Source organism: Pseudomonas paraeruginosa PA7 (genome assembly GCF_000017205.1).
GTDB classification, from domain to species: Bacteria; Pseudomonadota; Gammaproteobacteria; order Pseudomonadales; family Pseudomonadaceae; genus Pseudomonas; species Pseudomonas paraeruginosa.
Map to the genome: position 1 here is coordinate 1,595,686 of NC_009656.1, position 56,435 is coordinate 1,652,120.

A 56,435-nucleotide genomic window follows, 5' to 3' on the forward strand; every position below is an offset into this window, starting at 1 on the left:
CGGGGTCAGTCCCGGATGCAGGCGGACGCGGCATTCCTCGCGGGCGAACAGTTGCTCGCAGAGCTCGATGAACATCTGCACGAAGGCGTTGTTGCGCTCCTGCGCCTCGCGCAGTTCATCGGTGAACTCGCAGCGCTGCATCAGGATGGTCAGGATGCGCCGCTTCTTTTCCTGGGTCAGCAGCGATTGCACGGCCTCCAGGCACAGGTCGTAGAGCGAGCGCAGCGGATCGCTGCCGTCGCAGCCGGACAGGCGCTCGGTGAGTTGCTCCGGTGGCAGGCGTACCTGGTTGAGCATCTCGTTGAACAGGTGGGCCTTGTTCTGGAAGTGCCAGTAGACGGCGCCACGGGTCACCCCGGCGGCCCTGGCGATCTGTTCCAGGCTGGTATGGGACACGCCCTTTTCCAGGAACAGTTCCTCGGCGGCCAGGAGGATGGCCGTACGGGTTTTCTCGGAGTCTTCCTTTGTGCGTCGCATGCTGTGCTGGGTAGTCGGGAGTCGGTCTCGGCAACGGGGCGGGGAGTGTACCGATTTTAGTCGCGCTCGGGCGGACTCGAAGTATTTCGACACCACCTTTGTCTAGTGCCGCTCATTCGTGAACCGTCGTTTTCCTGGAGGCTGCCCGGTGGGCCATGATCGTCGGGGCCTTCGGTGGTATGCTGCGCGCTACTTTTCCCGGCGACTCCCCGGCGTCCGCTCCATCTTCCGCCCGTACCGGCCCGCGGGCCCGGAGTCGCCCGTCTTCACATTCCGATTCAATGACAGCGTCGTCGTCCCGCTGGCCGGGAGTTGCGCGGGGAGATGCCCCGCCTGGTGCCGACGCTCCGTGCCGAGCGATCCATGAACCTGCGCATCCTGCTGATACTGGGAGCCTTGAGCGCCTTCGGGCCACTGGCCATCGACTTCTACCTGCCGAGCTTCCCGACCCTGGCCAAGGCCTTCGCCACCGACGTCGAGCACGTCCAACTGAGCCTGGCCGCCTACTTCGCCGGCCTGTCCATCGGCCAACTGCTCTATGGCCCGGTGGCCGACCGCTATGGCCGGCGCCTGCCGCTGCTGGTGGGAGTGAGCATCTTCACCCTGGCCTCGGCCGCCTGCGCCCTGGCGCCGAGCCTGGAATGGCTGATCGCCGCGCGTTTCGTCCAGGCCCTCGGCGGCTGCGCCGGGATGGTCATCTCGCGGGCGGTGGTGCGCGACCTGTGCGACCCGATCGGCGCCGCCAAGGCGTTTTCCCAGTTGATGCTGGTGATGGGCCTGGCGCCGATCCTCGCGCCGGTGGCCGGCGGCCTGCTGCTCGACTGGCACGGCTGGCAGTCGATCTTCGTCTGCCTGACCCTGTTCGCCGCCCTGGCCGGCCTCGGCGTGGCGCTGTGGCTGCCGGAAACCATCCCCGCCGACGGCGAGCGTCCACCGCTGTCCGGCGCGCTGGGGCAGTACCGGCGGCTGTTCGCCGACCGCCTGTTCCTCGCCTACGGTCTCTCCGGTGGAGTGGCGATGGCCGGGATGTTCGCCTACATCGCCGGTTCGCCCTACGTATTCATCCAGCTCTACGGGGTTCCCGCCGAGCATTATGGCTGGCTGTTCGGCAGCAACGCCGCGGGCTTCATCGTCATGGCGCAGGTCAACGCGCGGCTGCTGCGCTATCGCGGGCCGGCGTTCTGGCTGCGGCGGATCATCTGGGGCTACCTGGCGTGCGGCCTGGCGCTGCTGGGCATCGCCTCGCTGCAACCGGCTACGCTGTGGCCGCTGCTGGTTCCGCTGTTCGGGTGCGTGGCCAGCCTCGGTTGTATCATTCCCAACGCCTCCGCCTGCGCGATGGCCGGGCAGGGACAGCACGCCGGCAGCGCCTCGGCGCTGATGGGCAGTCTGCAGTTCAGCGTGGCGGCGGGCGCTTCGGCGCTGGTCGGCGTGCTCCACGACGGCACGGCGATCCCCATGACTCTGGTGATCGCCGTCTGCGGCGCGGTCGCCACCCTGCTCGCCTGGCAGTCCGGGCGCCTGGAGCGCCAGGCCGCCTGAGCGCGGATCAGGCCGTTCGCTGCTTCAGTTCGGGCAGCACGTGGGGCGCGCGCAGGCGCGCCTCGAGGCGGTCGACGAAACGCCGGGCCTCGCTTTCGCTACGGAAGTTGACGGCCTGCTGGTCGAGGCAGACTTGCCAGCATTGGCCTTTCGGGGTTTGCGACGGGCGGACGAGGATGTTCATGGCGATTCATCCATCGGGGCTGGAAAGGGAGCTTCAGTCTAGTCCTGTCGGCCCGGAAAACACTGACCGGGATCAGTTTGCCGACAACCGGTTGCCGCTTCGTTTCGAACCCCGGCGCAGGGCTTTCAGGCGCCGCCCTGGCCCTGCCTTACCCGCTGCCGATAGGCGCTTGGCGACAGGCCCATGACCTTGCTGAACAGGCGCGAGAAGTAGTAGCTGTCGTCATAGCCGACGGCCTGGCCGACCCGGGCCACGCTCTGGTCGCTGCCGTCGAGCAACTGGCAGGCGTACTCGATCTTCAGGTGCAGGAAGTGCTGGATCGGCGTACGCCCGGTGATCGCCTTGTAGCGACTGACGAAATGGAACTTCGAGAGGTTGCAGAAGGCCGCCAGGCGTTCCAGTTCGAGGCGCGCATGCAGGTGTTCGCGCATGTAGGCGTGCAGTCCGTCGAGGTCCAGGCTGCCCTCGCGCAGCGGGCGCAGCAGCGGGAGCTGGCAGAGCAGGCTGCGCAGGCGGCTGGCGGCGAGCAGGAAGTGCTGGAAGCGGTAGCCGCTGTGGCGCACTTCCAGCAGTTGCTCGAAGCCGCCGAGCAGGGCGTGTTGCAGGCCCCAATGGCGCAGCGGGGTGTCGCGGTAGCCGGCGCTGTGTTGCAGCCAGGTGGCGCTGTCGCCGCGCAGGTGGGTCCAAAAGATGGTCCAGGGTTGGCGGTCGTCGGCGGCGTAGTCGTGGGCCATGCCCGGCGGCAGCCAGAGCAGGTCGCCGCTGCCGACCCGGTATTCGCGCCAGGCCTCGGCCTCGCGCACGCGCAACAGGCCCTGGCCTTCGCTGCAGTAGATCAGCAGGTGCTCGTCATGCCGCTCGCGGCTCATGCGGTGGTCGCGGGCGCGCCGGTAGTGGCCCAGGGAGGTGGGGTAGAGGTCGCGGCTGAGCGGGTGGACCGCGAGTTTCTCCAGCAGCGCCGGCGGGATCGGCAAGCGCAGGCTGTCGGCCGGCAGGGGCCAGTCGGAGGTGTGCGACATGTCGGTAGCCGGCTCCGCAATATAGTCCATGAACAACACAATTTAGTCGATCTCGCGACCTTCCGCCCAGTGATAGCTTCTTGGCCAAAGCGAGGTCCGAATCGGCCTCGTCCCAGTCCGCCACAACAATAAAAGCCGGCCTGGCCGGTGCAGGAGGGTTCATGTCAGTCCCAGTCCGCCACCTCATCGCGGGAGCCTTCGTCGAAGGTCTCGGCGCCCAGCGCATCCCGGTCAGCAATCCCCTCGACAACAGCACCCTGGCGGAGATCGCCTGCGCCAGCGCGGAGCAGGTCGAGCAGGCGGTGGCCAGCGCCCGCGAAACCTTCGCCAGCTGGAAGGAAACCCCGGTTTCCGAGCGCGCGCGGGTGATGCTGCGTTACCAGGCGCTGCTCAAGGAGCACCACGACGAACTGGCGAAGATCGTCTCCAGCGAGCTGGGCAAGACTTTCGAGGACGCCAGGGGCGACGTCTGGCGCGGCATCGAGGTGGTCGAGCACGCCTGCAACGTGCCCTCGCTGCTGATGGGCGAGACGGTGGAGAACGTCGCCCGCAACATCGACACCTACAGCATCACCCAGCCGCTGGGCGTGTGCGTCGGCATCACCCCGTTCAACTTCCCGGCGATGATCCCGCTGTGGATGTTCCCGCTGGCCATCGCCTGCGGCAACGCCTTCATCCTCAAGCCTTCCGAGCAGGTGCCGCTGACCAGCGTGCGTCTCGCCGAGCTGTTCCTCGAGGCCGGTGCGCCGAAGGGCGTGCTGCAGGTGGTGCATGGCGGCAAGGAACAGGTCGACCAGTTGCTCAAGCACCCGCAGGTGAAGGCGGTGTCCTTCGTCGGCTCGGTCGCGGTCGGCCAGTACGTCTACCACACCGGCACCGCGCACAATAAGCGCGTGCAGAGCTTCGCCGGGGCGAAGAACCACATGGTGATCATGCCCGACGCGGACAAGGCGCAGGTCATCAGCAACCTGGTCGGTGCCTCGGTGGGCGCGGCCGGGCAGCGCTGCATGGCGATCTCGGTGGCGGTGCTGGTGGGGGCCGCCCGCGAGTGGATCCCGGACATCCGCGACGCGCTGGCCAAGGTCCGCCCCGGCCCATGGGACGACAGCGGCGCCAGCTACGGCCCGGTGATCAACCCGCAGGCCAAGGCGCGCATCGAGCGCCTGATCGGCCAGGGCGTGGAGGAGGGCGCGCAGCTGCTGCTGGATGGCCGCGACTACGAGGTCGAGGGATACCCGAACGGCAACTGGGTCGGCCCGACGCTGTTCGCCGGGGTGCGCCCGGACATGGCTATCTATCGCGAAGAGGTGTTCGGCCCGGTGCTCTGCCTGGCCGAGGTCGACAACCTGGAGCAGGCGATCCGCCTGATCAACGAAAGCCCCTACGGCAACGGCACCTCGATCTTCACCAGTTCCGGCGCCGCGGCGCGGACCTTCCAGCACCACATCGAGGTCGGCCAGGTCGGCATCAACATCCCGATCCCGGTACCGCTGCCGTTCTTCTCCTTCACCGGTTGGAAGGGCTCGTTCTACGGCGACCTGCACGCCTACGGCAAGCAGGGCGTGCGCTTCTACACCGAGACCAAGACCGTGACCGCGCGCTGGTTCGACAGCGACAGCGTGGCCGGGACCAACTTCTCGATCCAGATGCGCTGAGACGGAGATACACAGATGGCCAACATCGCATTTCTCGGCCTGGGCAACATGGGCGCGCCGATGGCCGCCAACCTGCTCAAGGCCGGCCACCGGGTGAATGTCTTCGATCTGCAGCCCAAGGCCGTGCTGGGCCTGGTCGAGCAGGGCGCGCAGGGAGCCGACAGCGCCTTGCAGTGCTGCGAAGGCGCCGAAGTGGTGATCAGCATGCTGCCGGCCGGGCAGCACGTGGAAAGCCTGTATCTCGGCGACGACGGCCTGCTCGCCCGGCTCGCCGGCAAGCCGCTGCTGATCGACTGCTCGACCATCGCCCCGGAGACCGCGCGCAAGGTCGCCGAGGCGGCCGCGGCGAAGGGCCTGACCCTGCTCGACGCGCCGGTCTCCGGTGGCGTCGGTGGCGCCCGCGCCGGCACCCTGAGCTTCATCGTCGGCGGTCCCGCCGAAGGCTTCGCGCGGGCCCGGCCGATCCTCGAGAACATGGGCCGGAACATCTTCCACGCCGGCGACCACGGCGCCGGCCAGGTGGCGAAGATCTGCAACAACATGCTCCTCGGCATCCTCATGGCCGGCACTGCCGAGGCGCTGGCGCTGGGGGTGAGGAACGGCCTCGATCCGGCGGTGCTGTCCGAGGTGATGAAGCAGAGTTCCGGCGGCAACTGGGCGCTGAACGTCTACAACCCCTGGCCGGGGGTGATGCCGCAGGCGCCGGCGAGCAACGACTATGCCGGCGGCTTCCAGGTACGCCTGATGAACAAGGACCTCGGCCTGGCCCTGGCCAATGCCCAGGCGGTGCAGGCCTCGACGCCGCTCGGCGCGCTGGCGCGCAACCTGTTCAACCTGCACGCCCAGGCCGATGCGGAGCATGCCGGGCTGGACTTCTCCAGTATCCAGAAGCTCTATCGCGGCAAGGACTGAGACCTACGACCAAAGGTTGATGGCGGGCGGGGTCCACCCGCCCATACTGCGGAACTCTGTAGGAAAAACGGATAAGTGTTTTCCTACAGGGTTTCCACTCGCGCAACGCTTCAAGCCGAACTCACTGCTTCATCCCTAATAAGAACAATCAGAGGGCTGGAACATGACGTACCTGCAGCAGCATGCCCGCTCGATCGCCGAGCCGGCCGCGTTCTGGGCCGAGCAGGCCCGCTCCGTCGCCTGGTACCAGGCGCCCGCGAACATCCTCGAAAGCCTGTCCGACGGCACCCACCGCTGGTTCGCCGACGGCCGCCTGAACAGCGCCTACCTGGCCCTCGACCGGCAGATCGAGGAGGGGCGCGGCGAACAGACCGCGCTGATCTACGACTCGCCGGTGACCGGCACCCAGGACCGCTACAGCTACCTGCGGCTGCGCGACGAAGTGGCGCGCCTGGCCGGCGCCCTGCGCGCCCTCGGGGTCGGCAAGGGCGACCGGGTGATCATCTACATGCCGATGGTGCCGCAGGCGGCCATGGCGATGCTCGCCTGCGCGCGCCTGGGCGCGGTGCATTCGGTGGTGTTCGGTGGCTTCGCTCCCTACGAGCTGGCCCTGCGCATCGACGACGCCACGCCGAAGCTGGTGCTCAGCGCTTCCTGCGGGCTGGAGTTCGATCGGGTGATCGAATACAAGCCGCTGGTGGACAAGGCCCTCGAACTGGCGATCCACCAGCCCGACCACGTCATGGTCTGGCAGCGCCCGCAGGCCCTCGCGCGCCTGCACCCGGGCCGCGACCTGGACTGGCAGGACTGCCTCGCCGCCGCCGAGCCGGCCGATCCGCTGCCGGTGGCCAGCGGCGATCCGCTGTACATCATGTACACCTCGGGCACCACCGGCAAACCCAAGGGCATCGTCCGCGACAACGGCGGCCACGCGGTGGCGCTGCGCTACGCGGTGCGCAACATCTACGGGATGCAGGCCGGCGACGTCTGGTGGGGAATCTCCGACGTCGGCTGGGTGGTCGGCCACTCGCTGATCGTCTACGGCCCGCTGATGTGCGGCTGCACCACGGTGTTCTACGAAGGCAAGCCGGTGCGCACGCCGGACGCCGGCGCCTACTGGCGGGTGATCGAAGAGCACAAGGTGAACAGCCTGTTCTGCGCGCCGACGGCGATCCGCGCGATCCGCAAGGAAGACCCGCATGGCGAACGGGTGAGGCGCTACGACCTGGGTTCGCTGCGCCATCTGTTCCTGGCCGGCGAGAAGCTCGACAGCAGTACCCAGCACTGGCTGGAGGAGCATACCGGGCGGCCGGTCCACGACCACTGGTGGCAGACCGAGACCGGCTGGCCGGTGACCGCGCCGTGCACCGGGATCGCCGGCCACGACCTGCGGGCCGGTTCGACCAACCGCGCGGTGCCCGGCTACCACGTGCAGGTGCTGGACGACGAAGGCCGGCCGCTGGGAGCGAACCGCCAGGGCGCGATCGTCATCGCCCTGCCGTTGCCGCCGGGCTGCGCGCAGACCCTCTGGGACGACCACCCGCGCTACCTGCAGGCCTACCTGGGCAACTATCCCGGCTACTACCACACCGGCGACGGCGGTTATCTCGACGAGGACGGCTTCGTCTACATCATGGGGCGCACCGACGACGTGATAAACGTTTCCGGGCATCGCCTCTCCACCGGCGAGATGGAGGAACGCGTGGCGCAGCACCAGGCGGTTGCCGAGTGCGCGGTGATCGGCGTGCGGGACGAACTCAAGGGCCACGTGCCGCTGGGCCTGGTGGTGCTCAAGGACGATGCCGGGATCGCCGCCGAGCAACTGCAGCGCGAGCTGGTGGCGCTGGTCCGCGAACAGATCGGCGCGCTGGCCTGCTTCCAGCGGGTGGTGGTGGTCAAGCGGCTGCCGAAGACCCGCTCCGGGAAGATCCTCCGCGCGGTGCTGCGCAAGATCGCCGATGGCGAGGACTACGCGGCGCCATCGACCATCGACGACCCGACGATCCTTGGCGAGATCGAGACTGCGCTGAGGGTGCGCAAGGCGGGATAGCAAAGGCCAGGGGCACGGCGGTAGGGTGGAAAACGCCGCGCCCCGTGGTCCTGCCGCTCAGAACCCTTCGAGAACGATCTTGCCCTTGGCCCGGCCGCTCTCCAGCAGCGCGTGGGCGCGGCGCAGGTTGGCCGCGTCGATGCGGCCGAAATGCTCGCCGACGGTGGTCTTCAACACGCCTTCGTCGATCAGCCCGGCGACCCGCTCCAGCAGCCGGTGCTGCTCGATCATGTCGTCGGTCTGGAACATCGACCGGGTGTACATGAACTCCCAGTGCAGCGACAGGCTCTTCTGCTTCAGCTTGCCGATGTCCAGCGACGCCGGATCGTCGATCAGCGCCAGGCGGCCTTGCGGGCGCAGGGCGGCGACGATCTGTTCGAGGTGCTGGTCGGTGTGGGTCAGGCTGGCGACATGGCTGACCTCGTCGATGCCGATCCGCTTCAGCTCTTCGGTCAGCGGCTTGCCGTGGTCGATCACATGGTGCGCGCCGAGGTCGCGGACCCAGGCCTGGGTCTCTGCGCGCGAAGCGGTGCCGATCACGTTCAGGCCGGTCAGTTGCCGGGCCAGTTGGAGCAGGATCGAACCGACCCCGCCGGCGGCACCGACCACCAGCAGGCTCTGGCCCTGGTCGGCCTTGCCTTCGGCGATCTGCAAGCGCTCGAAGAGCAGTTCCCAGGCAGTGATGGTGGTCAGCGGCAGGGCCGCGGCCTGGGCGAAGTCGAGGCTTTTCGGCAGGTGCCCGGCAATGCGCTCGTCGACCCGATGCAGCTCGCTGTTGCTACCGGGGCGGGTGATGTCCCCGGCGTACCAGACCCGATCGCCAGGACGGAACAGGCTGACCTCGCTGCCGACCGCGCGCACCACGCCCGCCGCGTCCCAGCCCAGCACCTTGGCCTGGCCGGCTTCCGGCTGGGCGCGCTGGCGGACCTTGGTATCCACTGGGTTGACCGAGATGGCGCGGACCTCCACCAGCAGGTCGCGCGGGCCCGGCGTGGGCTCGGGCAGTTCGAGGTCGAGCAGGGCGTCGGGATGGTCGATGGGCAGGGATTGGTAGTAACCGACAGCTTTCATGGGAACTCCGGGAAACGGGCCTCAGGCGAGGCGATAGAGTTGGTCGATCTTCACGTTCTGCAGCAGGGCTTCGTTGCCGCGGCTGAAGCGCAGGAAGTGTTCGGTGTTCTGGTGCCGCTCCAGGGCGGCGTCGTCGCGCCACTGCTCGATCATGTAGAACAGGTGGGAGTCGTGGCGGTCCTGATGCAGGTCGTACTGCAGGCAACCAGCCTCGGCGCGCGACGGGGCGACCAGGGCGCGCAGCTCGCGCTCCAGGGCCTCGGCATGGCCGGGGGCGGCGGTGATGGTGGCGATCAGGGTAAGGGGTGTGCTCATGGTGGGTTCCTTCGATGGGGCGGAGTCAGGATGGGCTATTTCAAATCGCTGAAAAACAGGCTATCAGGGAAGACTCTTTCAAAGGAATCTTGAAAATGCTGCGCTACGACGACCTCCAGGTGTTCGTCCACACCAGCGACAGCGGCTCGTTGTCCGCCGCCGCGCGCCAGTTGGAGATTTCCCCGGCGGTGGCCAGCGCGGCGCTGAAGCGCCTGGAAAGCGAGCTGGAGGTGCGCCTGTTCGCCCGCTCCACCCGCAGCCTGCGCCTGACCCCCGAGGGCGACGCGTTCCTCCTGCATGCCCGCGCCTCGTTGCGCAGCCTGGAGGAGGGGCGCCGGTTGCTGCAGGGCGGCAAGGACCAGATCGCCGGGGTACTGCAGCTTTCCGCGCCCTCCGACTTCGGCCGCAACCTGCTGCTGCCCTGGCTCGACGAGTTCCAGGCGCGCTATCCGCGACTGAGCCTGCGCCTGCTGCTCGGCGACCGGGTGACCGATCTCTACCGGCAACCGGTGGACGTGGCGATCCGCTACGGCGCACCGGCCGACTCCAGCCTGGTCGCCCTGCCGTTGGCGCCGGACAACCGGCGAGTGCTCTGCGCCGCGCCGGGCTACCTGGCGGAGCGCGGCGAGCCGCGCCAGCCGGACGACCTGCGCGAGCACAATTGCCTGCTCTACCAACTCGGCGGCCGGGTACACGACCGCTGGGCGTTCCAGCGGGGCCGCCGCAGCCTGACCCTGACGGTCGCCGGCGACCGCGTCTGCGACGATGCCGATGTGGTGCGGCGCTGGGCCCTGGCCGGCAAGGGACTGGTCTACAAGTCCTGGCTCGACGTGGCCGAGGACGTGCGCGCCGGACGCCTGCGCCTGCTGCTGCCGGAGTGGCAGGGCGAGGCGACGCCGCTGAATCTGCTGTGCACCCATCGTGTCCAGCTGACCCGCCCGGTGACGCTGTTGCGCGGCTTCGTGCGCGAGCGTTGCGACGCATTGCTGGCGGAGGCGCCATGGACGAGGAACTGAACCGGGCGGCGAGCCTGGCCATCGAGCTGGCGGACGTGGACAGCGTTGCGCGGTTGCACGAGCGCCTGCGCCAGGCCCTGGCGCTGCCGCCATGGTACGGATGCAACTGGGATGCCTTCTGGGACGCCATCAGCGGGCTGGTGCCGATGCCCCGGCAATTGCGTCTGCAAGGCTGGAGCGACTTCGCCCGGCGCCTGCCGGAGGAAGCGGCGCAGCTATCGGCCTGCCTGGAAGCGTTGCGCGAAGCGTACCCGCATCTGGCGCCGGAAGTCCTGCGCGACGCTTGATCAGTCCCAGCCGAACAGCTCGGCGGCGTTGCGGCTGCTGCTCGCCGCCAGTTCCTCGGCGTCGACCCCGCGCAGCTCGGCGAGGGCGCGGCAGATGTCCGGCAGGTGCTCCGGACTGTTGCGCTGGCCGGGATGCATCGCCGGCGCCATGTCCGGCGCATCGGTTTCCAGCACGATGGCCTCGGCCGGCAGCTCCGCCGCCACCTTGCGCAGGCGGTTGGCCTGCGGCCAGGTCGGCGCGCCGCCGAGGCCGAGGCGGAAGCCGAGCTTGAGGTATTCGCGGGCTTCCTCGCGGCTGCCGGCGAAGGCATGGATGATGCCGCGGCGCTCCAGGTGGATGCGCTTGAGGGTGGCGATGGTCGCCGCGTGGGCGCGGCGCACGTGGATCAGCGCCGGCAGCCCGAACTCGGCGGCCAGCCGCAGCTGGGCCTCGAACAGCGCCTGCTGGGCGTCGCGGTCGAGGTGTTCCAGGTAGTAGTCCAGGCCGATCTCGCCGACCGCGCAGAGCTTCGTCTCGCCGCGCAGGCGTTGCAGCCACTGGCGCAGTTCGTCCAGATGCTCCGGGCGGTGCCGCGCCAGGTAGATCGGATGCAGGCCGAGCGCCGCGTACAGGCCGTCCTCGGCCTGCGCCAGGTCCCAGACCCGTTGCCAGTTCTCGCGATAGACGCCGAGCACCACCTGGCGCTCGACCCCCAGCGCGCGGCTGCGTTGCAGCAGCGCGGCGCGGTCGGCGTCGAAGTCCGGGAAGTCGAGGTGGTTGTGGGTGTCGACCAGGCGCATGGCGGTCGGCTCAGCTGCGCAGCTTGAGTTGCCGGGGGACGGCGTGCAGGCCCGGCCGGTAGTCGTTTTCCTCGACCGCGCGGAGCGCCAGTTCGAGGGCGTTGGCGGCGATCAGCGCGTGCTGCTGGTAGATCGAGTTGACCTTCAGCGGCACGAAGTCGAGCAGCTGGGTGTCGCCGAAGGTCGCCACCCGCAAGCGCTCGGGCCAGCCGTCGGCGCGCGCCTGGAACACGTCGAAGACCCCTTCGAGAAGCACGTAGGCGGTGGTCACCAGGGCGTCGGGCAGGTAGCCCAGGCGCTCCAGCAATTGTTCCATCAGGCGCCGTCCACACTCGCGGCTGAACACCTCGGCATGCTCGACGATGACTTCGCCGCGGAAGTCCTCCAGTGCCTGGCGGAAGCCGGCGGCGCGGTCATGGCTGATGATCAGGTCCGCCCGCGCGCCGAGCAGGGCGATATGGCGCGGCGCCGGTCGCAGCAGGGTTTCGGTGAGGCGGCGCGCGGCGTCCTGGTCGTCGCTGATCACCGAGGCGAATTGCCGCGGCTCGAGCTGGCGGTCGATGGCCACCACCGGCAGGCCTTCGGCGAGCAGCCGGGCATGGGTATCATCCCCGGCCGGCAGGCAACTGGCGACGATCAGCGCGTCGCAGCGGCGCGCGCGGAACAGGTTGACGACCTGGCGCTCGGTCTCCGGCTCGTCGTCGGAGCAGGCGATCAGCAACTGGTAGCCGCGTGCCCGGGCGCCTTGTTCGAGTTGCTTGGCGAGGCGGGCGTAGCTGGGGTTTTCCAGGTCCGGGAGGATGAAGCCGAGGGTGCGGGTCTGCCCGCGGCGCAGGCCGGCGGCCTGCTGGTCCGGCTGGTAGCCGTGTTCCTCGACCACGGCAAGCACGCGTTCGACGGTGGCGGCGCTGATGCGCCGCTGGGCGGCCTTGCCATTGATGACATAGCTGGCGGTGGTCACCGAGACCCCGGCCAGGCGGGCGATATCACTGAGTTTCAAACCGATCTCTACTGGGAGCGACGACAAGTTGGGCTTCAAGGATCAATCATTATCGGGTAACGTGCCAATTTAATTAAGTGAATCGATTCAGCAAAAAATTCCGGCGAAGCCGGCGCCACCTGCCCCAGGCTGCCTCGCGCAGCCCGAACGACGCGCCGCCCACGCCATGGCTGATCGATGACAACAAGCGGATCACCGCCCCAGGCTGTACGGAAGGCTCCCGCGAGCCGCTTTCCGCTACCGCCGGCACATCCTGCGCTCGCGCCCCGGCGCGGCGGGACGATCCGGACGTGAGACGGGGAGCCGTTCGCTCCTGAGGAGGTTTCCATGCTCGAACTCGATACCCGGCAGATCCGCATGCGCCAGCGCGCCGCGGACAAGGCCGAAGCCCTGCGCCTGCTCGGCGAGGCGCTGGTCGCCGACGGCCTGGCCGCGCCCGGCTACGCCGAAGGACTGAAGGCGCGCGAGGCGCAAGGCTCCACCTATCTCGGCCAGGGCATCGCCATCCCCCACGGGACCCCGGACACCCGCGAGCTGGTCTTCAGCACCGGCGTGCGCCTGTTGCAGTTTCCCGAGGGGGTGGACTGGGGCGATGGCCAGCGGGTCTACCTGGCCATCGGCATCGCGGCGAAGTCCGACGAACACCTGCACCTGCTGCAACTGCTCACCCGCGCCCTCGGCGAGGCCGACCTGGGACCGGCGCTGAGCGCGGCCGCCAGCGCCGAGGAAGTCCTCCGCCTGTTGCAGGGCGCGCCGCAGGAGCTGGCGCTGGACGCGCAGTTGGTCGGCCTCGGGCAGAATGCCGAGGACTTCGACGAACTGGCCTGGCTCGGCGCGCGCCTGCTGAAGAAGGCCGGCTGCGTGGACAACGGCTTCGCCGCCGTGCTGCAACAGGCAGAACCGCTGCCGCTGGGCGAGGGGCTGTGCTGGTTGCACAGCGAACAATTGGTCAAGCGCCCCGGGCTGGCCTTCGTCACTCCGGCGCAACCGTTGCAGCACCAGGGGCAACTGGTCACCGGGCTGTTCTGCCTGGCCAGCCTGGGCGAAGCGCACCAGGCGCTGCTCGAACGCCTGTGCGACCTGTTGCTGGAAGGGCGTGGCGCCGAGCTGGTGGGCGCCACCAGCAGCCGCAGCGTACTCGCCGCGCTCGGCGGCGAGCTGCCGCCGGACTGGCCCAGCGCGCGGGTGGTCCTGGCCAACCCGCATGGCCTGCATGCCCGCCCGGCGCAGGCGCTGGCGCAACTGGCCAAGGGCTTCGCCGGGGAGATCCGCGTACGCCTGGCCGATAGCGACGCGCTTCCCGTTTCGGCGAAGAGTCTGAGCAGGCTGCTCGCCCTCGGCGCGCGGCGCGGCCAGGCGCTGGAGTTCAGCGCCGAGCCGGCGATCGCCGAGAACGCGCTGCCGGCCTTGCTGGCCGCGGTGCGCGAGGGCCTGGGCGAGGAGGTCGAGGCGCTGGCGGAGGAGGTCTTTCCCGCGTCCCTCGCCGAGGCGGAAGAGAACGACCGGCCGGCGCCGCTGTGCGCCGGCGACCGGCTGCCGGCGATCGCCGCGTCGCCGGGCATCGCCAGCGGTCCGGCGCATGTGCAGGTGGCGCAGCGTTTCGAGTTCCAGCCGCGCGGCGAGTCGCCGGCCCATGAACGCGAGCGCCTGCTGCGGGCCAGGCGGGCGGTGGACGAGGAGATCGTCGGCCTGGTCGAACGCAGCACGGTGAAGGCGATCCGCGAGATTTTCGTCACCCACCGGGAGATGCTCGACGATCCGGAACTGGCCGAGCAGGTGCAACTGCGCCTGAATCGCGGCGAAAGCGCCGAGGCGGCCTGGAGCGGGGTGGTGGAGGAACTCGCGACGCAGCAGGAGGCACTGCGCGACGCGCTGCTCGCCGAACGCGCCGCTGACCTGCGCGACCTCGGCCGGCGGGTGCTGGCCAGGCTCTGCGGGGTGGAGGCGCCGCGCGAGCCGGAGCAGCCGTACATCCTGGTGATGGACGAGGTCGGCCCCTCCGATGTCGCCCGCCTCGACCCACAGCGGGTCGCCGGCATCCTCACGGCGCGCGGCGGCGCCACCTCGCACAGCGCGATCATCGCCCGCGCCCTCGGCATCCCGGCACTGGTCGGCGCCGGCGCGGCGGTGCTCGGCCTGGAGCCGGGTACGGCGCTGCTGCTGGATGGCGTGCACGGCTGGTTGCAGGTGGCGCCGAGCGTCGAACAGTTGCGCCAGGCCGCCGCCGAGCGCGATGCCCGCCAGCAGCGCCAGGCCCGCGCCGACGCGCAGCGCCTGGAGCCGGCGCGGACCCGCGACGGCCACGCCGTGGAAGTCTGCGCCAACCTTGGCGACACCTCCGGCGCGGCGCGCGCGGTGGAACTGGGCGCCGAGGGCGTCGGCCTGCTGCGCACCGAATTCGTCTTCATGAACCATCCCCAGGCACCCGACCTGGCGACCCAGGAGGCCGAGTACCGCCGCGTGTTCGACGCCCTCGACGGGCGCCCGCTGGTGGCGCGGACCCTGGATGTCGGCGGGGACAAGCCGCTGGCGTACTGGCCGATCCCCCACGAGGAGAACCCCTACCTGGGCTTGCGCGGCATTCGTCTGGCCCTGCGGCGCCCGCAGATCCTCGAGACCCAGCTGCGCGCGCTGTTCCGCGCCGCCGGGGAGCGGCCGCTGCGGGTGATGTTCCCGATGGTCGGCAGCCTCGATGAATGGCGCCGGGCGCGCGACCTGGCGCTGCGCCTGCGCGAGGAGATCGCGCTGGCCGACCTGCAACTGGGGATCATGGTCGAGGTGCCCTCGGCGGCGTTGCTGGCGCCGGTGCTGGCCCGCGAGGTGGACTTCTTCAGCATCGGCACCAACGACCTGACCCAGTACACCCTGGCCATCGATCGCGGACACCCGAGCCTTTCGGCCCAGGCCGACGGCCTGCATCCGGCGGTGCTGCAACTGATCGACATGACCGTCCGCGCCGCCCACGCCGAGGGCAAGTGGGTCGGCGTCTGCGGCGAACTGGCGGCCGACCCGCTGGCGTTGCCGCTGCTGGTCGGCCTGGGAGTCGACGAGCTGAGTGTCTCGGCGCGCAGCATCGCCCTGGTCAAGGCCGGCGTGCGCGAACTGGAGCTGGTCGCCGCGCGCGGCCTGGCCGGCAAAGCCCTGGGCCTGGCGAGCGCCGCCGAAGTCCGGGCCCTGGTGGAAGCGGAGGTGCAATGATGGCGCGGATCCTGACGATTACCCTGAACCCGGCGCTGGACCTTACCGTGCGCCTGCGCCAGCTGGAACTGGGGGCGGTCAACCGCAGCGAGGCGGTGCTGACTCAGGCTGCCGGCAAGGGCCTGAACGTCGCCCAGGTGCTCGCCGACCTCGGCCACCGGTTGACGGTCAGCGGCTTCCTCGGCGAAGACAACCAGCCGCCGTTCACCGCCATGTTCCAGCGTCGTGGCTTCGCCGATGCGTTCGTCCGGGTGCCGGGCGAAACCCGCAGCAACATCAAGCTGGCCGAGCGCGGCGGGCGCGTCAGCGACCTCAACGGGCCGGGCCCGGAGGCCGACGAGCGAGCCCAGGCGGCGTTGCTCGAACGCCTCGACCGGCTTGCCGGAGAGCACGAGCTGGCGGTGGTCGCCGGCAGCCTGCCGCGCGGGGTCGCGCCGGAATGGCTGGGCGAACTGCTGCGGCGCTTGCGGCGCCTCGGCCTGAAGGTCGCCTTCGACAGCAGCGGCGCGGCCCTGCGCGAAGGTGTGAAGGCTGCGCCGTGGATGATCAAGCCGAACGTCGAGGAACTGGCCGACCTCTGCTCGGCGCCGATGGATGACCTGGTCGCACAGCGCCAGGCGGCCGAACGCCTGCGCCATGACGGGGTAGGCCAGGTGGTGATTTCCCAGGGCGCCGCGGGGGTCAACTGGTTCGCCGCCGAGGGTGCCTGGCAGGCGCGGCCGCCGGCGGTGGAAGTGGCCAGCACGGTGGGCGCCGGCGATTCCCTGCTGGCCGGCATGGTCCACGGCCTGGCCAGCGGCTGGCCGGCCGAACGGGTGCTGCGCCAGGCCACCGCCATCGCCAGCCTGGCGGTGACCCAGTTCGAGTTCGGCATCGGCGATCCGCAGCGCCTGGCGCGGATCGAAGCGGGCGTCGTGGTACAGCCATTGGTCGAGGAGGCCTGAGATGAAACTAGCGATCGTCACCGCCTGCCCTGGCGGACAGGTCACCAGCGTGCTCGCCGCGCGCCTGCTGCAGGGCGCCGCCGAGCGCCTGGGCTGGGCAACCTGCGTCGAGGCGAATGCCGGGCCGAGGCCCGAGGGCGGACTGAGCGCCGAACAGATCGCCGAAGCCGACTGGGTCCTGCTGGTCGGCGTCGAGCCGCTGCCGGCGGCGCGCTTCGTCGGCAAACCGGTGTTTCGCGCGCGTCCCGCCGAGGCGCTGGCCGATCCGCGCGGCTTCCTCCAGCGGGCCGCCGCCTCGGCGAGCGTGGAGATCGCCGGGGACGAGGCCGGCCTGGTGGCGCCGAAGGCCGGAGCGGCACCGCGGATCGTCGCGGTGACCGCCTGTCCGACCGGCGTGGCGCACACTTTCATGGCCGCCGAGGCGTTGCAGGTCGCAGCGGGGCAACTGGGCTACGCGTTGCAGGTCGAGACCCAGGGCTCGGTCGGCGCGCGCAACCCGCTCGACCCGGCGGACATCGCCGCCGCCGACGTGGTCCTGCTGGCCGCCGACATCGACGTGGACACGGCCCGTTTCGCCGGCAGGAAGATCTACCGTTGCGGCACCGGCGTGGCCCTCAAGCAGGCCCGCGCGACGCTCGAGCGGGCGCTGGCGGAAGGGCAGGTCGAGAGCGCGGGCGCAGCCAGCGCGGTGGTCGCCAGGGACGAGAAGCGCGGGGTGTACAAGCACCTGCTGACCGGGGTGTCGTTCATGTTGCCGATGGTGGTCGCGGGCGGCCTGCTGATCGCCCTGTCGCTGGCCTTCGGCATCGATGCCTACAAGCAGCCGGGCAGCCTGGCGGCGGTGCTGAGGACGGTCGGCGACACGGCGTTCGTCCTGATGGTGCCGATGCTCGCCGGCTACATCGCCTATTCCATCGCCGACCGCCCGGGCCTGGCGCCGGGCATGCTCGGCGGCCTGCTCGCCGGGACCCTCGGCGCCGGGTTCATCGGCGGCATAGTCGCCGGCTTCATCGCCGGCTATGCGGCGCGGGCCATCAGCCGCGGGCTGAGGCTGCCGGCGAGCCTGGAAGCGCTGAAACCGATCCTGGTCATCCCGCTGCTGGCCAGCCTGGCCACCGGCCTGCTGATGCTCTACGTGGTCGGCAAGCCGGTGGCCGGCATGCTCGCGGCGCTGACCGGGTTCCTCGATGGCATGGGCACCTCCAACGCCATCCTGCTCGGCCTGCTGCTCGGCGGAATGATGTGCGTCGACCTCGGCGGACCGGTGAACAAGGCCGCCTACGCCTTCTCCGTCGGCCTGCTCTCGTCGCACAGCTACGCGCCGATGGCGGCGGTGATGGCGGCGGGCATGGTGCCGCCGATCGGCATGGGCCTGGCGACCCTGCTGGCGCGGCGCAAGTTCGCCGAGAGCGAGCGGCAGGCCGGCAAGGCGGCCTCGGTGCTGGGGCTGTGCTTCATCTCCGAAGGCGCCATCCCGTTCGCCGCCAAGGACCCGCTGCGGGTGATCCCGGCGAGCATCGCCGGCGGCGCGCTGACCGGCGCCCTGTCGATGTATTTCGGCTGCAAGTTGCAGGCGCCGCACGGCGGGCTGTTCGTCATGCTGGTGCCCAACGCGATCAACCACGCCCTGGCGTACCTGCTGGCGATCGTCGCCGGCAGCCTGCTTACCGGGCTGCTCTACGCCGCGCTCAAGCGCGGTGCCGAGCCGGAACTGGCGCTGGGGGCCTCGCCCTCGCGGGAACCAGCGGCTGGCGGATAACCGCGAGGCGATCATGCGCCCTACACCACCTGAGCGACGTGGCAGGGGGGAGGGCGAATAACGCCACGGGCGTTATCCGCCGATACTCCGGCGAACCGGCGAATAACCGCAGCGGTTATTCGCCCCAGCGGTCGATCCGACCTGGGGCGGCCTCAGGCCTGGCGCAACAGGCGCAAGCCATCCTCCTGTGCGAGGCTGGCCTCGTTGATCGGCAGCGAGCAGGACTGCCCGCGCCCCATCGGGTAGTAGTGGAAGCCGTGGCGGGCCATGCGCTCAGGGTCGTAGAGGTTGCGCCCGTCGAAGATCACCGGGGCCTTCAGGCGTTCCTTGAGCAGTTCGAAATCCGGCGCCTTGAATTGCTGCCACTCGGTGCAGATGACCAGCGCGTCGGCGCCTCCCAGGGTTGCCTCGGGAGTGCCCATCAGGCTCAGGCGTTCGTCGTGGCCGTAGAGCCGCTGGGTTTCCCGCATGGCTTCGGGATCGTAGGCGCGCACCTGCGCGCCGTGGCGCCAGAGCGCTTCCATCAGTTCGCGGCTGGGCGCGTCGCGCATGTCGTCGGTGTTCGGCTTGAAGGCCAGGCCCCAGAGGGCGAAGGTCTTGCCGCGCAGGTCGCCGTCGTAGAACACCCGGATGCGTTCGAACAGCTTGTGCTTCTGCCGCTGGTTGATCGCCTCCACTGCCTGCAACAGGTCGCTGGAGCAATGCGCCTGCTCGGCGCTGTGGATCAGCGCGCGCATGTCCTTGGGGAAACAGGAGCCGCCGTAGCCGCAGCCGGGGTAGATGAAGTGGTAGCCGATCCGCGGGTCGGCGCCGATGCCCTGGCGTACCGCCTCGATGTCGGCGCCGAGGTGTTCGGCCAGTTCGGCGATCTGGTTGATGAAGCTGATCTTGGTCGCCAGCATGCCGTTCGCCGCGTACTTGGTCAGCTCGGCGCTGCGCAGGCCCATGAACAGCATGCGCTCGTGGTTGCGGTTGAACGGCTCGTAGAGTTCGCGCATCACCTGGCGCACCTCTTCGTTGTCGCAGCCGACCACGATGCGGTCGGGGCGTCGGCAGTCGGCGACGGCGGAGCCTTCCTTGAGGAATTCCGGATTGGAGACGATCTCGAATTCCAGTTCGCGGCCGTCGGCTTCCAGGCGCCGCTCGATGTGCGCGCGCAGGCGGTCGCCGGTGCCCACCGGCACGGTGGACTTTTCCACCACGATCACCGGCTTGCGGCGGTGCTCGGCGATGGCATCGGCCACCGCGAACACCGCGCCGAGGTCGGCGGCGCCGTCCGCGCCGGGCGGCGTGCCGACGGCGATGAACTGCACCCGGCCATGTTCCACGGCGAGGCGCGCATCGCTGGTGAAGCGCAGGCGGCCACTGTCCAGGCCGTCGCGCAGCAAGGCGTCGAGCCCGGGTTCGTAGATGCTGGCGAGGCCTGCGGCGAGGCGTTCGACCTTGTTCCGGTCGATGTCCATGCACAACACATCGTGGCCCACCTCGGCGAGGACGGCGGCCTGCACCAGTCCCACATAGCCACTGCCGAATACGCTGATCTTCATAGTGCTTTCCTCGACGGATGATGCGCGGGCGCGGCAGCGGTGCGGCGGGCGTTGACGGTCAACACGCCGAGCACCACCAGGCCCACGCCCAGGGTCTTGCCGGTAGTGAAGGTTTCCTCGAACGCCGGCAGGCTCGCCGCCAGCAGGTAGACCAGCGCGTAGCTGGCGCTCAACAGGCTGTAGGCGCGGCCCAGCGGCAGGTGGCGCAGGGCGGCCAGCCAGCACAGCAGGGAGGCGGCATAGGCCGCCACCGCCAGGGCCACCGCGAGCAGCGCGGCGTGCTCCGGCGTTTGCCCGGCCCAGGCTTCCGGCAGCGGCAGGCGGCTCATGCCCCAGCGCATGCCGAGCTGGGCGGCGCTGACCAGCAGCACGCTGCCCAGGGCCGCCAGCCAGCCGCGCGGCACGTTCATGCCTGCCTTCCGAGCAGGGCCACGCCGGCGACGATCAGCAGCAGGCCGGCGAGGTGGCGGCGATCCACCGGCTCATCGAAGACGAAGCGTGCCACCAGGGTGACCAGGACGAAGTTCAGCGCCAGCATCGGATAGGCGCTGCCGACTTCCACCCGTTGCAGGAGCAGCAGCCAGCAGGCCAGTCCGAGTCCGAGGGCGAGCAGCGCCAGCCACGGCCACGGACTGCGCAGGCGCGCCGCCCAGCCGTCGGCGGCGACCAGGCGCCAGTGCTCCACGGTGAGCTTCTGCGCAACCTGGCCGAGGCCGGTCATGAGCAGGGTGGCGAGCAGCAGCGCGGCGCTCATGGGCGCACCTGCGGCAGGACCGCCAGGACCAGGTTGCCGTTCCGGTAGCGTTCGCCGTCGCCCGGCAACAGCGCCAGTTGGTAGCGGTCGCTAGCGCTGTTGATCCGCAGCAGCACGGCAACCGAGCCGTCCTGGCGTGCCCGCCAGAGCCACTGGCGGATGTCTGCCAAGGGCACGCTGCGCTGGCTGTGCTCGGGGTAGGAGAGGCCGTACTTCAGCTCGCCGCGCGTGTCGTAGAGCGTCACGTCGCCACGGCGCAGGCGCCAGGCGAGGGCCGAGGCGGCGCCGAGGTCGTTGCTCAGCAGATGGCGGGCGCCGGTCAGTTCGTCGAGGTGTTCGGCGACGAACAGGTCGGGGGTCTTGTTCTGCACCACCTGGTTGGGCATCGCCGCCGGCAGCAGCGCGATCAGTACCCAGCTCGCCAGCAGCGGCGCGGCCCAGGCGCGTAGCGGGTAGCGCCACTGGGCGAGGCCGGCGGCGGCCCAGGCGCCGATCACCAGCAGGACCAGGAACAGCTCGAAGGGTTCTTCCTGGTACACCGGCTTGCGCAGTTGCAGGTAGGCCAGGGCCGCCAGCGCGAGGAGCGCCAGGCCCAGGTTGAGCAGCCCGTTGCCGCGCAGCGCGAGGCTGTCCGCCTGGCGCAGCCGCTGCACCAGGGCGTGGCCCATGAGCAGCGCCAGCGGCAGCAGGCAGGGCATGATGTAGGTCGGCAGCTTGCCCCGGCTCAGGCTGAAGAACGCCAGCGGCAACAGCAGCCATAGCGCGAGGAACGCCACCGGCGGCTGGTGCCGCTCGTGCCAGGCCTGGCGCAGCGCGCTCGGCAGCAGGCCGCTCCAGGGCAGGCAGGCGACCGCCAGCAGCGGCAGGTAGAACCACCACGGGCGAGAGTGCTGGGCATCTTCGCCGGCGAAGCGGCGGATGTGTTCGTGCCAGAAGAAGAATCGCCAGTAGTCCGCTTCCCGCGCATGCACGGCGAGCGCCCAGGGCAGGCAGACGAGTAGCGCCACTAGCACCGCCAGCGCGCCGTAGCCGAGCAGCTCGCGCCAGCGCCGCTGCCAGAGCATGTAGGGCAGGGCGACCAGCACCGGCAGCAGCCAGGCGAGGAAGCCCTTGGTCAGGAAGCCCATGCCGCAGGCGAGGCCGAGCAGGGTCCAGCCGAGGAGGCGCGCGCGGCGGCTCCCCGCGTCGAGGGCGTACCACAGCGCCACCAGGCTCAGGTTGACCCAGAAGGTGAATTGAGGGTCGAGGTTGGCGTAGCCGGACTGCCCGGCGATCAACCCGAAGCTGGCGTAGAGCAGCGCGCACGCCAGGCTGGTGCGCGGGTCCCGCCACAGGCGGCGGGCCAGCAGGTAGGCGAGCAGGACGCTGAGGGCGGTGGCGACGACCGAGGCGATGCGCACGCCGAACAGGTTTTCGCCGAAGACCGCCTGACCGAGGGCGATCATCCAGTAGCCGGCGACCGGCTTCTCGAAGTAGCGCAGGCCGAGGAAGTGCGGCGACACCCAGTCGCCGCCCAGCAGCATCGCCTGGCTGATCTGCGCGTAGCGGGTCTCGTCGGGAATCCACAGGCCATGGTTGCTCAGCGGAACCAGGTAGAACAGGCCGAAGGCGATCAGCAGCAGTGACCAGGTCTGGCGGCGGTTCATGGCTGGCGCACTCCCAGCCAGCCCTCGCGACCGGCCAGACGGCCGCGCACCAGTTCGGCCAGCGGCAGGCTGCGTGGATCGTCCGGCAGCAGTTCGCCCAACGGGCGGAAGCGGATGCCACGCCGTTCGGCGCGCCGCAGCAGTTCGCGGAATGCCGGGGCGAGGAGCAGCCCCTCGACCTCGGCGTGGATGGTGTAGACGTTGTCGCGCCCAGCGGCGAAGCGTTCCAGGATGAAGTCGTTGTAGGCCTCGCGCGGCAGGCCGGGACCGACCACCTCGTCGAAGGTCGGCAGGTTCACCGGCACCTGCGGGATGCCGGGGCTGCCGTCGGCCAGGCGCGGGCGGAACGCGCCGCGTCCGCGGCAGTCGCTGTTGTAGCGGAAACCGAAGGGCTGCTTGGCCTCGACCACCCGGCCGTCGGCGCGCCAGCCGGCGGCGGCGGAACAGCGCACCGGCTGGCCGAGGATGTCCGCCAGGCAATCGCTGCCGCGGCGGATCTGCTCGCCGAGCTGCTGCGCGCTCCAGACGCCGGCGTGGGTCTGCCAGGCATGGTGGTCCCAGGCATGCAGGCCGACCTCGTGGCCGGCGGCCTGGGTCCGCCGCATCAGCGGGCCGAGTTCGCGGCCGATCGGCTTGCCCGGCCAGGCGGTGCCGGCCAGCAGGATGTCCCAGCCATACAGGCTGGCGGCGCGCGAGCGGAGCATCTTCCAGAGGAACGCCGGGCGCGCCAGGCGCCAGAGGTGGCGGCCCATGTTGTCCGGGCCGACGCTGAAGAAGAAGGTCGCCTTCAGCCCGGCTTCGTCGAGCAGGTCGAGCAGCCGCGGCACCCCGTCGCGGGTGCCGCGGAAGGTGTCGACGTCGATGCGCAGGCCGGCCTGGATCACGCCTGAGCCTCGCGCTCGCGGAGCGCTTCGTGGAGGAAGAAGTCGAGGGTCTTGCCGATGGTCTCGCGCAGTTCGATGGCGGGCTGCCAGTCGAGCAGGCGCCGGGCGTTTTCGATGCTCGGCTTGCGGTGGGCCACGTCCTGGTAGCCGTCGCCGTAGAAGCTGCGGCTCTCCACCTCGCGAAAGCCGGCGAAGGGCGGGAACTGCGCGCGCAGCGGGTGGGCCTCGAACTGGCGCAGCAGTTCCTCGCCGAGCTGGCGGATGCTCGCCTCGTTGTCCGGGTTGCCGATGTTGACGATCTGCCCGTCGCAGCGGCCGTCGCGGTTGTCGATGATCCGCGCGAGGGCCTCGATGCCGTCGTCGACGTCGGTGAAGCAGCGCTTCTGCGCGCCGCCGTCGACCAGGCGGATCGGCGTGCCTTCGACCAGGTGCAGGATGAGCTGGGTGATCGCCCGCGAGCTGCCGATCCGCGCCGACTCCAGGCGGTCCAGGCGCGGGCCCATCCAGTTGAACGGACGGAACAGGGTGAAGCGCAGGCCCTGCTGGCCGTAGGCCCAGATCACCCGGTCGAGCAACTGCTTGGACACCGAGTAGATCCAGCGCTGCTTGTTGATCGGCCCGACCACCAGGTTCGAGCGGTCTTCGTCGAAGTCCGGGTCCTGGCACATGCCGTAGACCTCGGAGGTGGAAGGGAACACCACGCGTTTGCCGTATTTCACGCAGTAGCGGACGATCCGCAGGTTTTCCTCGAAGTCCAGTTCGAACACCCGCAGCGGGTTGCGCGTGTACTCGATGGGCGTGGCGATGGCTACCAGTGGCAGGATCACGTCGCATTTCTTCACATGGTATTCGAGCCACTCCGAATGGATGCCGATGTCGCCTTCGACGAAGTGGAAATGCGGGTCGGCCTTGAGCCTTTCGATGGCGTCGGAGCCGATGTCCATGCCGTGGACCTCGTAGCGACCGTCGCGCAGCAGGCGTTCGGACAGGTGGTTGCCGATGAAACCGTTGACCCCGAGGATCAGCACCCGCGTGCGGCGCTGCGGGCCGGACGCCGGGCCGCGCAGGCGCGCGCCCTCGACCAGGCCCAGCTCGGTGGCCAGTTGCGTGCCGGCCAGGTACAGGCCGCGCTCGCCGCGCTGGCCGAAGCGCAGCACCAGCGAGTCCTCGCCGCAGGCGATCCGCAGCGGGTCGCAGGACAGTACGCTGCCCGGCTCGCGGCCGTGGTTGCCGGCGACCACCTCGGCGCTCCAGACGATCAGCTTCTGCTCGCCGACCTGGCAGAAGGCGCCGGGGTAGGGCTGGGTCACCGCGCGTACCAGGTCGTACAGCTGCCGTGCCGGCCTGTGCCAGTCGAGCAGGCCGTCCGCCGCGGTGCGCCGGCCGAAGTGGCTGGCCTGGCTCTCGTCCTGCTCGACTTCCGGCAGCACGCCGAGGGCGAGCAGCGGCAGGCTGTCGCGCAGCAGGGCGCCGGCGGCCTTGCGCAGCTTGCCGTGCAGGCTCAGGGCGGTGTCCTCGGGGTCGATGGCGACGGCCTGCTGGGCGAGGATCGGCCCGGCGTCGGCGCGCTCGACCATGCGATGCAGGGTCACCCCGGTCTGCGTTTCGCCGTTGACCAGTACCCAGTTCGCCGGTGCGCGTCCGCGGTAGCGCGGCAGCAGCGAACCGTGCAGGTTGTAGGCGCCGCGTGCGGCGCAGGCGAGCAGCTCGGCGCCGAGCAGGCGGCGGTAGTAGAAGGAGAACAGGAAGTCCGGGCGCAGTTGGCGGATACGCTCCAGCCACAGCGGATGGTTCACGTCCTCGGGCGCGTGCAGCGCAATGCCGCGCTCGGCGCAGAGGCGTGCGACCGAGGCGTAGAAGGTGTTTTCCCGTGGGTCGTCGGCATGGGTGAAGACGGCGGCGATCTCGTAGCCGGCATTGAGCAGGGCTTCGATACCGGTGCAACCGATGTCGTGGTAGGCGAAGACGACGGCTTTCGAGGTCATGGCGTGGAAGGCTCGCTGGATGAAGAGGTGAAACCGGCCCGCTGCAGGGCCGAGGGAAGCGCGGAAGGTGCGGCGCGGACCACGCGCTCGATGAAGAAGCGCGGCCGTGCGCGAACGTCGCTGTACATGCGCCCGAGGTACTCGCCGAGCAGGCCCATGCCGAGCAACTGCACGCCGCTGAACATGAACAGCACGGCGAACAGCACGAACAGGCCGTTACCGGCCCAGGCGGCGCCGAAGGCCAGGCGCAGCACGAGGAGGAACAGGGCGAAGAGGAAGCCGGCCAGGGCCATGCCGCCGCCGACCAGGCTGAGCAGGCGCAGCGGCGTGGTGGTCATGCAGGTGACCAGGTCGAACATCAGGTTGAGCAGGCGCATCGCGCTGTATTTCGATTCGCCGTGGGCGCGCTCGGCGTGGGCGACGCGGATCTCGCAGGTATGCCGGGCGAAGCCGTTTGCGAGGATCGGAATGAAGGTGCTGCGTTCGCGGCAGGCCAGCATCGCTTCGACGATGCTGCGCCGGTAGGCGCGCAGCATGCAGCCGTAGTCGTGCATGGCAACCCCGGTGGAGCGCTGCACCGCCAGGTTCACCAGGCGCGACGGCCAGCGCCGCCAGGCGGAATCGCGGCGATTGTCGCGGATGCTGCCGACCACGTCGTAGCCCTGCGCGGCGCGTTCCACCAGGCGCGGGATTTCCTCAGGCGGGTTCTGCAGGTCGGCGTCGAGGGTGATCACCAAGTCGCCGCGCGACTGCTCGAAGCCGGCGAGGATCGCCGCGTGCTGGCCGTAGTTGCGGTTGAGGATCACCGCCACCACGGCGCAGCCGTCGCGTTCGGCGGCGGCCTGCAAGAGTTCCGCGGAGCGGTCGCGACTGCCGTCGTCGACCAGCACGATCTCGAAGGCGCGGCCCAGCGAGCGACAGGCAGCCTCGGTGCGGCGCAGCAGTTCGGGCAGGCTGGCTTCCTCGTTGTAGACCGGGATGACCACCGAGACCAGGTCGATCGGATAGGGCTTCATCGACGTTTCTCCAGGATGTCCTCGATGGCGCGGGCGACGCGCTCGATGTCGTCGTCGCGCATGTCGGGGAACAGCGGGATGGAGCACAGGCGGGCCGAGTTCCACTCGCTGTTGGGCAGGCTCAGGCGCGGCTGGCGCTGGCGGTAGTAGTGGTGCAGGTGACTGGCGATGAAATGGATGCCGCTACCGATGCCGCGCGCCTTCAGGGCTTCCATGAAGGCGTCGCGGCCCAGGCCGCAGGCCTCGGCGTCGATGCGCAGGATGAACAGGTGCCAGGCGTGGCGCTGCGCGTGCGCGGGCAGGCCGAGCGGCGCCAGCGGCAGGCCGGCGAGGCGTTCCAGGTAGCGTTCGGCGAGGGCCTGGCGGCGCGCGTTGAGCGCGTCCAGGCGCTTGAGCTGGACCAGCGCGAGGGCGGCGTTGAGGTCGGCCAGGTTGTATTTGAAACCGGGCTCGATCACTTCCGCCTGCGGCTTGCGTCCATGGCTCAGGCGGTCGTAGGCATCGACCCCGAGGCCGTGGAACTTGAGGCGGCGGACCCGTTCGGCGAGGGCACTGTCGTCGCTGACGAACATCGCGCCTTCGGCGCAGGTCAGGTTCTTGATCGCGTGGAAGGAAAAGATCGCCGTGCCGCGGGCGCCTACCGGGCGCCCGCGGTATTCGCTGCCGACCGCGTGGGCGGCGTCCTCGACCAGGGCGATGCCGTGGCGCCCGGCGACCGTGCGCAGGCCTTCGAGATCCAGGGTGGAGCCGGCGTAGTGAACCGGCACGATGGCGCGGGTGCGCGGGCCGATGGCGGCTTCCACTGCCTGCGCCGAACACATCAGGGTGTCGCGGTCGACGTCGACGAACACCGGGGTGGCGCCGAGCAGGGTGATGACGTTGGCGGTGGAGACCCAGGTCAGCGACGGCGTGATCACTTCGTCGCCGGGGCCGATGCCCAGCGCCAGCAGGGTGACGTGCAGGGCGCCGGTGGCCGAGGATAGCGCCACCGCGTGGCGGCAGCCGAGGCGTTCGGCGAAGCGCTGTTCGAGCTCCTGGTTCTGCGGCCCGGTGGTGATCCAGCCGGAACGCAGGACCTGCTCCACGGCGGCGATTTCGTCCTCGCCGATGCTTGGCCGGGAGAATGGCAGAAAGTCCAGTGACATGTAATGAAGCCTCGGTACTGGGAGGGCGGTACGAAGAGGTTATTTATATGTCGCTGAATGCTGCCTGAACGTTTGTTAAGACTGGCTTAACGTCGCCTGAATGAATGCTGAATGAAGTTGGATAATCTGTAGGAATTGCTTGGAGCTAAAGAAATAGCGGGCTTCAGCTGTTTATTCAGGCATTTTTGATGTTTGCGGGAATGGCTCTTTGAATTTCCAGGGGGATTATCTTGCAGACTCTTTTAAATAATTAGAGGCAGGTGCCGGAAACAGAGCCGTATATCGAAAGGGAGCCGGCAGGAAAAGAAAAACCCCCGCCGGATCGCTCCGTCGGGGGTTGCCGGAAAAGCCGCTTCAGCGGCTGCCGGCGACCACTTGCAGGGCCGGTTCGGCGGTGCGCCCGTAGACGTCCTCCAGGCGCTCGATATCGTCCTCGCCGAGGTAGCTGCCGGACTGCACCTCGATGATCTCCAGCGGGATCTTGCCGGGGTTGGCCAGGCGGTGCACGGAGGCGATCGGGATGTAGGTCGACTGGTTCTCGGTGAGCAGGAAGGTCTTGTCATCGCAGGTCACCTGGGCGGTGCCGGAAACCACGATCCAGTGCTCGGCGCGGTGGTGGTGCATCTGCAGCGAGAGGCGCGCGCCGGGTTTCACGGTGATGTGCTTGACCTGGAAGCGGCCGCCCATGTCCACCGAGTCGTAGGAGCCCCACGGACGGTAGACCTCGCAGTGGTTCTGGGTCTCGCTGCGGCCCTGGGCGTCGAGGTCCTTGACCACGTGCTTGACGTCCTGCACCCGGTCCTTGTGGGCGATCATCATGGCATCCTTGGTTTCCACCACCACGATGTCCTCCAGGCCGATCACCGAGACCAGCTTGCCGTTGCCGTGCACCAGGCAGTTGTGGCTGTCGTGGACCAGCACGTCGCCCTTGGTGACGTTGCCGTTGGCGTCCTTGGCGTGCACGTCCCAGATCGACGACCAGCTGCCGACGTCGTTCCAGCCGGCGGACAGCGGCACCACGCAGGCGCGCGAGGTCTTCTCCATCACCGCGTAGTCGATGGAATTGTCCGGGCAGCACTCGAAGGTGGCGGCGTCGATGTTCACCAGGTCGCCGTCGTGCTGGCTGCGCTCCAGGGCCAGCAGGCAGGTGTCATAGATGTCGGCGTCGTGCTTCTTCAGTTCTTCCAGGTAGCGGCTGGCGCGGAACAGGAACATGCCGCTGTTCCAGTAGTAGCCGCCGGCGGCGACGAACTCGCGGGCGTGGGCTTCATCGGGTTTCTCGACGAAGCTCTGCACCCGGCTGACGCCTTCCGGCAGTTGCGTATCGGCGCTCGCCCGGATGTAGCCGTAGCCGGTCTCGGGGCGGCTGGCGGGAATGCCGAAGAGCACCATCTCGCCCTTTTCGGCGGCGTTGGTGGCCAGCGCCAGGGCCTGCTGGAAGGCGCGCTGGTCCTCGATCACGTGGTCGGCGGGAAGGATCAGCAGCAGTTCGTCGCGGCCTTCGGCGACCAGTTTCATCGCGGCGATGGCCACCGCCGGCGCGGTGTTGCGGCCGAAGGGTTCGAGCAGGATCGCCTGGCTCGCCAGGTTTTGCGCCTCCAGCTGTTCCTGGACGATGAAGCGGTGCTCCTTGTTGCACACCAGCAGCGGCGCCTGCATGCCGTCGAAGGCCAGGCGCTTGATGGTCTGCTGGAACAGGGTGTCGTCGCCGGTAAGGGCGAGGAACTGCTTGGGGTACTGCTTGCGGGAAAGAGGCCAGAGTCGCGAGCCGCTGCCACCGGAAAGGATTACTGGGATCATGTTGTTTCTCCTTGAAGCGATGCGTCTGTCTAGGGATCCCGCCGCGCGGCGGGATATCTCGTTACCGGGCTCCACGGAGCCCCGGGTGACCTCTCCAGTGCGCTCCTTCTGCGGGAGCGCTGACGGTTGGTGCGCCGGTGTCGGGCCGGTCTTGTTGTGTGGAATGCCGGGAGGGGCGAGCCCCTCCCGGTCGCTCTCAATCCGCCTTCACCGGGCGCTTGACCCAGACCGGCGAGAGCTTGCCGCCGCTGCCGGTGACGTACAGGCAGACCACCTCGCCGCGGGCCAGGGTGACCGGCTTCAGGTCGCTGACCTTCCTGCTGCCGTCGAACAGCGCCAGGTTCACCTTCACCGGGTTGATCTCGCGGTCGCCGTGGCTTTGCGGGCCGACGTCCTTGACCACGTCGGTCTTGCCGTCGGCGGTCTTCAGGGTCAGCTTCGAACCGCTGAGGTTCTGCACCCGCACCAGCGCCTTCTGCTTGTTCTTGAACGGCGGCTCGGCCACCAGCTGCGGCTTGCCGCCGGGCTGGCTGACCAGGGTGTAGTAGCTGTCCGGGTCGAGTTTGACCGGCAGGCTCTGCTGGCCGACCTGGGCGGTGTAGCTGCCGGGGGGGAGGAACTTGAAGTCGCTGGAGCCGAGCGGCGCGACGTCGTTCAGGCTGGTGCTGCCGACCGACACGTCGAGCTCGCTGTTGCCGGCGTTGTAGGCGCGGACGAAGGCCGAGCCCTTGGGTGCCTGGGGCCCGTACAGGGCGCCTTCGTCGGCCTGCGCGGCGAACGCGGCGACGCCGAGGGAAAGGGCGCAGGCCAGGCGGGTCCAGGTGTGGCGGCGGGTCATCGGGTTCATGGGTATTCCTCCGTTGCTTCTTCTTCAGCGGGGCGTTCGGCCCCGGGTAAACAGCCTTGGCTGTGTTCGTTCAATCGTTGCGGCTGGCGGCCAGGCGCTCGTCGCGGCCGCCGCTGGCCTTCAGCTGGGCGACCCAGTCGGCGTCGAACTGGCTGAGGTCGCTGGCCATCGGCAGGTAGCGCTCGGGGAACTCCCAGACCAGCAGCTGCGGCGGGTCCTTGCGAAAACCTTCGTCCTGCAGCAGCTCCAGCATCGGTTCGAGCGGGCCCTTGCCCTCCTTCGCGTAATTGATCAGGTCGGCGGACAGCGCCTGTTTCAGCGCGCCCTCGAAGTTCCAGCTGGGATTGGCGCTGTAGCTGGTGCCGACCAGTGCCAGGCGCGGTTGCTGGCTATCGCCGAAGAGGTCGGCGTCCGCGCCGGACTGCTCGCCGCCCGGCAGTGCCGGCGCGGCTTCGGTGGTGCGTTGCTGCAACCGCTCCGGACGCGGCAGCAGTTCGTCGAACAGCGGGTCGAGCGGCAGGAAGCTGAGCAGGTCGCCCTTGTGCGTGCGTTCCTCGCCGACGCGGGTGACGAAGTTCTGCGCCGGTACGTCCAGCAGGTGTGCCTCGCGGATCTCCGCGCCGAGGCGCTGGGCCACGGTTTCCGCGCCGAGCGGCGACCAGTGGGTATCGGTGCGCAGGAACACCGCGCCGTTGTCCTTGGCCTGGCGCAGGCTGCCGAGCAGGTCGGGACTGTCGATGCCGGCGGCACGGGCGCGGGCCAGGAAGTCCTGGTAGAGGCTGTCGTGCAGCGCGGCCGGCTGCTCGCGACCGATGTGCTCGGGATACAGGCGGGCCTTGGCCGGGATCACCGCCAGCACCAGCCTGACGCCGCGTCGCTCCAGTTCCTGGCGTACGCCGCGGACCAGCGCCCAGTTGTCTTCCAGTTGCCGGGCGGTGGGCGCCGGCTTGAATTCCTCGTCGGTGAACAGCCAGCCGTCCTTGCCGATCACCACGCCGGGGCGGCCCTCGTGGAACAGCGTGTAGTCGAGCGCGGCCCAGAGGTTGGTGCCCAGGCGCTTGATCGGGAATTCCTTGTCGTAGTGGGCTTCGAAGGCATGCGCCAGCTTGCCGTTGAGCAGTGGCGTATCGGCCGCGGCGGAGAAGCCCGGGACGCTCTTCAGCGACCATCCGGCGAGCCCCAGCAGCAGCCCGCCGAAGGCGGCGATGTAGGCATATTGCAGGGGGCGGGAAATGCTCTGTGTCATGGCGTGGGCCTCGCTCAGAACTGGAAGTAGAGGAAGGGCGAGTAGCTCTGCGCGGAGAGCTTCAGCACCGAGGCGGCGAACAGCAGGAGCAGCGCCAGGCGGGTCGCCAGCACGGGTAACTGGCTGAGCCAGCCCGGCTGGTAGACCAGCGCGCCGCTCGGCGAGTAGGCGATCGCCGCCGGGTCGCCGACGGCCTCGCGCGGGGCGCGCGGCTGGGCGCTGGCCGGGCCGTCGGCGGCGACTTCGTCGGTCTTCGCCGCGGCCTTGGGCGCCTTGCTCTGCAATGGCTGGTTGTAGAACTGGCGCAGGCCGAAGAACGCCAGCACCAGGTAGGCCAGGACCAGGGTGCCGACCTGCAGGCCGGTGAGGCTGGCGCGATTCAGTTCGGAAAGCTGCCAGGTGCCGAAGCTGAACATGGCGTCGTACATGCGCCAGGCGACCTGCAGGTTCTCGGCGCGGAAGATCACCCAGCCGATCACCACCAGGAGGAAGGTGAACGCCCACTTCAACGGGTTGAGCACGCGCGGCGCGGCGTTCACCCCGAGGGCCCGCTCGATCGCCAGCCACATGCCGTGCCAGGCGCCCCAGATGATGTAGGTGAAGTTGGCGCCGTGCCACAGGCCGCCCAGGAGCATGGTCAGGAACAGGTTGCGGTAGGTCTGGAAGGTGCTGCCGCGGTTGCCGCCCAGGCTGATGTAGAGGTAGTCGCGCAGCCAGGTCGACAGGCTGATGTGCCAGCGCCGCCAGAACTCGGTGATCGACTGGCTGATGTAGGGCTGGTTGAAGTTTTCCATGAAGCGGAAGCCCATCATCAGGCCGAGGCCGATGGCCATGTCGCTGTAGCCGGAGAAGTCGAAGTAGAGCTGCGCGGTGTAGGCCAGGGCGCCGAGCCAGGCGTCGCCGGTGGTCGGGTCCTGCAAGGCGAAGCAGTGGTCGGCGACGGCGGCCAGGGTGTCGGCGATGAACACCTTCTTGACGAAGCCCTGCATGAAGCGCGTGCAGCCTTCGGCGAACTTGTCGACGGTGTGGGTACGGTGGTTGAACTGGTCGACCAGATCCTTGAAGCGCAGCACCGGGCCGGCGATCAGGTGCGGGAAGATCGCCACGAAGGCGGCGAAGTCGATCAGGTTGTGGGTCGCCGGGGTATCGCCGCGGTAGACGTCGATGATGTAGCTGATCGATTCGAAGGTGTAGAACGAGATGCCGATCGGCAGCAGGATGTGGGTCAGCACGAACGGCTGCATGCCGAACGAGGTGATGATGTCGTTGAGGCTGTCGACGCCGAAGTTGGCGTACTTGAAGTAGCCGAGCACGCAGAGGTCGACCACCACGCCGAGGATCAGCCAGCGTTGCGCGGCCCTGGTACGTACGCCGGCGGCGCCGATGCGCAGGCCGATCCAGTAGTTGAAGACGGTGACCCCGGCGAACAGCAGGAGGAAGTCCACCCGCCACCAGGCGTAGAACACGTAGCTGGCGATCAGCAGCAGCAGGTTCCGGTAACGTTCGCCGCTCAGGTAGTACAGGCCGAGAAAGACCGGCAGGAACAGGAACAGGAACACGTTTGAAGAAAAGACCATGCCGTCTCTCTCTCTAGAGCGTCAACCATTCAGGTCGGCCCTGCCTTTCCGCGCCCTGGAGCGCCCGAGGAAAGGCGGGACGACCCGCCGTTTTCCTCCCCGTGGTGTTGCCTAAGGTGTTGCGCCCGCCCGCGTCTGTCGTGCATGGGTCGGGGTGGTGCCTGGAGGGACGCCTGGTCAGCGAGCGGGGCATGGGGACACGTGGCCCTCCGGCCTCCGTGCCCGCTTCCCGCCACGCCTCAACTTCCCCCTTCGCGGCTGAACACCCGCGTCACTTCGCCGCCGAGGCGGAAGCTGTTGAACGGCTCGCGGTCCTTCTTCGCCTCGAGCATCTTCGGCGCGCAGCGGTAGAGGGCGCAGTAGGGCTCCAGCCAGGCGTACTTGTTGTCGACCTTGAGGTCGGTCATGTCCTGGTCTTCGCCGGTCTTCTCCTCGAAGGTTTCCTCGTCGTCGACCCCGTTCATCACCCGCTCGGCCAGGCGCTGCAGGGCGCCGTGGTTCTCCTGGCGCAGGTCGACGCCGTTGACCTGGGCGAACGCGGCGATCATCGCCAGCGGCGGCAATGCGTAGTTGTGGTAGGCGAGGGCGCGCTGGCGGCGCTTGAGTTCGTTGGGCAGGAAGCCCTGCTCGTCGACCTGGTTGGCGGCGACCTTGAATTCGCTCACCGCCCAGTCGAAGAGGTCGCGGCGGTTGGTCACCACCGCGGTGGACATCACCGACCAGGCCGCCCAGTAGGAATGGTTGTTGATCTTCTTCAGCGGCAGGTTGCTCCAGTCGCGGACCACCTGGGTGCCGAGCCGGGCGAACCAGTCCTCGATCTCCCGGCTCTGCCCGGCATGGGCCGAGAGCGGACGCGAACTGGAGAACTTCAGGCGCATGTAGGCGCCGGAGAGGCTGCCCAGCGCCCATTTGCGCATGGACTTGCCGGTGTGGTTGAAATCATCGCTCTGCAGGGCGCCGGCGCGGGCCCAGGCGCTCATCCAGTTCAGCGCGCAGACCAGGTCGCCGTCGCGGCCGCTGCGCATGTACTGGGTGACCAGCTTGGTGGCGCCGCGCTCCATGTCGGTGATGTCCTTGATCTGCGAGCGGAACGCCTTCTCCGCCTTGGCGTTGAGGGTCGCCCGCGCCGAATCGGAGCCTTCGTACTTGCTGGTGAAGACCAAGCTGCCGGTGTACGGCGGCGGCACCGACGGACAACTGCCGGCGCTGCCCTTGCGCTCGCCGACCGCCGCGTAGTAGCCGGGCGGGGGCACCAGGTCGGCGGCCTGGCTGACCTGGCTGGCGAGCAATGCCGCGGCGAGAGCGCCGGGCAGGGTGATACGGATCAGGTGGGACGTTTTCATCGATTACCTCCCGGCCACCGACTGGCTGGCCTTGGCGGGCGCCGCCTGGCAGATGCTGGCCTGGACCTCCAGGCCCTGGGGCATGTCCTCCGGCGCTTCGATTTCCAGGGAAAGGAACTGCTGGTCGGCCCAGTCGCTGTCGTTGCGCAGTTGGAAGACGTAGCGGCCGCCGGTGTCGACGGCTTTCGACTGCTCGATCTTCAGCTGCTCGCGGCGGCCGTTCATGTACCAGATGGTGTTCTTCAACTCGTGTACCGACGGGTCGCTGTAGGTCACGTCGGCGACGTAGCTGCCGCTGCGGATCGGCAGCGCGGCACTGTTCAGCAGCACCTCGTTGCGGCCCTGGCGCAGCTTGACCTTGCGGCTGAGCATGGTCTTCCGGCCGGAGCAGCCGTTGTCCACCAGCGGCATGGCCTGGCGGTAGAAGCTCTTCTGCGCCATGTCGTAGTGGGTGGCGAATTCCCAGATGAGGATCTTTGGCGGGTTCTTGTGGAATTCCTCGCTGGTCATGTACGCCAGCAGCGAACTGTCGAAGCCGCCGCCGGACACCGCGTTGTTGAGGATGTCGGCGCCGCTGAACTCTTCCAGGAAGCCGGCGAAGTTGTAGGCCGGGCCGCTGTTGGAGGTGCCGACCAGGGCGATCTGCGGGTTGCCGCCGTCGCCGAACAGGTCGCCGCTGTCGCTGGCGCCCACCGGCTCGGTCTCGAAACGGTCGACGTACTGGGTGGCGTAGCTGTTGCCGCAGAGCTGCGCGGCGGCCTTGTGGAAGGTGCCGAGCTTGGACAGCAGGCCGACGCGCTTGCTTTCGAACTGTTTCTTGGGGATTTCCTCGAAGCCGGGCACCTGCTTCAGCGTCTCGGCCACGATCTTCGCGCTGCGCCGGGCGCCATGGGGAGTCCAGTGGTGATCGCCCTTGAAGTAGTAGGCGTGCTCCTCCTTCTCGTCGAACAGCGGCGAGAAGTCCGGGGTCCAGATGCCGGCCTGGCGGAAGCGGGCGATGGTCGCCAGGTAGTTCTTCTTCGCCAGTTCGTAGTCGAAGCCGGCCTTTTCCGCCGGGCTGAGCTTATCGCGGTTCACCAGGCCGCGGGTCGGCTGGTAGACCACCACCAGTTCGATGCCCTTGCGCTTGAGTTCGTCGCGCAGTGCGCGCAGTTCGCGCCAGCCTTCGGCGCTGGTGCCGAAGTCGGTACGCAGGTCGTAGGTGGTGCGGAACAGCCAGTCGTCCTGGGCTTGCACCAGGTGGGTGAAGAAGCCCAGGTACTTGGTGTCGTAGCGCGAGTCGTCGGCGGCGGCCGGGCATAGATTGCCGGCCGGCAGCGCCTGGTAGCTCGGCGCCGTGCCGGGCTCTGCGGCGAGGGCGGCCTGGGCCAGGCAGAGGCCGGCGGCCAGGGCGCTCAGGCGGAACAGTCGGGAAGTGCGGGTTTTCATGCGTCTGGGTCCTCAGTCCTGGAGTTCGGCCTGGCTTTCCACGGGATCGATCAGCACTGCCTTGTCCTGGCGCACCAGCAGGTCGAGGATCTGGTCCTGCTTCTCGCCGAGCACGCCGGGCAGGCTGATGCCGGAGGATTTGGTCGGGGCGAGCATCGCCACCCGGTACAGTTCGAGGCTCAGCGGCGAATCCACCGAGAGCGGGCCGGAACCGTTGCCGGCGAGCTTGCCGCCGACCACGATCAGCGAGACCTTGGTGTCGAACGGGTCGAGGGCGATGTTGCGGTCGGTGTTGGTGAGGTCCTTGATGTGGCCGTACACGCCGATCAGCTGGTTGCCCGCCGCGAGGTTCTCGTAGAGGCGGATGTTCACGCTGTTGCGCACGCGGATGCCGTGGCGGCGGTTGGCCAGGACCTGGTTGCCCCAGAGCAGGTTGTCGCCGCTCTCGTAGAGGGTGATGCCGTCGGAATGGTTGCGGTAGACCTCGTTGTAGGCCACCAGGTTGCCCTCGCTGTTACGGTCGAGGACGATCCCGGATAGCTTGTTCTCGTAGCTGCGGTTGTTGAAGATGAAGCTGTCGTTGACCTCCCGCGAAACGATGATGCCGTGCTTCTTCTTCGTCCCGTGGACGGTGTTGTCGGCGATGATCAGGCGATGCGAACGGTCGTGCGGGTCGATGCCGTAGACGATGTTGTCGCGGTAGGTGTTGCCCTTCACCACCAGGTCGTCGGCCTCGTAGCAGTAGAAGCCGTACCAGCTGTCGACGATGGTCGAGTCGATCACCCAGCCCTTGGGCCGCGGGCGCTTCATCTGCTTGTCCATGCCCGGGCTGTACTGCGAGATGGAGATGCCGTAGGCCTTCGAGGCGTTGTAGCCGAAGCTGGTGAAGGTGCTGTTGCTCAGGTACACCTCGGCACCGCCCCAGGAGATCAGGAACGGCCGGAACTCGTCGGGGGTCCTGAACCAGGCCGGCTCCTTCTTCGATTCGCTCCAGCCGGTGACCTTGCTGTCGCGGACGAACAGCATGCCGTCGTTGACCAGGAACGCGCCGCGCTCCTGGGACAGGCGCAGTTCCCTGACCTGCTTGTCGATGTCGAGGGTCGCGCCCTGGCTGACCACGATCGGCAGGCGGGCGACGAACACCCCCGGCTCGACCTGTTCCAGCGCGCTGGCGGGAAGCTTGCCGGCGAGCTGGGCGAGGTTCACGTAGCCGCCTTCGATGAAGATCGCCTGGGGCATCTGGCGCTGGCGCTTGACCCACTCGGCGAGGCGGTTGCTGCCACCGGTGAACTCCTTCAGCGGCTGCTGCTGGACCATGCGCTGCACGCTGGCGCGGCCACCCGGCTTGCGCACGATCCTGGCTTCCACCGCGGCGGCGGTGTAGCCGGAGAGGTCGGGCAGCTTCGGCGGATCCAGGTGCAGCGGCTCGGCTGGCGCGGCGGTCACCGTGTAGTTGCCGGTTTCCTTCAGGCCCTGGGTCAGGCCCGGCTCGTTGCCGGCCTGCGCCGGGGCCGGTTGCGGTTTCTCCAGCGGCTGCGCCGCCCACGCCTGGCCGTGCAGCAGCAACGCGCCGAGCACTGCCGCGGCCAGCGGCCGCAGCCGGCGATGGGAGGTCGAAAGGGGAGTGGGCATGTCCGGTTTCCTCGCGGGGCTCAGAAGCGCCAGATGAAGTCGACGAAGGCGCGGTGCATGGTCGAGTCGGTGCCCGGCCCGTAGGCGTCGCCCGGCTTGAACAGGCCGCCGCGGAAGCGGATCAGCGCCGAGGGCTCGTCGACGTACTGGCTCATCGAGGCCGGCAGCAGGCCCTGCTTGAAGTACTTGGTCACCACCAGGTCGAGTTCCTGGCCGATGTCCTTCTCGCCCGGTTGCAGGGCGGCGTTGATGCCGCTGGTGCCGATGTCTGAGTCGTCGTCGACGCGCCAGAACCTGTGGTAGACCAGGCTCGCGTCGTAGTCCTCGCGCAGTTGCCAGGAGCCGAACAGGGTGGCTGCCTGGAGGTTGCTCAGTTCGCCGCGGAAGGCTTCGCCGAAGCGGTGCACGCGCGAGCGGGTGCCGGTGAAGTTGGAGCGGTTGCTCTCCAGCCCGGTCTGCTGGAACTGGTCTTCGCCGTCCTTGCCGCCGCCGCTGCCGCGGGCGTAGCCGACGCCGGCCTTCCACTGCTCGTCGATGTTCCAGCGCAGGCCCAGGTCGACGCCGAAGGCATTGACGTCGCCGCTCTGCTTGCCGGTGGCGATGCGCCGGTCGTCGACCGTGGTGGTGGTCAGGTTGTCGCGGTCGCCGGTCAGCCAGGTGGCGCTGGCCCAGTAGTTCAGCGGCATGCTCGAGCGATAGTTGTAGGCGTCGCCGGTAGCCTCGATGCCGAGCCAGGTGAGCTGGCCGGTATAGGTCTTGTCGAGGTTGTCGACTTCCTCGCCGGGGCGGCGCAGGTGGCCGCTGTCGTCGGCGTGGTGGATGCGCACGCCGATGCGGTGGTGCGGCGCCCACTGGGTGGAGATGTCGCCGAACACGTGGGTGCGGTCCTTGTCCTCCGGAGCCAGCTCGTCGAGGTCGGTGCGGTATTCGCTGAAACGCTGGGCGACCCCGGCATGGGCGTTGAGCAGGGTGGTCTCGAAGCTCCAGTTCAGCGCCTCGATGTTGGTGTCCTGCCACTGGCCGCTGTCTTCCCGCAGGCGCTGGCGACCGAAGCGCAGGTGCTCGCCGGGGTAGGCGGTGAGGCCGGCGTAGTCGACCCAGAATTCTCGTGCGGCGAGGTAGCTCTTGTCCGGCTCGCGACCGTCGTTGCGGCTGTTGTTGCCGTCGTCGGTGTCCGATTGCAGGGTGTCGGTCTCGATGGTGTCGGTGGCGGCCACCGCCTGGCCCATGAAGTAGGCGCTCCAGTCGCCCCACTGGCCGAAGGCCCAGGGCCGCAGGTCGATACCGATATCGTTGAGGGTGCCGCCGGGAGCGGTACCGAGGTCGCGATCGTTTTCCGATTCGCCGGTGATCTTCACGTCCAGGCCGAAGTTCTTCGGCGCCTCGCCGCTGCCGGCGGCGAACGCCGGCGCGCCGAGCAGCAGGGCGATGGCCAGGGACAGGGCGCGCGGCGCGAAGGACGGCCGCGGGTTGACGGAACGGGAGCTGTTCATAGGCTTTCTGGCTCTTCTTCGTTGATCGGCGAGTCCTGGCTCTGCAGCAGGCTGACGGTGGCCTGCCAGTTGTTGCCGCGGCTCTGTTGTTCGCGCTTGAGCAATTGCTGCGCCTGGCTGCGTTCGGCCGGCTGCAGTTGCGCTTCGATCTGCCCGAGCAGGTCGCCGGCCTGCGGCACCTGCTGCTGCACGGCGAGCTGGCCGAAGACGTAGGCGTTGACCCGGTTCGGCTGGATGCCGCGGCCTTGCGACCAGAGCTGGGCCAGGGCCATGTCGGCGCTGGCCTGGCCGGCGCGGGCGGCGAGGATCAGGTGGTCGACGGCCTTCTGCGGATAGACTTTGCCGAGGAAGCCGCGGCGGTAGATCTGTCCCAGGTAGTAGTTGGCCTGGGGTTCGCTGGCGGCGGCCTTGAGCAGGTGCCGCTCGGCCGTGCGCGGGTCCTGCGGCGCCCACTTGCCGTCGTAGTAGAGGCGCCCGAGGAGCAGTTCGGCGCGTGGCTGGGCGGCGTCCTGGGCGTTCTTCAGGTAGCCGAGCATCTTTTCCAGGTCGCCCTGGTCGGGGTAGTCGTAGAGCAGCTTGGCCAGGCTGACCCAGGCTGCGGGGTAGCTCGGCGCGATCTCTTCCAGCAGCGCCTGGGCGGTCTGCGGGTCGGGCTGGCCGAGTTCGCCGTCGGCGAGCACCCCGGCCACCGAGTCGACCCGCTCGCCGGGTACCCGGCCGGCCTTGTAGGCGGCGCGCAGCTGTTCGAGCAGGGCCTTCTGCTTTTCCGCGTTGCCCTGTATCTGGTAGACCGTGGCCAGTTCGTACCAGCACACGTCCATGCGTCGCAGCCAGCGCTGGCAGACCTGCTCGATCTCGCCCAGGTGCTGGGCGTAGGTGCCCTGGGTGCGGTAGAGGATGATTTGCGCCAGGTCCGCCTGCGGCAGTCCGCGCGCGCGCCACTGGTCGATGCGCTGCTGCGGGTCGATCTCCGGCCAGGACTGCGGATATTGCAGGTAGAGCACGATGAGCGGCACCAGGGCGCTGTCCTCGCCCTGTTCGAAGGCCTGGCTGAGCAGGCGCTCGGCCTCGCGGTGCTCGGCGTCGCTGGCGCCGGGCTTGGCCGCCAGCCACTTGCCCAGGCGCGCGCGGGCCCGCGGCGAGGTCTGCGCGGCCTCGCGGTAGAGCCTTTCGGCCTTGGCCTGCTGGGCGCTGTCGCCGCTGGCGACCTGCATGTCGGCGAGGCCGACCTGGGCATCGGCGTAACCCATCGCGGCCAGGGCCTGGTAGTTGCTCTGGGCGGTGGCGAGGTCGCCGCGCGCCGCCGCTTCCTGGGCCAAGCGCTGGTCGGGCAGCCCGGCGCAGCCGGCGGCCAGGGCGATGGCCGAGGCCAGCAGCAGGTGCCGGGAGGCCAGGGGCAGGGGAGGGAGGATGGGCATCTTCATGGTCGGGTACCGGTCAGCGAGCGGTGGCCAGGGTCACGGCCTTGTCCAGCAGGGTGCGGCCGGGCAGGCCGCCGATGCTGACCTCGGCCGGCCGGCCGGCATACTGGGCGTCGAGCGGTTGGTCGGGCTGGATCTGTACGCGGATCTCCGAGGACAGGTCGCCATCCACCGGCGCGGTGTTGACGATGCGACCGCTGCGGTTGACGCCGTCGCCGGCGACCTGGAAGTTCACCCGGGTGCCCGGCGCCAGCTCGGCGGCGTTGCGGTAGGGGAAGCGCGCCTCGATGCTGGCCACGCTGTCGCGCGGGGCGAGGGTGAAGATCACCTGGCCCTTGTTGGCGTACTGCCCGTCGGCCACCAGTTGCTGGACCACGCGACAGTCGCAGGGGCTGGTCAGGGTGCCCTTCATCTGGTGGCCGAAGAGCTTCTCGATGTTGCCCGGGTTGAGCTGCTCCTCGGTCAGGTTGCCCTTGAGCATGTCCAGCAGGTTGGCCGAGAAGGTGGCGATCGGCGCGCCCTTGGCCACTTCCGCGTTGGGCCCGAGGAGGCTCTGCACGGTGCCCTCGCGGGGCATGGTGATCTGCTGGTTGGGAACGCTGACCACGCCGGAGTCGGCGTGGGTGACGAAGTACAGGTTGTACATCTGGTTGAGGATGAAGGCGAAGGCGCCGACCCCGACGACGAAGATCGCGGTGCTCAGGGTCACCGCCCGGACCCGGCCGAAGAAGCCCATGCCGCCGTTGCCGCCGCCCTGCTTGCGGGCCTTGGTGAAGTTCTCGCGCTGCAGGGTGTTGAGCATGTCGCCGACACCGATCACCTCGCCGGCCAGGTAGGAGGTGATCAGGTAGCGCAGGGCCGCCACCTCGCGCGGCTTGAGGTTCTGGAACTCGCAGCCGACGCGGCGGCTGGCGGGGTCCACCGAGCGCACCTGGAACTCCACTTCGAGGGAGAAGCTGATGCTGTCGACCTGGAACAGCAGCTTGCCCTTGTACAGGTCGCCGGGCTGGATCGGCGCGCCGCTCGCGGTGAAGGCGAAGCCGCCGGCGGAGAGATCGAGCAGGCGCGCGTCGACGCCTTCGCGGTTGGCGCCGATGTAGCGGATGCGTGCCGGCAGCTTGACCCGGGCGAACTGGCGCTGGGCTTCGGATTCGTGCACGACGTTGACGTTGACGGCTGTATTCATGGTGTCGGGTCCTGTTCGGTCCAATCTGGGTCGATTCACGCGCGGGCCGCGGCCCTGGCGTTGTCCGTAGTCGATTCGGTGGTCATACGATGGTCAGCAGCACGGCGACGAAGATGCTGGCGGCAGAGAAGGTCATGGCCCGCGACGACCAGGCGTTGAACCAGCGCTGGAAGCTGGCCAGGCCGCGTTCCAGCTTGGTCGGCTGGCGGGTCCAGGACTGCCGGTCGAGGCGGAAGAACACGTAGATCTTCACCAGCGCGCCGACGATCTGGTTGTAATAGAGGATCAGCGGGTAGGCCGGGCCGATGCGGTGCCCGGACAGCGAGAGGAGCAGGGTCAGCACCAGGCGGGTGAGGCCGATCCAGAGCAGGTACACCAGCAGGAAGGCGATGCTGTATTTGAGGCTGGCGAGGATCGCCACCACCAGGCCGAGCAGGCTGGTCCACATCGAGACGCGCTGGTCGAACAGCACCACCATGGTGAACCAGCCCAGGCGCCGCGCGCCGAGCTTGAGTGCGCGCGAGTTCTGCCGCAGGTTGTTGCCGTACCAGCGGTACATCAGCTTGCGGCTGGCCTTGATGAAGCTCTTCTCCGGCGGATGCTCGACCGTGTTGATCGCCGCGTCGGGCACGTAGAAGGTGTCGTAGCCCAGGCGCATCAGGCTGAACCAGCTGGACTTGTCGTCGCCGGTGAGGAACTTGAAGCGGCCCAGGCGCCAGTGTTCCAGGTGGTCGTTCTCGACGTCGGTGATGAACTCGGGGTTGGTCACCACCCGGGCGCGGAACACCGACATCCGTCCGGTCATGGTCAGCACGCGCTTGGACAGGGCCATCGAGCACATGTTGATGTGGCGCTGGGCGAAGCGCAGCTTGTGCCACTCGCTCATCACGTAGCCGCCCTGCACCTCGCAGAATTCGTTGGTGGTGAGGCCGCCGACGTTGGGGAAGAGCTTGAACCAGGGCACGGTCTTCTTCACCACGCCGTGGTCGAGCACGGTGTCGCCGTCGATTACCGCGACCACGGCGTCGTCGTCCGGCAGGTGCCGGGAAATCGCGCGGAAGCCATAGGCCAGGCCGTCGCGCTTGCCGGTGCCGGGAATTCGCACGAAGTCGAGACTGACCCGGTCCGGCGGGTTCATCTTTTCCCATAGCGACCTGACCAGGACCTCGTCGGACATCTCGACGATGGAGCAGACCACGGTGGTCGGGTAGCCGCTGTCGATGGCTTCGCGGATCACCGAGCGATAGACCATGGCGGTGGTCAGGGCGTCGATGCGGAAACTGGTGACCATCAGGAACACGTGCGACGGATCGGCCGCGCTGCCCAGCTGGCGCACGCGCCGGCGGTAGTACGGGTAGACCGCGTGGAGGAACAGCATGCCGCGCAGGAAGTGCACGCCGCCCATGGAGTAGCGCCAGATGCCGACGGCGCCGATGAGCAGGATGAAATCCTTGGAGTCGGCGTCGAACACGGTCTTCGGCACTGCCAGCGCGAGCAGCATCAGCAGGCTGAGGAACACCAGCCAGCCGGTGGCTTCGGCAAGGCCGCGTTTGTAAGTTTCCATCATCAGTTCCATCGGGCTGGGGACCTCGGCCTCGACGCCGGCGTGCGCTTGTTGTTGTTATGGCGCACGCCGCGGAGACGGCCTTCGGTCCGAGGGCGATAAAGAGGTCTTTACCGGCTCACGGGGCCAGGGGGCGGCCCGTTACCAGCAGATGCCCTCGGCCTGGGCGGTGGTGGTGTGCGGCATGAAGCCCACCAGGTCGACCAGCTTCTTGCCGCTCGGGGTCTTGTTCACCAGGTCGACGAACAGCTCGTCGCCATTGCCCAGCACCAGCACGTCGGAACTCGCCACCACTTCGTCGAGGTCGGAGACCAGCAGCGAGGAAACGTGCGGGATCTTCGACTCGATGTACTCCTTGTTCGCCCCGTGGACGCGGGCGTACTCGACGTTGCGGTCGAAGATGCGCAGCTCGTAGCCCTTGCCAATGAGCATCTCGGCCAGTTCCACCAGCGGGCTCTCGCGCAGGTCGTCGGTACCGGCCTTGAACGACAGGCCGAGCAGGCCGACCTTGCGGGTGTCGTGGCTGGTGATGATGTCGAAGGCCTTCTGCACCTGGTTGGAGTTGCTGCGCATCAGCGAGCCGAGCATCGGATGTTCGACGTCCAGCTGGCTGGCGCGGTAGGTGAGGGCGCGCACATCCTTGGGCAGGCAGGAGCCACCGAAGGCGAAGCCGGGACGCATGTAGTAGCGCGACAGGTTGAGCTTGTGGTCCTGGCAGATCACGTCCATCACCTCGCGGCCGTCGACGCCGACCGCCTTGGCGATGTTGCCGATCTCGTTGGCGAAGGTGACCTTGGCCGCGTGCCAGACGTTGCAGGTGTACTTGATCATCTCGGCGACCTCGACGGTCTTGCGGATGATCGGCGCGTCCAGCTCGCGGTAGATTTCCTCGAGAAGGTCGCCGGTCTGCTTGTCCAGCTCGCCGATCACCGTCATCGGCGGGAAGTCGTAATCCTTGATCGCGGTGCTCTCGCGGAGGAACTCGGGGTTGGTGCCGACGCCGAAGTCGACCCCGGCCTTCTTGCCCGAGCAGTCCTCGATCAGCGGGATCACCACATTGTTGACGGTGCCCGGCAGCACGGTGCTGCGCACCACCACGGTGTGGCGCTCGGACTTCTCGCGGATGGCGAAGCCGATCTCGCGGCAGACGGTCTCGATGTAGCCCAGGTCCAGGTCGCCGTTCTTCTTGCTCGGCGTGCCGACGCAGATGAACGACACGTCGGAATCCAGCACGGCCTTCTTGAAGTCGGTGGTACCGGACAGCCGGCCGGTCTGCCGACCCTGTTGCAACAACGCCTCCAGGCCCGGTTCGACGATGGGCGACTTGCCCTGGTTGATCAGGTCGATCTTGGTGCTGGAGACATCCACACCAATGACCTCATGACCGCGTGCCGACAGGCAGCCAGCACATACCGCACCGACATAGCCCAAACCAAAGATGCTGATTCGCATCGCATTCACCTCGATTGTTTGTCGCGCCGTTAATAAGGTGGCCGGATGGCCACATCCCTATCTGGCGAGCCGTTACTACGAGCCCCGATCCAGAGCCCTTGATCCGCCTTCAGGCAGTTTCGAATAGAGTGCTTAGTTGTTTGGCACTCTAATGGGGCAAGTTATGAGTTTTTGCCCTTTAATGTTTCAGGTGGGTTTCAATAACAGTGCGTAACCCGACCTTGGATGCTTCGTTTTAGTTCGGGCCATAGAATTCAAGTTTCTAAAGGCCTTTATTTTCAATGGGTTGAGTTTGTCCCTCGGAACGAATTCCGATTGTTCGAGACGGTTTCAAGTTGCGCTTCCCATAACTATCGATGGGCATTGCGCTGATAGGATGTTTTCTCGGTGAGGGAAGTTCCGGCCGTTTGTCCCGCTCGCGAAATATTTGGAAATATCCGTTTGATATCACTTGATACCAACTTGATGGCGTTTCCGATAAATGCCTGCCAATGGCCATTAGTTGCAGAATGCATGGCGGCTGAAAGTTCCACGTCATTGGAGTGAAACAGAGGCCGCTTTTACCGCCTTAAGCAAACCTTAAGGTTTCCTTAATCTTCGTCCCATGCACTTTGCAATCGTAATTTGCATGTGATGGCGGGAGGCTGGTAATGGCCAATGGATTACGCCGGAGATGGCATTTCCGCCTCGAACTGGGGAAAAGCGTGATGGCTGGGCGTGAAAAAATGTGATGCAGTTCCGCATGACTTGCAGACGAACGGTTGAGTAGGCCTATTCGCCACGAGGGCTTTTCCAGGCAGGAAGACGTCGCGGAGGTGTTCGCAGGAGGGAAGAACGCTGGAAGCGTCGGCGCGCCGAATGAGGGTGGGCCCGCCATGGTGGCGGGCCGGAGAGATCAGTCCTGCGGGGCGTCCCTGAGGAACACCAGTTGCTCCGGGCCGGACTGCTCGGCGCTGAAGTAATAGCCGTGGGCGTTGAAGTCCTTGAGCCCGGCGGGGTCGCGCAGGCGTTCGCGGACCACGTAGCGGGCCATCATGCCGCGGGCCTTCTTGGCGTAGAAGCTGATGATCTTGTACTGGCCGTTCTTCAGGTCCTTGAACTCGGTATCGATGATCCGCGCCTGCAGCGCCTTGCGCTTCACCGCGCCGAAGTATTCGTTGGAGGCCAGGTTGAGCAGCACGTCGTCGCCCTGGGCGGCCAGCGCTTCGTTGAGCCACTGGCTGATGCGTTCGCCCCAGAAGGCGTAGAGATCCTTGCCGCGGGCATTGGCCAGGCGCGTGCCCATTTCCAGGCGGTAGGGCTGCATCAGGTCGAGCGGGCGCAGCACGCCGTAGAGTCCGGAGAGCATGCGCAGGTGCTCCTGGGCGAAGGCGAAGTCGTCTTCGCTGAATGACTCGGCGTCGAGGCCGGTATAGACGTCGCCCTTGAAGGCGAGCAGCGCCTGCTTGGCGTTCTGCGGGGTGAAGTCGGGGTGCCAGCTGGCGTAGCGCGCGGCGTTGAGGCCGGCGAGCTTGTCCGACAGCTTCATCAGCTCGCTGATCTGCAGTGGCGTGAGCTGGCGCAGTTGCTGGATCAGTTCCTGGGAATGGTCCAGGTATTGCGGCTGGGTGAAGCGTTGGGTGACCGGCGGGGTCTCGTAGTCCAGGGTCTTGGCGGGGGAAATCACCATCAGCATCGTTCAGGCTCCTCGAATCGTCGGGCGATTGTAGGGGCTGGAGACGCTCGGCTCCACCTATGCCCTCGATAGAGGAGGGCGGCGCCGGCGAACGGCGCCGAGGTTTCAGGCCGGGAGCGGCGCGCGATGCGCGGCGACGCTGCCCTGGGCGGCGAACACCACCAGGTGGTCGGCGGCGACACGGATGCCGACAACGTCGCCCGGCTGATGGTCGGCGTGGCTGGGGAAGAGCGATTCCAGCTGGGTGCCGGTGGGCAATTGCAGACGATAGAGGGTGGCGGCGCCGAGGAAGGTCTTGCCGACGATCCGCGCCTTCAGCTCGCCCTGGGGGGCATGCACCAGGTCGTCCGGACGTAGCAATACGTCCACCGCGCTGCCGGAAGGCAGGCTATAGGCGCGATTGCCGCGGATCACGCCGAGTTCGGTCTGCACCGTATCGGGGCTGAGCAACTGGCCACGAATGAAGTAGCCCTGGCCGACGAAGCTGGCGACGAAGGGCGTCAGCGGCTCGTGGTAGAGGTTGTAGGGGGTGTCCCACTGCTCCAGGTGGCCTTCCTTGAACACGCCGATATGGTCGCAGACGGCGAAGGCTTCCTCCTGGTCGTGAGTCACCAGGATCGCGCTGGTGCCGCGTGCCTTGAGGATCTCGCGAACCTCCTGGCTGAGGCTGCGGCGCAGTTCCACGTCGAGGTTGGAGAAGGGTTCGTCGAGCAGCAGCAACAGTGGTTCGGGCGCCAGCGCGCGGGCCAGGGCCACGCGCTGCTGCTGGCCGCCGGAGAGTTCATGGGGGTGGCGTGCGGCGAGGTGGTCGAGCTTGACCAGCTCCAGCAATTCGCGAACCAGGCGTTCGCGCTGCGGATGCTTGCGGATGCCGAAGCCGACGTTGTCGGCCACGCTCAGGTGCGGGAACAGCGCATAGTCCTGGAACACCATGCCGATCCGGCGCTTCTCCGGCGCCAGGGTGAAGCCGGGCCGCGAGATGACCTCGCCACCCAGCTCGATCTGCCCGGACAGCACCGGTTCGAAACCGGCGATGGCGCGCAGGGTGGTGGTCTTGCCGCATCCCGAAGGACCCAGCAGGCAGCCGATGTCGCCGGCGTTGAGGTGCAGGTCGAGGTCCTGCACCACTTTCTGCGCGGCGTAGCCGCAGGCGAGATCTTTCAGGTTCAGCAGCAGGTCGTGGCTCATGGGTCAGGCGTAGTGGGCGTGTTCGATCAGCAGTTCGAGGAGGGCCTTCTGCGCGTGCAGACGGTTCTCTGCCTGGTCCCAGGCCACCGAGCGCGGGTCGTCCAGCAGCTCCTCGCTGATCTCCTCGCCGCGGTGGGCCGGCAGGCAGTGCATGAATAGTACATCGTCGGCGGCCCCATCGAGCAGCGCGGCGTTCACCTGGTAGGGACGGAACAGGGCGATGCGCGCGGCGGCCTCGTCTTCCTGGCCCATCGAGGCCCAGACGTCGGTGCTCACCAGATGCGCGCCGGCCACCGCCTCGCGGGGATCGCGGACGATGCGCAGGCGCTCGCCGGCGAGGGCGACGAACTCGGCCTTCGGCTCGTAGCCTTCGGGACAGGCCACGCGCAACTGGAAGTCGAACTTCAGCGCCGCTTCTATATAGCTGTTGCACATGTTGTTGCCGTCGCCGATCCAGGCCACGGTCTTGCCCTGGATGCTGCCACGGTGTTCGTGGAAGGTCTGCATGTCGGCGAGCAACTGGCAGGGGTGCAGGTCGTCGGACAGGCCGTTGATCACCGGTACCCGCGAATGCGCGGCGAACTCGGTCAGGGTGCTGTGGGCGAAGGTGCGGATCATCACCCCGTCGAGCATCCGCGACATGACCCGGGCGCTGTCGCCGATCGGCTCGCCGCGGCCGAGCTGGGTGTCGCGCGGCGAGAGGAAGATCGCCTGGCCGCCGAGCTGGATCATCCCGGCTTCGAAGGACAGGCGGGTACGGGTCGAGGCCTTCTCGAAGACCATGCCCAGTACCCGGCTCTTCAGCGGCTCGTAGAGCACGCCTCGGTTGCGCAGGTCCTTCAGCTCGCTGCCGCGGCGGATCAGACCGATCAGCTCTTCGGGGCTGTAATCCATAAACGAGAGAAAGTGCCGTACGCTCATCGCTGACTACCTTTTATTTTTACTGCTGGCCGAGGCACTGGCCGGCTTTCGCGAGAGAAAACGGGACTGGACCTGCGGCGGGACCGCAACGTGCGGGAAAATAGGGGAAGGCGCGATCTTATAAGGAAATGTCGCGGAAACACAAGGAGGGGCTTGGAAGGCGCGGGTTACGGGGTTTTTCCCGGGGCTTCGTGGTTATCCCGCCCCCGGGTCGCGCTTCGTCGATCTATCGGTTGGCCGGTGCGACACTCTATGCTGTGCGCGCACGAACGCCTTCATGGAGGAGGCGGGCCTGGGACCAGGGAGGTCGGACATGCACACTGGAGAAACACTCGCCGCCGCGCCGCCGGCACGGCCATTGCGGCAATCGCGGCTGGGCGGCCTGTCGCTGTGCCTCGCCCTGGCCGGGGCGGCCATCGCTCTGGCGCTGATGGCGCTGGCGCTCGGCGAGCGGATCGACCTCAGCGACGAGAATCATCTGCTCGGCCTGTTCGCCGCCTTGCTGGCGGTCTTCGCAATATCGACCTGTGGCCTGGTGCTGGGCCTGGCCGGCCTGCTCAGGCGCAGCCGCAAGCGCCACCTGGCCCTGGCCGGGATCGTCCTCAACCTGTCGTGCCTGCTCTGGGGCTGGCATGCGCTGAGCACGGCGGCGGCCGCGACCCTGATGGTCCTGGGGCAGACCGGGCTGTCGTTCCTGAGCGCCCTGGCGGTGTTGTTCGGCATGATCTTCTTCCGCCAGGCCTGACCCGTTCGGCGACGTGCGCAGGCGCTCGCCGTTCGGCCGCGCGTTCATCGGATTGTCGCATCGCGGGCATTCGTAGGCCTTGTCGAAAATGCACTGCTTGGCGGCCATCCGTCGCGGATCTGCAGGGGCTGGGGCTCAGTCGGGGAGGGAGGGCGCGAGAGGAGAAAAAGGTGAGCCCCGGAGGTGCGGATCTCCGGGGCTCGTGCGGCACGGTGGTGCGGGCACCGGGCCGCGATCAGCGCTGGAAGGGATAGTACAGCGCTGGATGGACAGTATAGCGCTATGCATTTCGCATGAATCCTTTAGTTAGGTCTTTTTCTCATATTTGCAGCGGTTTCGTGACCGAGGGCAATGAAGTCGCATTTCCCCCTTGCCGCCCGCCGGAACCCAACCAACGGGCGGCATGCCCTCGATACCCGCTCAGAAGCGCCAGTCGACCGTCAGGCCGATGCCGTGGTCCTTCTCGCGGCTGCCGAGCAGGCCGTTGTAACCCAGCCTCACGCTCACCTCGCGGTTCACCGCGAGGCTGGCATCGACGCCGAGCAGCGCGGCATCGCGCGACAGGGCCACGCTTTCCACGCTGAACGGCTGGCCGCCGCTGGCGAAGGCCAGGTGGCGTTGCGGGGTTGTGTCGCTGAGGTTGTGGCGCCAGCCGAGGGTACCGGAGAGCGCCAGGCGGCGTTCGGCATCCAGCTCGAAATGCCGCTTCGCACGCAGGCCCAGGGTGGTGAAGGCGGCATCGAGGTTGTCGTCGCCGCCCTTCAGCGCCGCGGCGCTACCGCGTTCGTGGAAGCCGTCGCTGGCGACGTTCACATAGGCCAGCCCGGCGAAGGGTTCCAGCTCCAGCGTGCGCCAGCCCAGCGCGTAGGCGGCCTCGGCGAACAGCTGGTTGCTCTGTGCGTCGAGCTTGGCCTTCTGCTTGCCGGCCACGGCGCCGTATTGCAGGTCGCGCTTGACCTCGGCGCGGTGCCAGGCGTGCGCCGCGCCCAGGCTCAGGCGCCATTGCTGCAATTGCCGGCCGAGATAGGCGCCGAGGTGGTAGCTGTCGATGCTGGCGGAGGATTGCAGGCTGCTGTCCATGTTCAGCGAGCTGTTGCTGTAGCCGGCCACCAGGCCGAGGCGCGTGTCGCTGGCGACCTGGCTGTCGACGCCGAGCAGGAAGCCGCCGACCGAGTGGCGGTAGCCTTCGCTGCCATGGCTGCCGTCGGCGCTCTTGCCCCAGGAGCCGAGCGCCTTGAACCAGCCTTCGGGGCGCTCGCCGTCGGGCGCGTCGCTGGCCTGGCGCAGGCGTTCGCCGACGCTGTCGCGCAGATAGCGGCTGTCGTTGAGCAGCAGGCCGGCGAGCGCCGGATAGATTTCCCCGGACAATTGCTGGAAGGCCCGTTGGGCGCTTGCGGCGTTTTCCGACAGAAGCAGACTTTCATAGACCGGGTTGCCTGCACCGAGCGCCTCGATGGCGCCGGCGACCGCCGCCTGGTTGGGCGTCTGCGCGACGCTGGCGAGGGCGGTGCCGTTGCGTCCGATATCCAGGCGGATGGCGTTGGCCGTGTAGTCCAGGGTGCCGCCGAGGAACAGGTAGTTCGGCAACACCGCGGCGAAGCGCCCGTCGATGCCGCCGGCGGCGTCGAGGATGTCGTAGCGGCGGCCGACCAGGCTCTCGACCTGGGCCTGGCTGAGCAGATCGGGACTGTTCTCCATGGCCAGGGTGACATCGCCGCCTGCGATGCTCGCCTTGCCGCTGGCGACGATGCGGTCGCTGGCGCTGTCCGACAGTTCCACCGCGTAGGTCGAGCCCGGCTCGAAGCGCAGGTCGCCGGCGACCTCCAGGGTGCCGATGGAGTTGCCCGGCGCCACCGTGCCGGCGGAGCGCGCCAGCAGGCCGCCGATCCTGCCGTTGCCGCCGAGGGTGCCGCCGGCATCGACCTCGACGGCGGACAGCAGCGAACCCTCGACGCTGAGCGAACCGCCGTCGACCAGGGTCGGCCCGCGATAGGTGTTTTCGCCGCTGAGGACCAGGCTGCCTGCACCGGACTTGACCAGGCTGCCCTGGTACTGGCGCTGGGCGGCGGCCCGGTCGCGAGCCATGCCGATGGCGTAGTCGGTACGCTCCTGCTGGCTGGCATTTGCCGGCAGGCCGTTTTCCCAGCCCTTGTCCTTCAGGGTTCGCTGCCAGGCCGCGCGCTCGGCGGCGTCCTCGGCCTGGCGCTGGAGCAGGGCGCTATCGGAAATCGAATTGCTCCATTCGTCGCGCAGGCCCGCCGGGAGGTTGGCCTCGAAGCGGCCGAGCAATTGTCCAGGCCCATGCATCGCCCGGCCGAGATCCGGCACGCCCCAGCCGACGGTGTCGGTGGGCGCGCGGGTCGGCGTGCCGTCGAGCTGGGTGGCGGTGGTCAGCAGGACCTGCAGCGCCTGCTCGTTGCTCAGGTACGGATAGCGCTGCATGACCAGGGCCAGCGCGCCGGTGGCGTGGGGCGCGGCCATCGAGGTACCGGACTTGTTGGCGTAGCCGCCGCCGGGCATGGTGCTGTTGATCAGCCGCCCGGGCGTGGTGACGCACCAGTACTTGGCGATGCCGCAGCGGTTGTAGCGCTGGCCGTTCTGCTGGTCGAGGCCGGACACGGCCAGCCAGTGGCCTTCCAGGTCCGGCTGGAAGTAGGGCAGGGCGGAGCGCACGCTGGCGTTGGCGTAGCCGCTGTTGCCGGCGCTGAAGACGTTGATCACGCCCTGGCGGGAGACGCCGGCGGCGGCGTCCAGCCAGGTGCTCCGGCCGTAGTGCTGGGCATAGGCGGCGTGCAGGCCGTCGAGGGTCTCGTAGCTGACATCCTTGGGCTGGCTACCCCAGCTGTTGTTGATCGCCCGCACCCCGGCGTCGGCCAGCGCCTGGTAGGCGGCCTCGAAATAGTTCGGGTCGGGCGTCGGGCCGAACAGGAAGCTGTCGTTCTGGTTGGTGTTGGCGACGAACACCTGCGCCGCGTAGGCCACCCCATGCATGCCGACGCCGTCGCGCGAGGCGCCGAGGGTGCCGCCGACATGGGTGCCGTGGGAGTCGTTGTTGCCGTTCATCACGCCGCTGACGCTGAACGGCGTGCCGTCGACATAGGTGCCGCTGGCCGTCACCGGCTGGTAGCGCGAGGCGGGGGTATCCGGATGGCTCGGGTCGAAGCCGGAGTCCATCTCGCCGATCTTCACGCCCTGGCCGTCGATACCGGCGGCGTAGGCCTGCTCGGCCCGCATCCGTTCCAGGCCCCAATCCTGCTGGTATTCGGCGGAGCGCCAGCTGGCCGGGTCGCCGGGCCGGCCGGTTTCGACATAGGCGGCCGTGGCCGGCTGGGCGATCCAGGCGCCCAGCAGCAGTGCGGTGGACAACGGGGTGAGGCGAGGGCGGTTGTCGGTCATGCGGTCTCCACTCTTTTATTGGTCTTGTCGGACAGGGATGCGGACTCGAAGAGACAAGGTGTAGCACCGGCTTCCGCCGCACCGGAATTCCCAGGTGGATAGTTGACAACCCGGCGGTCGGCAGGCTTTTCCTCCAGCGTGCCCATCGGCGAGCCTGATGCCGGGCGATTCATCCGGCTGACGCTGCTGGCGCTTCGGTGGCGGGCGCCGCATAGTTCCGCTTCGACGACTAGACCGGTCGTCTGGACGCCGCCGGCGTCGACCTGCCGCGACCGGCAGAACAAGAAACGAAGAGGCGAGCCATGAGCAAGACCCTCCACTACCGTGCGTGCCATCTCTGCGAGGCCATCTGCGGTCTTGCCATCGAGACCGAGAGCGACGAGGGCGGCGTGCCGCGCATCCGCTCGATCAAGGGCGACCCGCAGGACAGCTTCAGCCGTGGCCATGTCTGTCCCAAGGCGGTGGCCCTGCAGGACATCCAGGACGATCCCGATCGCTTGCGCCAGCCGCTGCGCCGGGTCGGCAGCGAATGGCAGCCGATCGGCTGGGACGAGGCCTTCGCGCTGGTCGCCAGTCGTCTCGGCGAGATCCGCGAGCGCCATGGCAACGACGCGGTGGCGGTCTACCAGGGCAATCCGAGCGTGCACAACTACGGCCTGATGACCCATAGCAACTACTTCCTCGGCCTGCTGAAGACACGCAACCGCTTCTCCGCGACCTCCGTCGACCAGTTGCCGCATCACCTGGTCAGCCAGCAGATGTATGGCCATGGCCTGTTGATCCCGATCCCCGACATCGACCACACCGACTTCATGCTGGTGCTCGGTGGCAACCCGCTGGCGTCCAACGGCAGCATCATGACCGTGCCGGACGTGGAGAAGCGCCTGAAGGCGCTGAAGGCCCGCGGCGGCCGCCTGGTGGTGGTCGATCCACGGCGCAGCGAGACCGCGGCGATCGCCGACCAGCACCTGTTCGTTCGTCCCGGCCAGGACGCGGCGCTGCTGCTCGGGGTGCTCAACACCCTGTTCGCGGAGAACCTCGGTCGCCCGACGCCATTGCCGGTCGACGGGCTGGAACGGGTACGCGAGGCGGTCGCCGTCTTCGACGCCGAGTCCATGAGTGCGCGCTGTGGCGTGCCGGCCGAAAGCATTCGCCAGCTGGCGCGGGATTTCGCCGCCGCCGAGCGGGCGGTCTGCTACGGGCGGATGGGCGTTTCCACCCAGGCCTTCGGCACGCTCTGCCAGTGGCTGGTGCAACTGATCAACCTGGTCAGCGGCAACCTCGACCAGGTCGGCGGCGCGCTCTGCACCTCGCCAGCGCTGGACCTGGTGGCGAGCACCTCGGGTGGTCACTTCGACCGTTGGCGCAGCCGCGTCTCCGGCCTGCCTGAGTATGGCGGCGAGTTGCCGGTGGCGGCATTGGCGGAAGAAATCCTCGGCGACGGCGAGGGGCAGGTGCGCGCGCTGGTCACGGTGGCCGGCAACCCGGTGCTCTCCACGCCCAACGGGAGGCGGCTCGAACAGGCCCTGGACGGCCTGGAGTTCATGCTCAGCATCGACCTCTACATCAACGAGACGACCCGCTACGCCGATCTCATCCTGCCGCCCACCGCGCCGCTGGAGCACGATCACTACGACACCACCTTCAACGTCTTCGCCGTGCGCAACGTGACCCGTTTCAACGAGGCGGTACTGCCACGGCCCACCGGCGCGCTGCACGACTGGGAGATCTTCGTCGGCCTGGCGCGGGCCTTCGCCGCACGCAACGGCCTGGAGCTGAAACCGACCCTGGAGCCGCAGCGGATGATCGACATGGGCCTGCGCGCGGGGGCCTATGGCGACCGTTCCGAGCACAGGCTGAGCCTGGCCACTCTGCGCGAACATCCCCACGGCATCGACCTCGGGCCGCTGCGACCGAACCTGGCGCCGCGCCTGAAGACCGCCGACCAGCGCATCCAGGCCGCGCCGCCGCTGTTCGTCGATGACCTGCAGCGCTTCGCCGCGCAGCCGATGCCGGCGTCCGACCAGTTGCTGCTGATCGGCCGGCGCCACGTGCGCAGCAACAATTCCTGGATGCACAACTACCACCGCCTGGTGAAGGGCAAGCCGCGCCACCAGTTGCTGATGCACCCGCGGGACCTGGAGGGTCGCGGCCTGGTCGACGGGCAACGGGTGCGGGTGCGTTCGCGGGTCGGCAGCGTCGAGGTGGAGGTGGCAGCGAGCAGCGAGATGATGCCCGGGGTGGTCAGCCTGCCGCACGGCTGGGGACACGCACGGCCGGGCGTGCAACTGACGATCGCCAGCCAGCAGGCGGGCGTCAGCGCCAATGACCTGACCGACGAGCGTCATCTCGACCTGCTGTCGGGTAACGCCGCGCTCAACGGCCTGCCGGTGGAGGTGGAAGCGGCCTGAGCGGGTCGACGGAACGCGAGAGTAAAGCCGAGCGTCGCGCTAGGCTTTCCGATACAATACCGGTCATTATTCGCCGAGTTACCGTGTCGAAACGTTCCTGTTGAGGTAAGCCATGGACATCATCGAAACCATTAAAGAGCAGATCGCCAACAACCCCATCCTGCTGTACATGAAGGGTTCGCCGAACGCCCCGCAGTGCGGTTTCTCCTCGCGCGCGGCCCAGGTGCTGATGGCCTGTGGCGAGAAGTTCGCCTACGTCGACATCCTGCAGAACCCGGAAATCCGCGCCAACCTGCCGAAGTACGCGAACTGGCCGACCTTCCCGCAGCTGTGGGTCAACGGTGAACTGGTCGGCGGCAGCGACATCCTCGCCGAGATGTTCGAGAAGGGCGAACTGCAAACACTGGTCAAGGACGCGGCGGCCAAAGCCAACGCCTGAGCCGCGCATCCGCCGAAGAGCCCCGCCTTGTGCGGGGTTTCTTTTTTGTCCGGAGAAACCAGCAAGGAAACCGGGAGCCTCCATGACGGAAGTCAATCCTCGCCAGGGCCGCCTGGCCTGCATCTATTTCTTCGCCATGGCCGGGCTGGTCATCGGCAACCTGATGGGACGCATCCCGGCGCTCAAGGAGCAGGCCCAGCTGGACGAACGCGCGCTCGGCCAGGCCCTGCTCGGGGTCGGGGTCGGCGCGCTCACGGCGTTCCCGTTGAGCGGTTTCCTGGTCCAGCGCATCGGCAGCCGCAGCGTAGTGATCGGCGGTTGCCTGATCATGCTGCTGGTGTTTCCGCTGCTCGGCCTGAGCCAGGGCTGGTGGCCACTGGCGCTGGCCTTCTACGTGCTGGGCGTGAGCTTCGCCGGGATGGACGTGGCGATGAACATCCAGGCGGTGGACGTCGAGCGCCTGCTCGGCAAGCCCTGCATGTCCATGCTGCATGGCATGTACAGCCTCGGCTGCCTGGTCGGTGCGCTGGGCGCGGCGGCCCTGGCCGGGCTCGCGCCGTTCTGGCATTTCCTCATTCTCACCGCCCTTGGCCTGCTGAGCCTGCCGTTCTTCGCCCGCTCGTTGCTGCCACCGGACCCGCGCAAGGCCGGCGAGCGCACGGGCAGCGGCTTCACCCTGCCGCCGCGGGCGCTGCTTGGCCTGGGCCTGCTGATCCTCTGCGCGTTCGTCTCCGAGGGCGGCGTGGCCGACTGGAGCGCGCTGTTCCTGCACAGCGTCCTCGAGGCATCGGAGCGAGTGGCGGCGCTGGGCTTCGCGGCATTCTCCGCGGCGATGGTGGTGGGGCGCCTGTTCGGCGACCGCCTGCGCGGACGCATCGACGACGCGCCGCTGCTGCGCGGGCTCGGTTCGCTGGCCACGCTGGGCATGCTGGTGGCGTTGTTCAGCCCGTGGCCGGCGCTGAGCATCTTCGGCTTCGGAGTGGTCGGCCTGGGCCTGTCGGTGATGGTGCCGATCGTCATCAGCGCCGCCGGCAACCAGCCGGGCATCGACCCGGTGATCGGCGTCGCCGCGGTGTCCACCGTGGGCTATGGCGGGTTGCTGATGGGACCGCCGCTGATCGGCCTGCTGGCCCATGAGATCGGCCTGCGCTGGGCGCTGCTGGTGCTGGTCGGGTTGTGCCTGCTGCTGGCGCTGCGCGCCGACCTGGTGCGACGCCGGCCGCGCGCCGCCTGAGGTTCCAGCGGGCGAAAAAAAGCGCCGGCGGGGCAGGCCACCGGCGCTTCGTGTCGTTTCCCGCTCAGTCGTCTTCGTGCATGTGCGACTGCAGGTAGTTCTCCAGGCCGACTTTCTGGATCAGGCCCAGCTGGGTTTCCAGGTAGTCGATGTGCTCTTCTTCCGATTCCAGGATGTCCTTCAGCAGGTCGCGGCTGACGTAGTCGTGCACCTGCTCGCAATGCACGATGGCCTCGCGCAGGTCCTTGGTC

Annotated in this window: 45 protein-coding genes (2 of these 45 only partly in view); 13 read left to right on the top strand and 32 right to left on the bottom strand. The window is 68.2% G+C overall.

The window, feature by feature from the left end:
* Positions 1-477: the 5' portion of an efflux system transcriptional repressor NalD gene (nalD, locus tag PSPA7_RS07490; RefSeq protein WP_012074742.1), read on the bottom strand. It extends 162 nt beyond the left edge of the window; the window shows 477 of its 639 coding nt (coding positions 1-477); it begins with the start codon at positions 475-477; the stop codon falls past the left edge of the window.
* Between the two features lie 363 nt (positions 478-840).
* Here nalD and PSPA7_RS07495 point away from each other — a divergent pair, with 363 nt between their 5' ends.
* Positions 841-2,019, top strand: coding sequence for a multidrug effflux MFS transporter (locus PSPA7_RS07495; RefSeq protein WP_012074743.1), 1,179 nt, complete (start codon positions 841-843; stop codon positions 2,017-2,019).
* A gap of 7 nt (positions 2,020-2,026) precedes the next feature.
* Here PSPA7_RS07495 and PSPA7_RS07500 read toward each other — a convergent pair whose 3' ends face one another.
* Together PSPA7_RS07500 and mmsR are read right to left on the bottom strand one after the other, a co-directional pair.
* Positions 2,027-2,203, bottom strand: coding sequence for a hypothetical protein (locus tag PSPA7_RS07500; protein ID WP_003104346.1), 177 nt, complete (start codon positions 2,201-2,203; stop codon positions 2,027-2,029).
* Between the two features lie 125 nt (positions 2,204-2,328).
* On the bottom strand, positions 2,329-3,252 hold the full coding sequence (gene mmsR, locus PSPA7_RS07505; protein ID WP_041025303.1) for an MmsAB operon transcriptional regulator MmsR: 924 nt from the start codon (positions 3,250-3,252) through the stop codon (positions 2,329-2,331).
* Between the two features lie 131 nt (positions 3,253-3,383).
* On the opposite strand from mmsR, the gene mmsA reads away from it, so the two are divergent.
* The 3 genes from mmsA (at position 3,384) to PSPA7_RS07520 (ending at position 7,839) form a co-directional block, all read left to right on the top strand.
* Positions 3,384-4,877, top strand: a complete 1,494-nt coding sequence (gene mmsA / locus PSPA7_RS07510; RefSeq protein ID WP_012074745.1) for a CoA-acylating methylmalonate-semialdehyde dehydrogenase — start codon at positions 3,384-3,386, stop codon at positions 4,875-4,877.
* 15 nt (positions 4,878-4,892) lie between these two features.
* Entirely contained in the window at positions 4,893-5,789 is an 897-nt protein-coding gene (gene mmsB / locus PSPA7_RS07515) for a 3-hydroxyisobutyrate dehydrogenase (protein WP_012074746.1), read from the top strand.
* A 163-nt stretch (positions 5,790-5,952) separates the two neighbouring features.
* A complete protein-coding gene (locus PSPA7_RS07520; RefSeq protein WP_012074747.1) occupies positions 5,953-7,839 on the top strand; it encodes a propionyl-CoA synthetase in 1,887 nt (628 codons plus the stop codon).
* Between the two features lie 57 nt (positions 7,840-7,896).
* Here the strand turns inward: PSPA7_RS07520 and PSPA7_RS07525 are convergent, their stop codons facing one another.
* Positions 7,897-8,910 (bottom strand): zinc-binding alcohol dehydrogenase family protein, encoded by a 1,014-nt coding sequence (locus PSPA7_RS07525; RefSeq protein WP_012074748.1) that lies wholly within the window; start codon positions 8,908-8,910, stop codon positions 7,897-7,899.
* 21 nt (positions 8,911-8,931) lie between these two features.
* The gene (locus PSPA7_RS07530) at positions 8,932-9,225 is read right to left on the bottom strand and encodes a putative quinol monooxygenase (protein ID WP_003104358.1); all 294 of its coding nucleotides are present in this window, start codon (positions 9,223-9,225) and stop codon (positions 8,932-8,934) included.
* 95 nt (positions 9,226-9,320) lie between these two features.
* On the opposite strand from PSPA7_RS07530, the gene PSPA7_RS07535 reads away from it, so the two are divergent.
* On the top strand, positions 9,321-10,241 hold the full coding sequence (locus tag PSPA7_RS07535; protein WP_003151550.1) for a LysR family transcriptional regulator: 921 nt from the start codon (positions 9,321-9,323) through the stop codon (positions 10,239-10,241).
* On the top strand, positions 10,226-10,528 hold the full coding sequence (locus PSPA7_RS07540; RefSeq protein ID WP_003151548.1) for a barstar family protein: 303 nt from the start codon (positions 10,226-10,228) through the stop codon (positions 10,526-10,528). The genes PSPA7_RS07535 and PSPA7_RS07540 overlap by 16 nt, the downstream gene beginning before the upstream one ends.
* Here the strand turns inward: PSPA7_RS07540 and PSPA7_RS07545 are convergent, their stop codons facing one another.
* Both PSPA7_RS07545 and cra read right to left on the bottom strand, forming a co-directional pair.
* A complete protein-coding gene (locus PSPA7_RS07545) occupies positions 10,529-11,308 on the bottom strand; it encodes a TatD family hydrolase (protein ID WP_003151546.1) in 780 nt (259 codons plus the stop codon).
* Positions 11,309-11,318: 10 nt separating this feature from the next.
* Positions 11,319-12,308, bottom strand: coding sequence for a catabolite repressor/activator (gene cra / locus PSPA7_RS07550; protein WP_012074749.1), 990 nt, complete (start codon positions 12,306-12,308; stop codon positions 11,319-11,321).
* Between the two features lie 327 nt (positions 12,309-12,635).
* Here cra and ptsP point away from each other — a divergent pair, with 327 nt between their 5' ends.
* The 3 genes from ptsP to PSPA7_RS07565 are packed head-to-tail and all read left to right on the top strand — an operon-like array spanning position 12,636 to position 18,209.
* On the top strand, positions 12,636-15,506 hold the full coding sequence (ptsP, locus tag PSPA7_RS07555) for a phosphoenolpyruvate--protein phosphotransferase (protein WP_012074750.1): 2,871 nt from the start codon (positions 12,636-12,638) through the stop codon (positions 15,504-15,506).
* The gene (gene pfkB, locus PSPA7_RS07560; protein WP_041025304.1) at positions 15,506-16,450 is read left to right on the top strand and encodes a 1-phosphofructokinase; all 945 of its coding nucleotides are present in this window, start codon (positions 15,506-15,508) and stop codon (positions 16,448-16,450) included. The genes ptsP and pfkB overlap by 1 nt, the downstream gene beginning before the upstream one ends.
* Before the next feature lies 1 nt (position 16,451).
* Entirely contained in the window at positions 16,452-18,209 is a 1,758-nt protein-coding gene (locus PSPA7_RS07565) for a fructose-specific PTS transporter subunit EIIC (protein WP_012074752.1), read from the top strand.
* A 152-nt stretch (positions 18,210-18,361) separates the two neighbouring features.
* Here the strand turns inward: PSPA7_RS07565 and PSPA7_RS07570 are convergent, their stop codons facing one another.
* From PSPA7_RS07570 to argF, 23 genes are all read right to left on the bottom strand, one after another.
* Positions 18,362-19,756 (bottom strand): UDP-glucose 6-dehydrogenase, encoded by a 1,395-nt coding sequence (locus PSPA7_RS07570; protein WP_012074753.1) that lies wholly within the window; start codon positions 19,754-19,756, stop codon positions 18,362-18,364.
* On the bottom strand, positions 19,753-20,166 hold the full coding sequence (gene arnF, locus PSPA7_RS07575; protein ID WP_012074754.1) for a 4-amino-4-deoxy-L-arabinose-phosphoundecaprenol flippase subunit ArnF: 414 nt from the start codon (positions 20,164-20,166) through the stop codon (positions 19,753-19,755). Before arnF ends, PSPA7_RS07570 begins: the two co-directional genes overlap by 4 nt.
* Positions 20,163-20,510 (bottom strand): EamA family transporter, encoded by a 348-nt coding sequence (locus PSPA7_RS07580; RefSeq protein WP_012074755.1) that lies wholly within the window; start codon positions 20,508-20,510, stop codon positions 20,163-20,165. The genes arnF and PSPA7_RS07580 overlap by 4 nt, the downstream gene beginning before the upstream one ends.
* Positions 20,507-22,156, bottom strand: a complete 1,650-nt coding sequence (arnT, locus tag PSPA7_RS07585; RefSeq protein WP_012074756.1) for a lipid IV(A) 4-amino-4-deoxy-L-arabinosyltransferase — start codon at positions 22,154-22,156, stop codon at positions 20,507-20,509. Before arnT ends, PSPA7_RS07580 begins: the two co-directional genes overlap by 4 nt.
* On the bottom strand, positions 22,153-23,040 hold the full coding sequence (arnD, locus tag PSPA7_RS07590) for a 4-deoxy-4-formamido-L-arabinose-phosphoundecaprenol deformylase (RefSeq protein WP_012074757.1): 888 nt from the start codon (positions 23,038-23,040) through the stop codon (positions 22,153-22,155). Before arnD ends, arnT begins: the two co-directional genes overlap by 4 nt.
* Positions 23,037-25,025: a bifunctional UDP-4-amino-4-deoxy-L-arabinose formyltransferase/UDP-glucuronic acid oxidase ArnA gene (gene arnA / locus PSPA7_RS07595; protein WP_012074758.1), complete on the bottom strand. Its 1,989-nt coding sequence runs from the start codon at positions 25,023-25,025 to the stop codon at positions 23,037-23,039. The genes arnD and arnA overlap by 4 nt, the downstream gene beginning before the upstream one ends.
* Positions 25,022-26,041, bottom strand: a complete 1,020-nt coding sequence (arnC, locus tag PSPA7_RS07600) for an undecaprenyl-phosphate 4-deoxy-4-formamido-L-arabinose transferase (protein ID WP_012074759.1) — start codon at positions 26,039-26,041, stop codon at positions 25,022-25,024. The genes arnA and arnC overlap by 4 nt, the downstream gene beginning before the upstream one ends.
* Positions 26,038-27,186: a UDP-4-amino-4-deoxy-L-arabinose aminotransferase gene (arnB, locus tag PSPA7_RS07605; protein WP_012074760.1), complete on the bottom strand. Its 1,149-nt coding sequence runs from the start codon at positions 27,184-27,186 to the stop codon at positions 26,038-26,040. Before arnB ends, arnC begins: the two co-directional genes overlap by 4 nt.
* A 354-nt stretch (positions 27,187-27,540) precedes the next feature.
* Positions 27,541-28,986: a mannose-1-phosphate guanylyltransferase/mannose-6-phosphate isomerase gene (locus tag PSPA7_RS07610; RefSeq protein ID WP_012074761.1), complete on the bottom strand. Its 1,446-nt coding sequence runs from the start codon at positions 28,984-28,986 to the stop codon at positions 27,541-27,543.
* A 196-nt stretch (positions 28,987-29,182) separates the two neighbouring features.
* Positions 29,183-29,833, bottom strand: a complete 651-nt coding sequence (gene algF / locus PSPA7_RS07615; RefSeq protein WP_012074762.1) for an alginate O-acetyltransferase AlgF — start codon at positions 29,831-29,833, stop codon at positions 29,183-29,185.
* A 70-nt stretch (positions 29,834-29,903) separates the two neighbouring features.
* Positions 29,904-31,079 (bottom strand): alginate O-acetyltransferase, encoded by a 1,176-nt coding sequence (algJ, locus tag PSPA7_RS07620; protein WP_003157810.1) that lies wholly within the window; start codon positions 31,077-31,079, stop codon positions 29,904-29,906.
* 14 nt (positions 31,080-31,093) lie between these two features.
* Positions 31,094-32,656 carry an MBOAT family O-acyltransferase gene (locus tag PSPA7_RS07625; protein WP_012074763.1) on the bottom strand — a complete coding sequence of 521 codons (1,563 nt, stop codon included), beginning with the start codon at positions 32,654-32,656 and terminating at the stop codon, positions 31,094-31,096.
* 239 nt (positions 32,657-32,895) lie between these two features.
* Positions 32,896-33,999, bottom strand: coding sequence for an alginate biosynthesis protein AlgL (gene algL, locus PSPA7_RS07630; RefSeq protein ID WP_012074764.1), 1,104 nt, complete (start codon positions 33,997-33,999; stop codon positions 32,896-32,898).
* A 3-nt stretch (positions 34,000-34,002) separates the two neighbouring features.
* Positions 34,003-35,427 (bottom strand): alginate biosynthesis protein AlgX, encoded by a 1,425-nt coding sequence (gene algX / locus PSPA7_RS07635; RefSeq protein ID WP_012074765.1) that lies wholly within the window; start codon positions 35,425-35,427, stop codon positions 34,003-34,005.
* A gap of 12 nt (positions 35,428-35,439) precedes the next feature.
* Positions 35,440-37,059: a mannuronan 5-epimerase AlgG gene (gene algG, locus PSPA7_RS07640; RefSeq protein ID WP_012074766.1), complete on the bottom strand. Its 1,620-nt coding sequence runs from the start codon at positions 37,057-37,059 to the stop codon at positions 35,440-35,442.
* Positions 37,060-37,079: 20 nt separating this feature from the next.
* Complete coding sequence (gene algE / locus PSPA7_RS07645; protein WP_012074767.1) at positions 37,080-38,552, bottom strand: outer membrane porin AlgE; 1,473 nt, start codon at positions 38,550-38,552, stop codon at positions 37,080-37,082.
* Positions 38,549-39,976 carry an alginate biosynthesis TPR repeat lipoprotein AlgK gene (gene algK / locus PSPA7_RS07650; RefSeq protein ID WP_012074768.1) on the bottom strand — a complete coding sequence of 476 codons (1,428 nt, stop codon included), beginning with the start codon at positions 39,974-39,976 and terminating at the stop codon, positions 38,549-38,551. Before algK ends, algE begins: the two co-directional genes overlap by 4 nt.
* Before the next feature lie 13 nt (positions 39,977-39,989).
* Positions 39,990-41,159: an alginate biosynthesis protein Alg44 gene (alg44, locus tag PSPA7_RS07655; protein ID WP_012074769.1), complete on the bottom strand. Its 1,170-nt coding sequence runs from the start codon at positions 41,157-41,159 to the stop codon at positions 39,990-39,992.
* An 82-nt stretch (positions 41,160-41,241) separates the two neighbouring features.
* Positions 41,242-42,726 (bottom strand): mannuronan synthase, encoded by a 1,485-nt coding sequence (gene alg8 / locus PSPA7_RS07660; RefSeq protein ID WP_074197298.1) that lies wholly within the window; start codon positions 42,724-42,726, stop codon positions 41,242-41,244.
* Between the two features lie 138 nt (positions 42,727-42,864).
* Entirely contained in the window at positions 42,865-44,175 is a 1,311-nt protein-coding gene (algD, locus tag PSPA7_RS07665; RefSeq protein WP_003154318.1) for a GDP-mannose 6-dehydrogenase, read from the bottom strand.
* A gap of 895 nt (positions 44,176-45,070) precedes the next feature.
* Positions 45,071-45,850 carry a peroxide stress protein YaaA gene (gene yaaA / locus PSPA7_RS07670; RefSeq protein WP_012074773.1) on the bottom strand — a complete coding sequence of 260 codons (780 nt, stop codon included), beginning with the start codon at positions 45,848-45,850 and terminating at the stop codon, positions 45,071-45,073.
* A 105-nt stretch (positions 45,851-45,955) separates the two neighbouring features.
* On the bottom strand, positions 45,956-47,038 hold the full coding sequence (locus PSPA7_RS07675; RefSeq protein WP_012074774.1) for an ABC transporter ATP-binding protein: 1,083 nt from the start codon (positions 47,036-47,038) through the stop codon (positions 45,956-45,958).
* 3 nt (positions 47,039-47,041) lie between these two features.
* Positions 47,042-47,959 carry an ornithine carbamoyltransferase gene (gene argF, locus PSPA7_RS07680; protein WP_012074775.1) on the bottom strand — a complete coding sequence of 306 codons (918 nt, stop codon included), beginning with the start codon at positions 47,957-47,959 and terminating at the stop codon, positions 47,042-47,044.
* Positions 47,960-48,272: 313 nt separating this feature from the next.
* On the opposite strand from argF, the gene PSPA7_RS07685 reads away from it, so the two are divergent.
* Entirely contained in the window at positions 48,273-48,704 is a 432-nt protein-coding gene (locus PSPA7_RS07685) for a hypothetical protein (RefSeq protein WP_003154313.1), read from the top strand.
* A 420-nt stretch (positions 48,705-49,124) separates the two neighbouring features.
* Here PSPA7_RS07685 and eprS read toward each other — a convergent pair whose 3' ends face one another.
* On the bottom strand, positions 49,125-52,100 hold the full coding sequence (eprS, locus tag PSPA7_RS07690; protein ID WP_012074776.1) for an autotransporter serine peptidase EprS: 2,976 nt from the start codon (positions 52,098-52,100) through the stop codon (positions 49,125-49,127).
* 302 nt (positions 52,101-52,402) lie between these two features.
* Between eprS and PSPA7_RS07695 the strand changes: the two genes are divergently transcribed.
* The 3 genes from PSPA7_RS07695 (at position 52,403) to PSPA7_RS07705 (ending at position 56,184) form a co-directional block, all read left to right on the top strand.
* A complete protein-coding gene (locus PSPA7_RS07695; protein WP_012074778.1) occupies positions 52,403-54,511 on the top strand; it encodes a molybdopterin oxidoreductase family protein in 2,109 nt (702 codons plus the stop codon).
* 112 nt (positions 54,512-54,623) lie between these two features.
* The gene (gene grxD, locus PSPA7_RS07700; RefSeq protein ID WP_003092082.1) at positions 54,624-54,950 is read left to right on the top strand and encodes a Grx4 family monothiol glutaredoxin; all 327 of its coding nucleotides are present in this window, start codon (positions 54,624-54,626) and stop codon (positions 54,948-54,950) included.
* A gap of 82 nt (positions 54,951-55,032) precedes the next feature.
* Positions 55,033-56,184: an MFS transporter gene (locus PSPA7_RS07705; RefSeq protein WP_012074779.1), complete on the top strand. Its 1,152-nt coding sequence runs from the start codon at positions 55,033-55,035 to the stop codon at positions 56,182-56,184.
* A 64-nt stretch (positions 56,185-56,248) separates the two neighbouring features.
* On the opposite strand, the gene bfrB is transcribed toward PSPA7_RS07705, so the two are convergent.
* Positions 56,249-56,435 carry the 3' portion of a bacterioferritin BfrB gene (bfrB, locus tag PSPA7_RS07710; RefSeq protein ID WP_003092078.1) on the bottom strand. Its footprint extends 290 nt past the window's final position, so the window shows 187 of its 477 coding nt (coding positions 291-477); its start codon lies beyond the right edge, outside the window; it ends in the stop codon at positions 56,249-56,251.

What these genes read in the sequence shown, in the direction of transcription:
- arnA (WP_012074758.1), bottom strand. Translation starts at nt 25,025, where the DNA reads ATGACCTCGAAAGCCGTCGTCTTCGCCTACCACGACATCGGTTGCACC.
- alg44 (WP_012074769.1), bottom strand. Translation starts at nt 41,159, where the DNA reads ATGAATACAGCCGTCAACGTCAACGTCGTGCACGAATCCGAAGCCCAG.
- eprS (WP_012074776.1), bottom strand. Translation starts at nt 52,100, where the DNA reads ATGACCGACAACCGCCCTCGCCTCACCCCGTTGTCCACCGCACTGCTG.
- PSPA7_RS07570 (WP_012074753.1), bottom strand. Translation starts at nt 19,756, where the DNA reads ATGAAGATCAGCGTATTCGGCAGTGGCTATGTGGGACTGGTGCAGGCC.
- PSPA7_RS07500 (WP_003104346.1), bottom strand. Translation starts at nt 2,203, where the DNA reads ATGAACATCCTCGTCCGCCCGTCGCAAACCCCGAAAGGCCAATGCTGG.
- algK (WP_012074768.1), bottom strand. Translation starts at nt 39,976, where the DNA reads ATGAAGATGCCCATCCTCCCTCCCCTGCCCCTGGCCTCCCGGCACCTG.
- PSPA7_RS07685 (WP_003154313.1), top strand. Translation starts at nt 48,273, where the DNA reads ATGCACACTGGAGAAACACTCGCCGCCGCGCCGCCGGCACGGCCATTG.
- algG (WP_012074766.1), bottom strand. Translation starts at nt 37,059, where the DNA reads ATGCCCACTCCCCTTTCGACCTCCCATCGCCGGCTGCGGCCGCTGGCC.
- PSPA7_RS07525 (WP_012074748.1), bottom strand. Translation starts at nt 8,910, where the DNA reads ATGAAAGCTGTCGGTTACTACCAATCCCTGCCCATCGACCATCCCGAC.
- PSPA7_RS07495 (WP_012074743.1), top strand. Translation starts at nt 841, where the DNA reads ATGAACCTGCGCATCCTGCTGATACTGGGAGCCTTGAGCGCCTTCGGG.
- grxD (WP_003092082.1), top strand. Translation starts at nt 54,624, where the DNA reads ATGGACATCATCGAAACCATTAAAGAGCAGATCGCCAACAACCCCATC.
- algF (WP_012074762.1), bottom strand. Translation starts at nt 29,833, where the DNA reads ATGAACCCGATGACCCGCCGCCACACCTGGACCCGCCTGGCCTGCGCC.
- arnT (WP_012074756.1), bottom strand. Translation starts at nt 22,156, where the DNA reads ATGAACCGCCGCCAGACCTGGTCACTGCTGCTGATCGCCTTCGGCCTG.
- algD (WP_003154318.1), bottom strand. Translation starts at nt 44,175, where the DNA reads ATGCGAATCAGCATCTTTGGTTTGGGCTATGTCGGTGCGGTATGTGCT.
- PSPA7_RS07545 (WP_003151546.1), bottom strand. Translation starts at nt 11,308, where the DNA reads ATGCGCCTGGTCGACACCCACAACCACCTCGACTTCCCGGACTTCGAC.
- PSPA7_RS07580 (WP_012074755.1), bottom strand. Translation starts at nt 20,510, where the DNA reads ATGAGCGCCGCGCTGCTGCTCGCCACCCTGCTCATGACCGGCCTCGGC.
- PSPA7_RS07610 (WP_012074761.1), bottom strand. Translation starts at nt 28,986, where the DNA reads ATGATCCCAGTAATCCTTTCCGGTGGCAGCGGCTCGCGACTCTGGCCT.
- PSPA7_RS07675 (WP_012074774.1), bottom strand. Translation starts at nt 47,038, where the DNA reads ATGAGCCACGACCTGCTGCTGAACCTGAAAGATCTCGCCTGCGGCTAC.
- PSPA7_RS07520 (WP_012074747.1), top strand. Translation starts at nt 5,953, where the DNA reads ATGACGTACCTGCAGCAGCATGCCCGCTCGATCGCCGAGCCGGCCGCG.
- arnF (WP_012074754.1), bottom strand. Translation starts at nt 20,166, where the DNA reads ATGAACGTGCCGCGCGGCTGGCTGGCGGCCCTGGGCAGCGTGCTGCTG.
- algJ (WP_003157810.1), bottom strand. Translation starts at nt 31,079, where the DNA reads ATGACACAGAGCATTTCCCGCCCCCTGCAATATGCCTACATCGCCGCC.
- PSPA7_RS07705 (WP_012074779.1), top strand. Translation starts at nt 55,033, where the DNA reads ATGACGGAAGTCAATCCTCGCCAGGGCCGCCTGGCCTGCATCTATTTC.
- pfkB (WP_041025304.1), top strand. Translation starts at nt 15,506, where the DNA reads ATGGCGCGGATCCTGACGATTACCCTGAACCCGGCGCTGGACCTTACC.
- mmsA (WP_012074745.1), top strand. Translation starts at nt 3,384, where the DNA reads ATGTCAGTCCCAGTCCGCCACCTCATCGCGGGAGCCTTCGTCGAAGGT.
- mmsB (WP_012074746.1), top strand. Translation starts at nt 4,893, where the DNA reads ATGGCCAACATCGCATTTCTCGGCCTGGGCAACATGGGCGCGCCGATG.
- PSPA7_RS07530 (WP_003104358.1), bottom strand. Translation starts at nt 9,225, where the DNA reads ATGAGCACACCCCTTACCCTGATCGCCACCATCACCGCCGCCCCCGGC.
- mmsR (WP_041025303.1), bottom strand. Translation starts at nt 3,252, where the DNA reads ATGGACTATATTGCGGAGCCGGCTACCGACATGTCGCACACCTCCGAC.
- algE (WP_012074767.1), bottom strand. Translation starts at nt 38,552, where the DNA reads ATGAACAGCTCCCGTTCCGTCAACCCGCGGCCGTCCTTCGCGCCGCGC.
- PSPA7_RS07535 (WP_003151550.1), top strand. Translation starts at nt 9,321, where the DNA reads ATGCTGCGCTACGACGACCTCCAGGTGTTCGTCCACACCAGCGACAGC.
- PSPA7_RS07695 (WP_012074778.1), top strand. Translation starts at nt 52,403, where the DNA reads ATGAGCAAGACCCTCCACTACCGTGCGTGCCATCTCTGCGAGGCCATC.
- argF (WP_012074775.1), bottom strand. Translation starts at nt 47,959, where the DNA reads ATGAGCGTACGGCACTTTCTCTCGTTTATGGATTACAGCCCCGAAGAG.
- algX (WP_012074765.1), bottom strand. Translation starts at nt 35,427, where the DNA reads ATGAAAACCCGCACTTCCCGACTGTTCCGCCTGAGCGCCCTGGCCGCC.
- PSPA7_RS07540 (WP_003151548.1), top strand. Translation starts at nt 10,226, where the DNA reads ATGGACGAGGAACTGAACCGGGCGGCGAGCCTGGCCATCGAGCTGGCG.
- arnC (WP_012074759.1), bottom strand. Translation starts at nt 26,041, where the DNA reads ATGAAGCCCTATCCGATCGACCTGGTCTCGGTGGTCATCCCGGTCTAC.
- alg8 (WP_074197298.1), bottom strand. Translation starts at nt 42,726, where the DNA reads ATGATGGAAACTTACAAACGCGGCCTTGCCGAAGCCACCGGCTGGCTG.
- ptsP (WP_012074750.1), top strand. Translation starts at nt 12,636, where the DNA reads ATGCTCGAACTCGATACCCGGCAGATCCGCATGCGCCAGCGCGCCGCG.
- yaaA (WP_012074773.1), bottom strand. Translation starts at nt 45,850, where the DNA reads ATGCTGATGGTGATTTCCCCCGCCAAGACCCTGGACTACGAGACCCCG.
- arnB (WP_012074760.1), bottom strand. Translation starts at nt 27,186, where the DNA reads ATGTCACTGGACTTTCTGCCATTCTCCCGGCCAAGCATCGGCGAGGAC.
- PSPA7_RS07565 (WP_012074752.1), top strand. Translation starts at nt 16,452, where the DNA reads ATGAAACTAGCGATCGTCACCGCCTGCCCTGGCGGACAGGTCACCAGC.
- algL (WP_012074764.1), bottom strand. Translation starts at nt 33,999, where the DNA reads ATGAAAACGTCCCACCTGATCCGTATCACCCTGCCCGGCGCTCTCGCC.
- PSPA7_RS07625 (WP_012074763.1), bottom strand. Translation starts at nt 32,656, where the DNA reads ATGGTCTTTTCTTCAAACGTGTTCCTGTTCCTGTTCCTGCCGGTCTTT.